A 57,671-nucleotide genomic window follows, 5' to 3' on the forward strand; every position below is an offset into this window, starting at 1 on the left:
CTTGTTCGTCTCTACTTTGTTTCTTCCCGTTTCAATCTTGTTTTGTTCGCTCCGGTGACATCCGCCACACCAGCGTTTTTGTTTTTGTTTCCCACCCCTTTCGGTTGAGAGTGCAAAGGTAGAAAAATTTTTGTTATTTAAAAGAAAAAAATTTTATTTTTCCTTTTATTTTTCTTCAGCTTTTCACTTCTTTCCGTTCCTTCCGGACAGGGTTGCAAAGGTAGCAGTTATTTTCACAACTCCTAATTTTATTTTGAAATAATTTAAAGCTTTCTCTCCACTCCCCTATATCCGTTTTCTGTGCTCCAATTAATCAAAATCCAACTTTTCAACTTTCTGCCCTTCCTCCGAAGCGGAATGCAAAAGTAGAAAAATTATCCGTACATGCAAAACAGTCATGGGCATTATTTTGGAACAAAGGCGCTAAAGCGCTGTAAAACAAAAAGAAAAAATTTATTGGCCATGGTGCGGAGTGGATGTTGATGCCACAGGCTGGGCGTGGAAGGGTGGAATGGGGAATGTTGTGGCAGGTTTTACCGGGAATGTGGTTATAAAAAGCAGTTAGACCGCTTTTGATTATTGTTTGACCAAAAAATAGGTGTGGTTATTTAACCATTAAGGAATTAAGAAAGTTAAGATGGGCCTTTTTGTTGTGAAGTTGATTATTGTTTAGCCTAAGAAATAAGTGTTGATTATTTAACCATTAAGGAATTAAGAAAGTTAAGGTGGATCATTTGGTTGTGAAGTTGATTACTGTATGACCTAAAAAATAAGCGTTGACTGTTTAACCATTAAGGAATTAAGAATGTTAAAATGGATCATTTGGTTGTGAAGTTGATTATTGTATAACCTAAGTGTTGATTGTTTAACCATTAAGGAATTAAGAAAGTTAAGATGGATCATTTGGTTGTGAAGTTGATTAATGTATAACCTAAAAATAAGCGTTAATTATTTAACCATTAAGGAATTAAGAATGTTAAAATGGATCATTTGGTTGTGAAGTTGATTATTGTTTAGCCTAAGAAATAGGTGTTGATTGTTTAACCATTAAGGAATTAAGAAAGTTAAGATGGACCTTTTTGTTGTGAAGTTGATTACTGTATAACCTAAATAATCGTTGATTGTTTAACCAATAAGGAATTAAGAAAGTTAAGATGGATCATTTGGTTGTGAAGTTGATTACTGTATGACCTAAAAAATAAGCGTTGACTGTTTAACCATTAAGGCATTAAGAAAGTTAAGATGGACCTTTTGGTTGTGAAGTTGGTATATGACAATGGTGAAGAAAAATTCCTACAACTTCAGATTAGATTACCTAGTGCTTGCTTTGTGTATTTAGCGTCAATCTCATTTAGATAAGCTATCGGATATTCTAGGGTTTTTTCCATGTGAAGAAAATGCTGGAAAAACTGCGTTTTTTATACTTGCCGTTGTTTTTAAACCCGATCGCAACGGAAAACCCGCGGGGCGAGGAACGAGCACGTGGATTTGAAGTGAAGAGCGGGACTGCTGGAATGGAAAAGCACAGAACTGATCGTTTTCAAAAACTCGCACCTAGTTGTTATACAATATAAGATGAAGCTCAATTTGAAAAGCTTTTACCGTTTTTGTTTTGCATACCTATGTATGATAGTGTGGAATTGAAAACTATTGGGTTAAATGAGTGCGCCTTTTTATTATCTTTGTGCTATTATGGCACAGAAGAATAACGACGAACAATTTAAGAATGTAATATCGCACGCTAAGGAATATGGTTTTGTGTTTCAAAGTAGCGAAATATATGACGGTTTAAGTGCCGTTTACGATTATGGCCAATTGGGTGCCGAGTTGAAGAATAATATCAAATCGTATTGGTGGAAAGCAATGGTGCAAATGCATGAAAACATTGTAGGCATTGACTCTGCAATTTTTATGCACCCGAAAATTTGGAAAGCAAGTGGGCATGTTGATGGTTTTAACGACCCGATGATTGATAATAAAGATTCGAATAAACGTTACCGTGCAGACCAATTACTGGAGAATAAGATTGATGAGCTATACTCGGAGGTTGCAGGTTTTAGTGATGAGAACAAAACTAAATTTGGAAACTTTAAAGCGGAAATACTTGGTTTGAGTGATGAAGGACAGGCGAGTTGGATTCCGAATTTTATAGACAAGGAAGATATTTTAAATGAGGCTGAATACCCATTTGTTAATGAAGCAAGCTGGCGGTTTGTAAAGAAGGGTTTGGCGCTTGAGGTGGAGATGAACCTAGCACTGAAAGCGGAGGATTTGGGTAGATTGAAAGATTTAATTGTTGATTATAAGGTTATATGTCCGATATCTAAAACATCAAACTGGACAGATGTGCGCCAATTTAACTTGATGTTTAGCACTCAGTTTGGTGCTATGGCAGAAGGAAGTGATGAGGTTTACCTTCGTCCGGAGACTGCGCAAGGTATTTTTGTTAACTTTTTGAACGTACAAAAATCGGGGCGGATGAAAATCCCATTCGGTATTGCGCAGATTGGTAAAGCTTTTAGAAATGAAGTGATTGCGCGTCAGTTTATTATGCGTATGCGTGAGTTTGAGCAAATGGAGATGCAATTTTTCGTTCGCCCGGGTGAGGATAAAAAATGGTTTGAGTATTGGAAGGAAGCACGTTTAAAATGGCATAAAGCGTTGGGAACACCAGATGACAAATACCGTTTCCACGATCATGTTAAATTAGCACACTACGCCAATGCGGCAACTGATATTGAATTTGAATTCCCTTTTGGATTTAAAGAGGTTGAAGGTATTCACAGTAGAACTGATTTCGATTTAACGCAACACCAAGAATTTTCGGGTAAGAAAATGCAATATTTCGATAACGATTTAAACGAAGACGGCAAACCTTACGGAAATTACGTGCCTTATGTTATTGAAACATCAATCGGTTTAGACCGCATGTTTTTATTAACCATGATTAATGCTTTTGAGGAACAAGATTTAAGTACTGATGATAAGCAAGATAGCCGCACGTTATTGCGTTTACACCCTGCTTTAGCGCCATACAAAGTGGCTGTTTTTCCTTTAACTAAAAAAGATGGTTTACCAGAAAAAGCACGTGAAATTATGGATACGCTGAAATTCGATTTCAATTGTATTTATGAGGAAAAAGACGCTATTGGTAAACGCTACCGCCGACAGGATGCAATTGGAACGCCATTTTGTTTAACAATTGACCACCAAAGTTTGGAAGACAATACGGTTACGATTCGTCATCGTGATAGTATGGAACAGGAACGTGTGGCTATTGCAGATTTGAGCAGTATTATTGGCAAAGCCGTGAGCTGGAAAAATTTGTTAGCGTAGTTTTTTAGTAAAAACGAAATTTTGGCATACAATATAATATAGCCGTGGGGGTTAAGCCTGCGGCTTTTTTATTGCGTTATATTTTAAGGATGATGCGCTGTGGCAAACAAATAGAATAGTTGCTATTATTAAATTTTTGAGGGGTAAAAATAAAACCGTTTAAACGGCGTTATCAACGAAACCACTTAAATGCATCGCGTAATTTTTTCTGTGTTGTTAATCTTCTTGTGTGCAGGTACCGCCTTTGCACAAGACTGGACAGCTGCTGAATTTAAAAAAGCAGATACAGGAGAATTTGTATCCTATCTTACGGACGATGAAAAAGATGTGATTTTCTATATGAATCTTATTCGCCTGGATGGAGACAAATTCTTTAACACCTATATTCAGGATTATGTTACTGCATATAATGAAAGTGTAAAACGTTACCGTAATTATAATCAGCTAAAAATTACATTAGACAATAGTTATTACAAATCTTTAAGAACACATTTACAACGTGTAAAAAATTTCCCTTTATTCTTTCCTGATGAAAAATTAACACGCGCGAGTAGAAACCATGCAATAGATTTAAAAATACATAACATAGATACACACGAAGGCAGTAATGGCGATTCGTTTGCGAAAAGATTGTCGAAGTATTTTCCCAATAAAGTGGTGAGCGAAAATATAGATTTTGGATATAATAAAGGCTTAGATATCGTTTGTCACCTATTATTAGATTGTGGTGTGCCTTCACTCGGGCATAGATATACGATATTGGATCAAAAATACAATCTTAATCTTGTTGGTGTAAATATTCAATCTCATCCATCAAATAAGTATTGCACTGTAATCGATTTTGTTGCACAACCTACTTATTTCTCAAACAATAAATAAAAGTTTTTGACGGAATCTGAACCGGATAATGGGTTAAATGAGCAAAAACCCCTTATTTTAATGCCAAACTACCGACGGAAATTGAATCTGCGATTCGTTTTTATGGACACATCTACTATTTAAAAATTAATTTACCTTTGCAGCTTGCAACCACCAAATTACAATGCGCAAACTGATATTAGCGATTATAGATTTTTTTCACCCACCTTTTAGAGGATATATTTCTTTACATAATTTTAGGTATTTGGCAACGGGTGGTGGCACACTGCTATTGGGTATTTTGAGCTACTATTTTGCTTACTTTTTCATTTTTAAAACTGCCGAAGTAAATTTTGGCGTAATTGTGTTGCAAAGAGAAACAGCTTCGTTATTGGTAGATTATTGTGTGGCCATTCCTACTAGTTTTTTGCTAAACAAGTACATTATTTTTACGCACAGCGAATTAAAAGGACGGGTGCAACTTTTTAGGTTTCTAAATTTACAGTTTATTAATATTTTAGCAAATTATGTGCTGTTAAAGTTTTTGTTAGAACTATTGCGAGATTACCCAACGCTGGCGATGCTTTCTAGAATTGCTGTTTCGGTTTTAATGGCACTTTTTAGCTACCTCTACCAACATTATTTTACGTTTAGCGTAAAAAAGATTGGCGAAAAAGCTAAAAAAAACAAACATTAACTTGCATAACGAAGCAAGTGCATTATAGCTTTTTTTTTTAAAGGTCAAGCTTAAATACTGCGTTTTATGAACAAGCTTTTGTTTATAAACGGGATGGTAGCGATATCCTTTTAATGCATTAAATTTAATATCGTTACTGGCTAAGCTATGAAACACTTTCGTTGTTGTTATTACTACCCGAAGTTTTAAAAGATTTAGCGAACAGCCCGACTGAAGTTTCCGAAGAACCACTGCCGTACTTTTTCTACTAAATTAGCGCAAAATAGGACGTGAATTATTTATTTATTACGATAACCTGTTAATTTTAAACGGTACTTTTTTGTTAACGCAAAAGCTACACCATAACTTAGTGGCCGACCAACTTATTTTCATTTTTGTATGAGCAATTTAAACCATTTTAATAATGTACAGGTGGCAAAATTGCCCAATCATTTGAAGCAATTTATTGTCGATCAAGATTATGAAAAATACACGCCTGTAGATCAAGCGGTGTGGCGATACGTAATGCGCCAAAATTATAGTTATTTAAAAAATGTTGCTTACTACCCATATATTAAGGGTTTGCACCGTGCGGGATTAAGCATTGAGCACATTCCGGATTTGCAAACCATGAACGATAATTTAGGAAAAATTGGATGGGGAGCTGTTACTGTTGATGGTTTTATTCCGCCGGCAGCTTTTATGGAATACCAAGCATACCAAGTTTTGGTTATTGCAGCCGACATTCGCCAAATAAACCATATTGAATATACGCCAGCGCCAGATATTATACATGAAAGTGCTGGCCACGCCCCCATTATTGCAGATGCAGATTATAACAATTACTTAAGCTATTTTGGTTCTATAGGTGCGAAGGCGATGTTTTCGGCTAAAGATTTTGAACTTTATGAAGCCATTAGAAAACTCTCTATTTTAAAAGAAGCTATTGAAGCTGATGAGGTGCAAATAGCGAAAGCCGAGCGCGCGTTGAGGTATTTAAACGAGAATATGGGGGAACCATCTGAGATGGCTTTGCTTGGCCGTTTGCATTGGTGGACTGTAGAATACGGACTGATTGGTACTTTAGAAGACCCGAAAATTTATGGCGCTGGGTTACTTTCTTCGATTGGTGAAAGTGCAAGTTGTATGCAAGCAAATGTGGCGAAATTGTGGTACAATATAGATACGATAAACTATCCGTACGACATTACGAAACCTCAACCACAACTTTTTGTTACACCAAACTTTCAAAACCTTATTGATGTTTTAGAAACCTTTGCAAATACCATGGCATTTAGGCGTGGCGGAACAGAAAGTGTTATGAAGGCAATTGCATGCAAAAATGTGGCCACGGCAGTTTATAGTTCTGGCCTGCAGGTAAGCGGTATTTTTACAGATATGGGCATTGATGAAAAAGATGAGATAACGTTTATCAAAACTACTGGTCCATCGGCCTTCGCAATTAACAACAAGCAATTACAAGGACATGGAAAAGATTATCACGCTACAGGATTTTCATCGCCAGTTGGTAAGTTAAAGAATGCAAATAAGGCGTTAGAAAATTACACCGAATTGGATTTAAAAGCAATTGGGCTAATAATTGGGGAGCACGTTAAGCTTGAATTTGAAAGTGGGATTAAAGTGAGCGGAAGCGTAAAATCCATTTTGATTTCGCTTGGGAAATTGATTTTGATTGCCTTAGAGGATTGCATCGTTATTGAGCGTAACGGCAACATTCTTTTTAAACCCGAATGGGGAATTTACGACATGGCCATTGGCGAAAAAATTGCTTCTGTTTTTAATGGCGCAGCAGATAAAGATGCTTATGAAGAGATTACGCTAATTAGTGGCGAAAAAACACGCCAAATAAAATACGATAAAGCGCAAATTGCACTGCACCAATTATATAAAACAGTGCGGGAAATTAGAGAAAAAGGAGATAGATTGAATGAACTTAGCGCTATTTTTAAAACGTTAAAAACTAACTTTAGGCAGGATTGGCTTTGTGCTTTAGAAATTTTAGAAATCGTCTTTCATAAAGAAATCTATTACGAATTAGAAAAAGAAATTTTAGATTATTTAGAGATTAAGGCAGGCAGAGTAGCAGAAGTTAGCAAATTGATTAGTGATGGATTATACGTAATTAAAAATCCGGTTAGCCAATTAGCCACCAATGATTAAGTTTGAGCAGAAAAACACAACCAATAGAAAATTAATAGGATGAACATTATAATTACAGGAGCAAGCAGTGGAATAGGCTTCGAAACTGCATTAGAACTAAGTTTACACACAGGAAATAAAATTGTGGCAATTGCCCGATCTGCAAATAAACTTAGGAAACTTTTAGAAATTGCGAAGGGAATTAACCCCGATTGCACCATATTACCGGTAGAGTTTGATTTAGTGAACGATGATTACAATGTTTTAGTTCCGTTTTTGAAAGAGCGCTTGGGCACGGTCGATATTTTAATTAACAATGCTGGGGCTTTAATTAATAAACCATTTTTAGAAACTACTGAACAAGATTTAGGCGAAATGTTACAGACCAATGTAGTTTCGCACTTTAAAATGATTAAGCATATTTTACCATTGATGCAGGCAGGTAGCCATGTTGTAAATGTTGGCAGCATGGGTGGCTTTCAAGGTAGTGTGAAGTTTCCGGGCTTGGCGGCATATTCTGCCAGCAAAGCTGCATTGCATATTCTAACAGAGTGTTTGGCACTTGAATTGGCCGAAACAGGCATTAAGTTTAATTGTTTGGCACTGGGTTCGGCACAAACAGAAATGTTAGAAACAGCATTTCCAGGCTATCAAAGTCCGGTTTTGGCATTTGAAATGGGTAAGTATATTGCCGATTTTGCAAAAACAGGGCACAAGTTCTTTAATGGGAAAGTTTTACCTGTTGCAGTAACCACGCCATAATTTAATATTGATTATTGGAAAATTATCCTTTACTTCGTGAAAATTGTAAACTAAAAATCAGAAATTATGGAACAAAACAATCCTTTTAACACCAATCCTAACTCAAATCCAAACCCAAACCAAATTACAACAGATAACGGTAAAACCGCGGGTATTATCAGTTATTTTACCATTATTGGGTGGTTAATTGCATATTTTGCTATGCATAAGGATAACCGCACCGAATTAGGTAGTTTCCAGCTTAGACAAACTTTGCTTTTTAACATAGCTGCAATTGTTATAGGTTGGGGATTAGGATTCGTTTTAGGCATCGCTGTTATGGCTACCGGTATTTACTCATTAGTTTATTTGTTGTATATCGTTCAGATTGGAATGTTCGTAATTTGGATAGTTGGACTTATAGGCGCTATTAATGGCGAGAAAAAACCAATGCCTTTAATTGGCGAAATGGCACAAACTACATTTTCGAGTATATAAAAATTTTTTATGAGCAGGAAAGAATATATTTTCTTTCCTGTTTTATTAATTTTTCAATCCTTTTTACCGACTAAAAAATATTTTCATATATTTGGCACAAGCCTATGAAGAAATTATTTGTAATTTTTATTTTAACAGCCCTCTCTACATTTAGCGTAACCGCGCAAACTAGTTTACCTTTGCAATATTTTGAACTGGCAAAAAAATTGATTACCCCCACTCCTAAAAACGACTTAGTTAAAGTTAATACTTCTAGCGTAAATGCTCCAGCTTCATCATCTACCCTGATTGATTTTGCAAAAACGATGTTGGGTATCCCCTACCGTTATGCAACCAGTAACCCTAAAGTCGGTTTTGATTGTTCGGGATTTGTAAGCTACGTTTTTAATAATTTAGGTTTTAAAGTACCAAGATCTTCACGAGAATTTCCAAGCGTTGGCAAAGAAACAAATTTAGAAAATGCCAAAGTTGGCGATGTTTTAATTTTTACGGGTACGAATCCACGTGTTAGAAAAGTTGGGCATGTTGCTATAATTTATTCGATTGATGCTGACGGCATAAAGTTTATCCATTCTACCTCCGGAAAAGAACATGGCGTTACTATTACACCTTTTAACGATTATTACAAAAGTCGTTTTATGAAAGTTGTAAGTATTATATAGTAATCTGAGTTCGATAACTTAATATTGATTTTTTGGAGTTTATACGATGTTTCGATGTTGTAAGTTCGAGATACTGTTCGACGTCTTTGCTTTAGGAACGACAATTTTTATATTAAAGAATTCAAGTTTTAAAAATTTTACTTCTTTTGAAAATAGAGAATTATTTTAAAGCAACACTATTTTTAGCGCAAGATTTACATTACCCGCTTGAAGATATTTTTTTGCCAGCTCATGTAATTCCCGTTCTCGATTGGTTGCATCTCCAATTGTGGCATCTAAAACTTCTTTCACGTCTGGCAGTAGATAAATTACATCAATTTCATTATCAGTAGGCAAATTTTCTACATTACCCAACATACCTAAATCGTTTCCGGTTAGCACTTTCGAAAAACGTACGTTCTTTGGCAAAGCATCAACGCCAATACCTAAAGTATGTAAGGGTTTGGCAACCTTAAATAATGCATCTGGCAATACTCTGCAATACCAATCTCCACCTAACCTAGCTACTAAATCAATTTTTTGTTGGTCTATTTTACCGTCCGCATCTAAAATCTCTTCTTTAATGTGAATAAGTTTAATCTCTACTAAAATTAAATTACCAGCACCGTTTTTGTCACCAAGAGGAATAATTTCATTAACCACACATTCAAACTGAACTGGTGCTTCTGCAACACGTGGTGGCTTAACCAGTTCTGAAGGTTGCATGGTAAAGCCAGCTTTTTCAAACTCATTAACACCTTTTGCATATTCGGTACTTGCCAAGCTCATTTGTTGCACCATTGCATAATCAACAATGTTGATTACGCATTCTTTAACCTCCTGTACGTTTTGAAGCGTATGTTTTGTAGAATTATCTCTCACTCTTCGAGCGGGTGAAAAAACACATATTGGTGGATTTGTACTAAAAAGGTTAAAAAAGCTAAATGGACTTAAGTTTACATTCCCATCCAAATCAATTGTAGAAGCAAAACATATTGGCCTTGGCGCAATGGCATACTGCAAATAATTTTGCAATTGCATTGGGTTTAAATCTGATGTTTTTAGAGTCAGCATGGGGTACTAAAGTTTTTTTATTGATTTATCTTGAATACTACCAAATAGCAAAACAGCTACAAAAGCGCCAATTAAAGCTGTAAGCATATCTGATTGAGTATCCCAAATGTAGCCTTGAGTACCTAAAAAAGCATCTCCAGATTCTCCACTATTTACAGACACGAACCATTCTATTAATTCGTAAAATGCGCTAATTGCAAGCGCTATCGAAATGACTATAAAGGCACGCCACTTCTTTCCATTTACTACATTTTTACGAACAAATATCTCTCTAATAATTAGCGAAGGCCCAAATCCTTGAATAAAGTGCCCTACCTTATCATAATTATTTCTTTGCTGATGAAAAGTCTCCTTTATCCAATCAAACAATGGAACTTCAGCATAAGTATAATGTCCTCCAATAATCAGAATTAAACAATGCAATAAAATTACGATGTAAGTAAAGTTGCTAAATCGAAATTTATTATACGTGAAAATTAGAACTAATACGCCTATAAATGCCGGGATACATTCTAAAAACCATGTAAAAACTTCTTTGCACCCTATAAAGGAGAGCACAGAACTTAAAACAAAAACAACAAGTAATGTAATATGAAATTTCAATCTCTATCCCTTCTTTAAAGCAAAAAGTGAAAAATCTGTTTCAACCCGTTTAATGACATTGCTTAATGCGCCCAAACCGGTAATTTCCATTTCAACAACATCATCTGGTTGCAACCATTGTGTTTTATAATTCGGATCGTTTAATAATCCCGTTCCGTTAAGTTCTAAAAAACAACCTGTACCAACTGTACCAGAGCCAATTACATCACCAGGAAAAATATCTACACCATAAGCACAACGCTCGATAATTTCAGCGAAAGTCCAATCCATGTCTGATGCATTACCTTCGGATACCAGCACACCATTTACTCTACAAGCCATTTTTAAATTATAACTATTGCCTACATGGCCTGCTTTCGCGGGTACTTTGTGCTGCTCCAATTCATCTGGCGTTACTAACCACGGACCGATAACGGTAGAAAAATCTTTCCCTTTTGCTGGCCCTAAATTTAAAAGCATTTCTTCCATTTGCAAGGTTCTTGCACTCATATCGTTCATTATCATGTAGCCAGCAATGTACTCATCTGCTTCAGAAGCTTTAATATTTCTACCTTTTTTACCAATTACAACAGCTACTTCCAACTCAAAATCTAATTTTTCGAAATGATCAGGCATACATTCAATTTCGCCTGTACCTTGAATTGCGTTGTGGTTTGTAAAATAAAAAATAGGGTATTGGTCAAATTCTGCAATCATTTCTACTTTTCTATTTCTGCGGGCAGAAGCCACATGTTGCCTAAATGCATAACCATCTCTACAGCTTGTTGGATGTGGCACAGGCGCTAAAATTTCGTAAAAAATTTCTTCTTTAGCTTGAAGTTTCCCACTTTTTATATCTGAATTTATAGCTTTCGCCCTTTCCATCAGTTCTACTCCACCTTCTAAAAAATCTTTCATATTATCCGGAATAAGCTTATCGCAACTATTCAGATTGTAGATATGACCGTCATTAAAAATGCCAAGATGCTCTCTGTCTTCTGTTTTATAGGATACTAGTTTCATATTAGAGTAGATTTAAGTTATGTGGTAAAGCTAATGAATTAGCGACTGCAATAAATTTAATTATTTCGTTTTAAAAAACAAAAGTTTTCTGTTCTGTTTAAAAACTGTACTTTAGCAGCACCAAAACCATGAACTTAAAAGCATTACATATCCATTTAGTCAACGATGCCATTGCTGCACGTCGCTATAAGATGCTATCCAAGCTGATCATGGCTCAGTATTCTCTGTAAATTCTTCGATGTTTTAATTGAAACGCATTCGTGTTTTAATTGTTTTTACTATTGATTTCTTTTCTAACCTTAACATAAATTATTATGTCTGTTTACCACAAAATGGGACAAATTCCGCCTAAACGCCATACTGTTTTTCGCAAACCTGATGGAAGTCTATACGCTGAGGAATTGGTTTCTACCGAGGGTTTTTCGAGTTTATATTCTTTGGTTTACCATTGCTACCCACCAACTATTGTAAAAAACCTTGGTGAACCTTACAGCGTTGAGCCTAAGATTGCCCGCGAAAAGCACCTAAAACACACCAGTTTAATTGGTTTTAAAATTAAACCTGAGGATGATTATCTAAAAAGTAGAAAACCTGTATTGGTTAATAGCGATTTGCACATCGTTTTGGCGGCACCAAAAAAATCAATGACCGATTATTTTTACAAGAATAGTCAGGCAGATGAAATGATTTTTATTCACGAAGGATCAGGAAAACTAAAAACTGGCTTTGGCGAAATAAAATTTGGCTACGGCGATTACCTTATTATTCCACGCGGTACCATTTACCAAATGGAATTTGATTCCGAAAATAACCGTTTGTTTATCGTAGAAAGCTTTAGTCCGTTGCGTATGCCGAAACGTTATTTAAACCAGTATGGGCAATTAATGGAGCACGCACCCTATTGTGAACGCGACATACGCTTACCAGAAAACTTGAAAACCCATGATGAACATGGCGATTTTAAGGTGTTAATTAAGAAACAAGGATTAATTTATCCTTACACCTATGGTACTCACCCATTCGATTATATTGGCTGGGACGGTTACCAATATCCTTACGCTTTTTCTATTCACGATTTTGAGCCGATAACAGGTAGATTACACCAACCGCCACCAGTACACCAAACGTTTGAAGGGCATAATTTTGTAGTGTGCTCTTTTGTTCCGCGTAAATATGATTACCATCCAGATGCCATTCCTGCACCGTACAACCACAGCAATGTAGATAGCGATGAAGTTTTATATTATGTTGATGGTGATTTTATGAGTAGAAAAAGTGTAGTGAAAGGACAAATCACGCTACATCCAGGTGGTATTCCCCATGGCCCACATCCTGGAATGGTAGAAAAATCTATAGGTAAAGAAAGCACAGACGAATTGGCTGTAATGATTGATCCCTTTAAACCTTTAATGCTAACGCAAGATGCATTAGATATTGAAGACGAAAATTATTATAAAAGTTGGTTAGCGTAGGGTGAAGCGCGAAAGACTGAAAAGTCGGAAAACCTGGGAAGTCCGAGGTCGGAAGATATGAAGTCGAAAAGTTTGAAAGTCGGGAAATCTAACACAGGGTATAAAGATTCATTTAATATAAATATTCAAGTTAATTTTCGAATAAGAACTAATTAAAATAGACCAATACCAGAGTTTGGACTACTATAAAAAACGACACAATGTCTTTCCCGACTTTCGGACTAATAAAACACAAAATCATCCGACTCTCGGTCTTTCCCGACTTTCGGACTAAAAAAAAACTTCCGACTTTCGGACTAATTAAAAAAAAATGGAAACATTCGCAGAAAAAATTGCAAAAGCAAAAGATTTTTTACCCATAAACGGTACAGATTATATAGAATTTTACGTGGGCAATGCCAAACAGGCTGCACATTATTATAAAACCGCTTTTGGATTTCAAAGTTTAGCATACGCCGGACCAGAAACGGGAGTTAGAGATCGCTCATCGTATGTATTGCAACAAGGCAAAATTCGTTTAATCTTAACAACGGCCTTGCAATCCGCTCATCCAATATCCGAACACGTAAAAAACCATGGCGATGGCGTAAAAGTTTTAGCACTTTGGGTTGATGACGCATATAGCGCTTACGCAGAAACCACGAAACGTGGTGCAAAATCGTACATGGAACCCAAAACAATATCAGATGAGTTCGGCGAAGTGAGAATGAGCGGAATTTATACTTATGGCGAAACGGTACACATGTTTATAGAGCGCAAAAACTATACTGGGCCATTTATGCCCGGTTTTCGTAAGTTAACGAGTGATTACAATCCAGTTGATGCAGGTCTGTTGTACATCGATCATTGTGTCGGAAACGTGGGTTGGAACCGCATGAACGACGCGGTAAAATACTACGAAGAAGTAATGGGTTTTGTCAATATTCTTTCTTTCGATGATAAGCAGATCAACACCGAATACTCTGCCTTAATGAGTAAGGTGATGAGCAATGGCAACGGTTTTTCGAAATTGCCGATAAACGAACCGGCTGAAGGAAAAAAGAGATCGCAAATAGAGGAATATTTAGAATATTATGAAGGCGAAGGCGTGCAACATATTGCTGTGGCAACTAAAGACATCGTAAAAACCGTGAAAGAATTAAAAGCCCGTGGTGTAGAATTTTTGAGCGCTCCACCGGAAGCTTATTATGATATGATGCTACAACGTGTTGGCAAAATAGACGAAGAAATATCACTTTTAGAAAGTCTAGGTATTTTAGTCGATTGCGATGAAGAGGGCTATTTATTACAAATTTTCACCAAGCCAGTGGAAGATAGGCCAACCCTATTTTTTGAAATTATACAACGCAAAGGCGCTCAAAGTTTTGGAGCAGGAAATTTTAAGGCGTTGTTCGAATCTTTAGAACGTGAACAGGAATTGAGAGGAAATTTGTAGATGACTTAAAGAAGAGCAAAGAATAAAGACCAGTAGCAAAAAATAAAGACGAGAGTTATAAAACAACGACCACTTTCTTCTTACGATAAGCCAATTGTAGTGGATTAGTCAAGTAATAAGAATGAGAAAAATGCTAGTGGTAAATTTGATTAAATTTCGACCTTCGCGCTATACTCATCACTCAAAACTAATCACTCATAACTCTCTAAAAACTTCTTCACGTAAACTTCATAAAGTTACTGCACCTTTGAAATAACAAAACATAAGAAGCGATTTCCGTTTTGTTAAATTCTTAAAAACTCATATTTAGTTTTTTAGTTTTCCGGTTACCCTTATCTGATACCTCATGTATTGCAAAATACATGAGGTTTTTTTAATTACATTGTTGCCTAAAAATAGAGTAAAGATGGTTATCTCTTTAAAACATAAATTTTCAATCTGCTTACTTTTAATACTCATGTTATCATTTAAAGCAGATAAAAAAGAAGTTGCTAAAAAAAATATTATTTCGGAGAAGGCGTTTAACGAATTGTTTCCCTTACGCGACAAATTTTATACTTATAGCGCATTTATCAACGCAGTAAATGCGATGGCTAACCTAAAAATAAAAATTGAAATGCGCGGCGATTGGATTTACAAGATCACACGTACCGATAAAAGAAATAACAACCCAATTGTGGTAAGGCAAGACCAAGATTGGGAAACCATTTGGGCAAAAGAGAAACCATATAAATATATTGACGTAGATTATGCAGATTTTTGCAATGCTAAAGATTTAAAAACCAATCGAAAAGAATTAGCTGCAGTATTTGCCCATGTTGCCCATGAAACCCGAAACGGGATTGACAAAAAATTTAATGATGGATTAATGTTGATTGATGAATTAGCACCAACATCAGCATATATATCGCCAAACGTAATCTATCCAGCAGCAGATGGAAAAAAATATTACGGAAGAGGTCCAATTCAACTAAGTTACAATGGCAACTACGGCTTTGCATCTGACTGTATTTTTGGCGACGAAAGAGTTTTGTTAAACAATCCTGATTTAGTAAGCAACAATGCTATTTTAGCTTTCGAAACTGCAATTTATTTTTGGATGACTCCACAATCAGCCAAACCGTCTGCACACGATGTAATGGTTGGAAACTGGCAACCAACCCAAGAAGAGCAAAGTAAAGGTTTTAAGCCGGGTTTCGGCATGACAATTAATATTGTAAACGGTTACGCCGAATGTAACAAAAGCGAAAACCAAAAAGCCATGCAAGATAGAATCGGGTTTTATCAATATTTCTTAAATAAGTTTAATATTTCGGACGCAAATTGCGCTTGTTCTTGTGGTGCGATGCAACCGTATGCCAACTAATTTATTCGCTACTTTCTTTAAGCATTTGATAAAGATCGGCCACGCCACCGTCGAATTTTGCCTGATTTACATAAAATGAGGGCGTACCGTTTACACCACTTCTAACACCGCTTTCAAAATCTTTTTCAATTTTATCTTTTACCGCACTAGAATCCATATCTAACTTAAATTTTTCTAAATCCAAATCAATACTTTCTGCAAGTTCTTCAAATATTCCTTCCGCAATGCGGTACTGATTTTCATAAAGCGCATCGTGCATTTCCCAAAACTTATTTTGTAAGCCCGCTGCTTCTGCACAAACCGCAGCTTCAAATGCAAACTGGTGAGCTTTTTGGAGTGGAAAATTGCGAAAAACGAATTTAATCTGATGGCCGAAAGTTTCTTCTATTTCTTTAAGAATGGGGTATGCATCGCCACAAGCCGGACATTCATAATCGCCGTATTCTACAATTTCAATCGAAGCATTATCACTGCCTTGTATATGATCAATTTTTGATACTATTGGTTTTAATGTACTCATATTATTTTTATTTAAGTTCTTCTAATGCATCTAAAATACCATCTGCACCAGGATTTATCCCTTTTGGAGACAAATAACTCCATGCAATTTTTCCTTCCTTATCAATTACGAACAGTGCTCTTTTACTCTCGCCCGCTTCCTCATCGTAAACGCCGTACGCTTTTGATATTTCACCTTTAGGTTCAAAATCGGCCAATAACGGAAAGTGTAATTTTCTATCTTGTTGAAATGCCAAATGACACCACGAACTATCTACCGAAACACCAAAAATTTGCGCATTATGTTTGGTAAAGTATTTAAGCATTTCGTTGTAAAGCGCCATTTGGTCACTACAAACAGGACTCCAATCTGCAGGGTAAAAAGCTAAAATAACGTTTTTACCTAAAAAATCTTTAAGTTTTATATTTTGATCTGGCGTAGCCTTTAATTCAAAATCTGGTGCAATACTGCCTTTTTTTAACATAGTGTTAATAATTTTAAGTTATAAAACTTCGCCTAAGTGTTTATAATTAGATTTAATGGTATCCAAAACTTCGCCCATTTTCCCGCCTAGCATAAGCTTAGTCATGGATACAGTCATGCCTTTTATTTGTTCCCATTCTACTTTTGGTGGCATGGCTAAAGCATTAGGATTTGTTAAAATATTTAATAGAATTGGCCCTTCATAATTCAAAGCATTTAAAATAGCACTTTCAACTTCTTCTGGTTTTGACACCGTTATTCCTTTAAAACCCATTGCTTCAGCTATCAATGCAAAATCTGGATTTACCATATCCGTTTCATTATCTGGCAAACCATCAACTTCCATTTCTAATTTTACCATCCCTAAAGCCCTATTGTTAAAAACGATTATTTTAATAGGAAGATTGTACTGCTTAATTGTGGCCAAATCTCCTAATAACATAGAAATTCCACCATCGCCACAAAGCGCAATAACTTGCTTATCTGGGTGTGCAAGTGAGGCGCCAATCGCCATCGGCATCGCATTTGCCATCGATCCATGGTTAAAGGAACCAAGCATTTTCCGCTTGCCTGTTCCGTGTATAAACCTCGCACCCCAAACGCAACACATTCCGGTATCAACAGTAAAAATAGCATCGTCGTTGCTCAATCTGTCAATTGTATCCGTTACAAATTCGGGTTGAATCTTATTTTCTTCTCCGGTATCCACTACGTAATTTTGTTGGTGTGCTTTAACTTTATCATAAAATTCTAGCTGAGTTTTTAAAAAAGCATCCTCACTTTTATCGTTAATTAGTGGCATAAGTGCGGTTAAAGAATCTTTAATATCCCCACATAATCCCATGTGTAAATTTGCTCTTCGTCCCAATCTTTCCGCACTTTCATCTATTTGAATAATGATGTTTTTATCGGGCATAAATTTTTGATACGGAAAATCTGTTCCCAAAAGCAAAACGATATCTGCCTCGTGCATACTGTGGTAGGCAGAAGGTTGACCAAGTAAACCTGTCATTCCAATTTCGTAAGGGTTATTAAATTGCATGCCCATTTTAGCACGAAAAGAATATCCTATTGGTGCTTTAAGTTTTTCGGCAAGTGCGATAACCTCACTATGTGCGTTTACAGCGCCAATTCCACAAAAAATAGTTACTTTTTTATCCTCGTTCAAAACTGACGCCAGTAAATTTAATTCGCTGGCAACAGGTGTAATAACAGGTTTGCATTTAAAAAACTGCATCGATGATTCCGCTTCGACGGCATCCATTTTAGCAACATCGCCAGGAAGACCAAAAACAGCGACACCTTTTTTTGTAATGGCATGTTGAATAGCAGACTGGAACATTCTCGGAACCTGCTCGGCCGTTGTGGCGATTTGATTGTATAAACTACAATCATCAAACAACTTAGTAGTATTTGTTTCCTGAAAATAATCCATCCCAAACTGATTGGTATCAATTGTTGAAGCGATTGCAATTACCGGTACATGAGAGCGGTGCGCATCATATAAACCATTTAATAAATGAACATGACCCGGGCCAGAGCTTCCTGCACAACAGGCAATTCCATCAAGTTCGGCCTCAGCAGCGGCAGCAAAAGCACCTACTTCTTCATTTCTAACGTGAATCCATTTTATCTTTCCGTTACGACGAACGGCATCATTAAAATAGTTTAAACTATCGCCTGTAACCGAATAAACTCTTTTTACACCAGCCTCAACAAGCATTTCAACAAGTTGTTCTGCAACATTTTTTCCCATGGAGGTAATTATAAATTTAAAAAATACTTAAGCAATACCTCAAATATTATTATTGTTTATACCATAAAATGGGAGAAATTGTTTCAACACATAGTCGAATTATTAAAAATATTATTTAGTAGGCTTTAAGGTGTTATCCCAATTTTTGTCGCTTAATTAAATACGATTGCAAAACTGAATAAAAGCCTTCCTTAATATCGGCATCAATTAAATCTATTTTATACTGCGCACATTTTAGCGCAATTTCTTTCCGATAGGATGAAACAGCATCTACATAATTTGCTTTAACCTGATTGGCATGAACTTTAATTTCCGCTCCTGTTTCCATATCTATAAATTGATAAGGCCTGTTTTCAAAATCAAAATCTACTTCTTTAGCTTTATCTAAAACATTAAAAACCACCACTTCGTGCTTATTAAATTTTAAATGCTGTAGGGCATCAAATAGTTCGGTGGTTATTTCTCCGCCGTTTATATTACTAAACAAATCGCTAAAAACAATTACCAAAGAGCGTTTATGAATTCGATCTGCAATTTGATGGAGGGCGCTGCTTAAATTTGTTTTTGCATTGGTTTGCGGTTTTCGTAAAACTTCTTCTAATTTATTAAAAAGGTATTTTTGATGCGCAGTGGTAGATTTTGCTGGCGAACTCATCATAATTTCATCCGTAAATAAACTCAACCCAAAAGCATCCCGCTGTTTTTTTAACAGGTAAATGAGCGAAGCAACAGCTTGGATGGAAAATGAAAGTTTATTATTTTTGGGTTCGGGAAAATACATTGATGAGGAAACATCAATTGCAAATTGGCAACGTAGGTTAGTTTCTTCTTCAAAACGTTTGGTGTAAAACTTATCCGTTTTGGCAAAAAGTTTCCAATCTATATTTTTAACATTGTCGCCAATATTGTATTGTCTATGCTCGGCAAACTCAACTGAAAAGCCGTGAAACGGACTTTTATGCAAGCCTGTGATAAACCCTTCAACAACTTGTTTAGCAAGTAATTCTAAATTTCCATATCCTGTTTCGTACTCAAAACTTTCTTCTTGCATGTTGTAAATTTAGAAAAGAATTTTTATTGTATTACTTTTGCCGCAATAATTAAAAATAGCATGAAAAAATTTACACTATTAACACTGTCATCCCTGATTAGTTTTTATAGTTTTAGCCAGACCGTTACAGACGGGAAGGTAAACACCGAAAGCTCAAAAATTTTAGGCAAGTTAGACACCGCTAAAAAAGCCGAAGGTTGGACAGTTAGAGGAACAAACACGCTTTTACTAAACCAAGCAGCGTTTTCTAACTGGGTTGCCGGCGGTATCAATTCTGTTGCATTAACGGCTCGTGCCGATTATGAATTTAACTTAAAACGCGGAAAAAATCTCTGGGAAAACCGTGCCTTAATGGGTTATGGATTACGCTCGGAGCAACAAAGTAGCACTACAAAGGTTGAAGATGTGATTGATTTAACCTCGAAATATGGTTATCAAATTAAACAAAGTAACTGGTTTATGGCCGCTGCTTTAAATTTGAAAACTCAGTTTAGCAAAGGTTACGATTATAGCAACCCTACACAAGGTTATTTATCTAACTTTTTATCGCCGGGTTACGTTACGTTAGGGTTTGGGGTAGATTATATTCCAAATGATAATTTTCAGATTAGTATTCACCCTTTAACATCGAGATTTACATTTGTACAAGATAATGCAGTTTTCGATCCGAATAACGATGGTATTTTAACCGATGCATTTGGCGTGAGTCCCGGAAAACACTTTGTGTACCAGTTAGGTGCGTATGTTGGCGGTAGATATAAAGTTAAATTGATGGAAAATATTTTGCTGGATAACCGGTTTGGTGTTTTTAGTAATTATTTAAAAGATCCTCAAAATTTGGTAATGGCTTATTCTGGTATTTTAGATATGAAAGTTAATAAATTTATTTCTACGCAGATTACTGCTGATTTATTTTACGATAACAACCAAATTGGAAAATTACAGCTTAAAGAAACTTTAGGTGTTGGTTTAACTTACAAGTTCGGAAAATATTAATTCGTCCGGCAATCGGATAGTAAGAAGGCCGAAAGTCAAATGCATTAAATAGAAAAATCGGATGTTGCATTTTGCAACTCCGACTTTTTTTTTTGTTCTTTATCTTCTTAAATTCCTGTTACGGACTTTACTGTCTTTCGGTTTTTACTGACTTCCCGGCAAATTTACTTCTTCCCGATCCTATATAATTTTCCGCCATCGGTAACGGTATAAATTGCACCATCTTTTCCTATCGCCATATCTCTAAAACGCTCGCCTTTATCCGCCAATAACTTTTCTTCGCCAACAATTTTATCATTTTTGATGATCAATCTAATTACTTGCGATCCGCTAAGCGCACCTACAAATAGATTCCCTTTCCATTCTTCAATCACGCTACTGTTATAAAAGGCAATGCAACCCGGAGAAATACTTGGATTCCAATAATAAATTGGTTGCTCCATACCGTCTTTCTGTGCAATGCCGTCACCAACCTTTTCGCCATTGTATTCTGTGCCATAAGTAATTACCGGCCAACCGTAATTTTTTCCGGGCTTAATAATATTGATTTCATCGCCACCTTTTGGACCGAATTCTGCTTCCCATAAATCACCTGTTTGAGGATTAATCGCCAAACCATAAGCATTGCGTATGCCTACGGCATAAATTTCTGGCCTTGCATTTATTTGATTTACAAACGGGCCGTTGGCCACGGCTTCACCAAACTTTGTGATGTGCAGAATCTTTCCTAAAGAGGAATTTAAGTATTGAGCCTGCATCCTAGTATCAAAACCCGAATGGTCACCCATTGTCACGAATAAATTACCGTTTTTATCAAAAATAAATCTCGAACCGTATTGTAGGTAACCTGAATAAGCGTTTGTCGCCCGGTAAATTACGGTTATATTTTCAATTTTATTCTCATCTGTTGATAATTTCCCTTTAGCAATCGCTAATAAAGAGCGTGTATCCTGAAACTCTGTATAAGCCCAATAAATCATTTTATTGTTTTCAAAATCAGGATCGATCGTCACATCTAATATCTCACCCTTACCTGACGGTCCAACTTTTGAGATATGGCTTATTTTTTTACCAATTATACCATCCTTGCTAAGTATTACCATAGTGCCACCTTTTTGCGAAATCAAAAATCGTCCATCTGGAAGCAATGATAATCCCCATGGTCTTTCCAACTTATCGCTTAGTATAGAAATAACCAATGGTGTTTTAGTTATCACAGGCTTAGCTTGAGTTTGCCCTTGAAATGCAGGTTTATAAACTATGGACGGAGGTTGAATAGCAGCAAGATTCGGCACTTTTACAGTTTTGGAATTTTCACAACCAAACAAAATGCTTAAGAAATAGAGTAACAAAGTTTTATAAAATATTTTTCCAATCATTCCTATCTGTCCAATGCTTAAATGCCCTTTATTAAATAAATTTTCAATCTACCTATTTCTTCCCGATCCTATATAATTTTCCGCCATCGGTAACGGAATAAATTGCACCGTCTTTTCCTATCGCCATATCTCTAAAACGCTCACCTTTCCCTTCTAACAATCTTTCTTCGCCAACAATTTTATCATTTTTAATTACCAAGCGAATAATGTGTGAGCCACCTAAAGCACCAACAAATAGATTCCCTTTCCATTCTCCAATGCTATTGCTATTATAGAAAGCAATGCAACCTGGCGAAATACTTGGATTCCAATAATAAATTGGTTGCTCCATACCTTCTTTCTGTGCAATACCATCGCCAACTTTTTTACCACTGTATTCGGTTCCATAAGTAATTATCGGCCAACCATAATTTTTTCCAGGCTTAATAATATTGATTTCATCGCCACCTTTTGGTCCAAATTCTGCCTCCCATAAATCGCCTGTTTGAGGATTAATTGCCAAACCATCAGGATTTCGTAAGCCTAAAGCGTAAATTTCTGGTCGTGCATCTGCTGTATCTGCAAATGGCCCGTTTGGTACTGGTTTTCCTTCTGTAGTAAGGTGAAGGATTTTACCTAAAGAAGAATTTAAATATTGCGCCTGCATTCTAATATCGGCACCAGAACGTTCGCCTGTACTTACAAATAAATTGCCGTTTTTATCAAAAACAATTCTCGATCCATACTGCAATTTACCTTTATAATCGGGTGTGGCGCGATAAATAATCGCTACATTTTCAATTGTAGTTTCATCAGCAGATAATTTCCCCTTCGCAATAGCCAATAAAACACCTTTATCTTGATGTTCTGAATATGCGAAGTAAACCATTCTATTTTTAGCAAAATTTGGATCGATGGTTACATCTAATAACCCGCCTTGTCCTGATGGATCAACTTTAGGAAAACCCGTAATATGTTTACTCTCCTTTCCGTCGGCATTTAGGATAACCATTGTACCCTGTTTTTGAGAAATTAAAAAACGTCCATCGGGAAGAACGGATAAACCCCACGGATTTTCTAATTTTTCATTTATTACAGAAATATCTAGTTGGGTTTTAGTTTTAACACCAGCTATTCGAGTTTGACCTTCAAATGCTGGTTTAAAATCGGCCGATGGCGCATTTGTTTCTACAGGATTTTGAGCGGAAACAGTTGTTGAGTTTGTACAACTAAAAAAGATACATGCTGCAGAAACCAACAACATCTTTTTGTAAAATAGTTCATTAACCATATTTTTAGGTTTAAATAGAATGCAATAAAAAATTATAATGTAAAAAACCCGAGTCTATAAAATAGAATCGGGTTTCTGTTATGTTTTCAGAGGATAACGACTTGAATTTAAAATAAACCTTTAGCCTTTAAACCCGCTACCTTATCTAAGCCAATTGCTTATTTAATTTTTCAGCTAAAACTGATTTTGGTACTGCACCAACTTGTTTATCAACAACTTCACCATTTTTAAAATACAATAAAGCTGGAATATTACGGATACCGAACTGCATAGAGATTTGAGGATTGTTATCAACATTTACTTTGCCAACAACTGCTTTGCCTTCATATTCTTTCGCAAGTTCTTCTACAACAGGCCCAACCATTCTACATGGTCCACACCATTCTGCCCAAAAATCTACTAATACTGGTTTATCTGATTTTAATACAAGCTCTTCAAAGTTTGCATCTGTGATTTCTAATGCCATAATCTAATTTTTTTATGTTTCAAATATATGTATTCAATTGTAATGCCACACAAAAATTAATGTCAATTTGACATTAATTTGAGGTAAAAGGCTTAAGGAATAAGGTTTGGCAACTTAAGCCTTCTACCTTCTACCCTATACCCTATACCTTAATTAAGTTTATAACTAACAACATGTAAACTTTCTAATTGTTCTAAAAACCTATTATTAGGATTAATTTTTACATTTTTTGAAGGCATATCTACGTGTACATTTTTTTCCTGATCAAAAATAGTAAAATTTAACTGACAGTTTTGTTGATCGGTATCTGTTTTGTTCTCTGTTAATATTTCTTCAATTTGGCGCATCAAATCCTCATTTATCCTATCTATCGGAACTTGGATGGTAAGGCTTTTTGCTAACTTATCCCGCAATTCTGACATTAAATTAATTGCAGTAATTTTAAATTCCCAATCTCCAGCTTTACCAAAACGTTCGCCAACTCTTCCCCTAATCTGTAAGAAATAGCCTTCAGTTAAAAACGATTTGAATTTTAGAAAATCTTCTCCAAATAGCGCCATTTCACTCGCATCCTCATAATCTTCGAACACAAAAGTACCAAATGGCTTACCTGTTTTAGTGATGCGTTGCGATGCGGTAACTACTAAACCACCAACACAAAGTTCGCGATTTTTCAATTTTTCAAATTCTGCAAGTACTTCTTCGTTGCTATCGCCCATGCGTACCTTATTAATAATGCTCAGTTGGCGAACACCATGTGTGCAAAATTTATCAAGTTCTAGCTTATAATTATCTAACGGGTGGCCAGAAAGAAAAATACCAATCGCATCTTTTTCATATTTTAATCGATCAAGTAATGCCCATTCTGGCGAAATTGGTAATGTTGGTTCTAAAATTAAATCCGCTTTAGAGCCACCAAATAACGAAGCTTGAGAAGTACTTTCATTGTTCTGAAAATCATTGGCATATTTAATAATTTTCTCAATGCCATTCATTTTATCGTTTGGCCCAATGTAGAAAAACTGGGCTCGATGACCTCCAAAAGCATCAAAAGCGCCACTATATACAAAACTTTCGTAAGCCTTTTTATTTACGACTCTTGTATTCGATCGCTTTGCGAAATCATAAACAGATGAATATGGACCATTTTCTAAACGCTCTTCTATTATACTTTCTACAGCTTTTTCGCCCACGCCTTTAACCGCCGACATACCAAAACGAACTTCGCCGTTGGCATTTACTGAGAATTTCAGATCAGATTCATTTACGTCAGGTCCTAAAACCACAACGCCCATTTGCCTGCATTCTTCCATAAAAAAAGCCACCTGCTTAATATCGCTCATGTTATTGGATAGCACCGCAGCCATATATTCTGCAGGATAATGTGCCTTTAAATAAGCAGTTTGATAGGCAATCCACGCATAACACGTAGAGTGCGATTTGTTGAAAGCATAAGATGCGAAAGCTTCCCAATCCTTCCAAATTTTCTCTAACGTTACGGGATCATGTCCTTTTTCTGCTGCTTGCTTAACAAATTTAGGTTTCATTTTATCCAAAACCTCTTTTTGTTTCTTACCCATCGCTTTACGCAAAACATCGGCCTCACCTTTGGTAAAACCAGCCAATTTTTGCGATAAAAGCATTACCTGTTCTTGATAAACAGTAATTCCGTAGGTTTCTTTTAAATACTCTTCGCAAGCATCTAAATCGTATTTTATTTCTTCTTCGCCATTTTTACGCTTAACAAAACTTGGAATATATTCCATTGGTCCTGGGCGATATAAAGCATTCATGGCAATTAAATCGTCGAAAACAGTCGGCTTCAATTCCTTCATGTATTTCTGCATGCCCGGGCTTTCATACTGAAAAATACCAATGGTTTCGCCACGTTGGAAAAGCTCATAAGTCAATACGTCATCAATCGGAAATTCATCGGGATCTAAAAGAATATCGTGTCTCTTTTTAACCAATTTAACGGTATCCTTAATTAAGGTTAGGGTTTTTAAGCCTAGAAAGTCCATTTTTAATAAGCCAGCACTTTCTACAACTGAGTTATCAAATTGAGTTACATATAAATCAGAATCTTTCGCGGTAGCCACCGGAACAAAGTTGGTAATATCACTTGGCGTAATAATTACACCACATGCGTGGATACCCGTATTTCGTAGCGAGCCTTCTAAAACTTGTGCCTGTTGGATGGTTTCGGCACTTAAATCTTTTAGAAGTCCCATCGCTTTAAGCTCCTGCACACGTTCATATTCATCAGGGCGGAGCGCTTCTTTTAAAGCTTTTTCATCGAGATTAAAGATCTTAGCCAGCTTCATATTTGGAATCAGCTTCGCAATTTTATCCGCTTCGAACAGAGGTAAATCCAACACCCTTGCCGTATCGCGAATGGAAGATTTCGCCGCCATTGTACCATAAGTGATGATTTGCGCCACCTGACTCGAGCCGTATTTATTGATTACGTATTCCATTACACGGCCACGACCTTCATCATCGAAATCTATATCAATATCGGGCATGGAAACACGATCTGGATTTAAGAAACGCTCAAAAAGGAGATCGTATTTTAAAGGATCTATGTTCGTGATCCACAAGCAATAGGCAACCACCGAACCCGCAGCCGAACCACGACCGGGACCAACGGAAACATCTCTTCGTCTAGCTTCGGCAATAAAATCCTGTACAATTAAGAAATACCCCGGATATCCGGTCTTCTCAATTGTAGCCAACTCAAAATCTAACCGATCGGTAATTTCGGGTGTTAATTCTTTATAGCGTTTTTTTGCACCCTCGTAAGTTAAATGCCTTAAAAACTTATTTTCCCCACGCTTTCCAGCATCAGCTTCATCTTCTGTAACCAAAAATTCTTCGGGAATATCGAACTTTGGCAGTAAAACTTCGCGGGCCAATTTATAGATTGAAATTTTATCTACAATTTCTTGGATGTTAAAAATTGCTTCGGGCAAATCGGCAAAAAGTGCTTTCATTTCCTCAGGCGTTTTAAAATAATATTCTTGATTGGGCAAACCGTAACGGTAACCGCGTCCGCGACCGATTGGTGTAGCCTGCTTTTCGCCATCTTTTACGCAAAGTAAAATATCGTGCGCATTCGCATTCTTTTTATCTATATAATAAGTATTGTTGGTGGCAACGATTTTAACCTCGTGCTTTTTGGCCAACGCGATTAAAGAAGTATTTACACGGTCTTCGTCTTCTTGATTATGACGCATCACCTCGATATAAAAATCATCGCCAAATTGGCTTTTCCACCAAAGCAATGCATCTTCCGCTTGCGTTTCGCCTAAGTTTAAAATCTTATTGGCAACCTCGCCCGATAAATTTCCAGAAAGCACAATAATATCCTCTTTGTATTGCTCAATAACCTGTCTATCTATCCGTGGAACATAATAAAAGCCTTTTGTATAGGCTATAGATGACATTTTTGCCAAATTATGATACCCCGTTTTATTCTTCGCCAATAGCACCATTTGGTAACCATTGTCTTTTGTAGTTCGATCTAGATGGTTATTACACACAAAAAATTCTACACCAACAATTGGCGTAATCACCATTTCAGTTGGGCGTTCACCAGCTTCAATAGCGGCAGCATTTTTAGCTTCGGCAGCTTTATTGTGGTTTAAAACCTGACTCACAAAATGAAAAGCGCCCATCATATTGGCATGATCTGTCATGGCTACCGCAGACATTTTATTAGCTGCCGTTGCCTTAATTAAATCAGGAATGCTAATGGTACTTTGTAAAACTGAAAATTGCGTATGGTTGTGTAAGTGCACAAAATTTGCAGCACCAAGTTCCTGCTTATTTCCTTCAAGCTCTTCCTTAGAAATACCACCGCCTTCAGTTTTTTGTAGGCGTTTTCTAATTTCTTCGGAAGCTGATTTTAAGTTTACATGTTTAATACCAAAACTAGGTATGGTAGATGGGTTACTTTCTCGAAATCGCGGAAAATATTCAACGTCAACCAGTAATTCTTCCTTTTTAAAAACTTCTTTTTGGATTAACGCTAAAAAACAGCGGGTTGTGGCTTCTACATCGGCGGTTGCATTGTGTGCTTCGTTAAATGGTGTTCCGAATAAATATGAATGGAGTTCGGTAAGCGTTGGCAACTTAAACTTCCCGCCTCTACCGCCCGGTAATTGTAAAAGTTGCGCCGTAACTTCTGTACAGGTATCTAAAACTGGCTTGGCCAACATTCCATTTTCTATACCTAAGCGATGAAACTCACTGCCCATAATGTTTACATCGAAACCTAAATTTTGCCCGACAATAAACTTGGCTTTTGATAGTACCAGATTAAATTTCTCTAAAACTTCGGCTAAGCTTATGCCCTGTTCAATTGCAAGTTCCGTAGAAATTCCATGGATGCGTTCGGCATCATAAGGTATGTTAAATCCCTCTGGCTTAACCAAATAATCTTGATGCTCGATCAAAACCCCCATCTCATCATGCAATTGCCAAGCAATTTGGATACAACGAGGCCAGTTATCGGTATCGGTAATTGGTGCGTTGTAATTACGAGGCAAACCCGTGGTTTCGGTATCAAAAATTAAATACATATTGCTTTAAAGAGTTAACCGCAGAGAAAAATTACGGTTCTTCAAAAATAGGAAATTTGACGGTGGGAGTTGTCAAGATTTTATCAACAAAGAGCAAGATTCAGTCCAGCTCCAAAAATCTGGCGCAAGCGTCCCGCTTGTGACTTTAAACTAAAAGTAACTAAGGAAATAACTAAATCACAAGCGAGACGCTTGTGCTAGAATGAACGATTTTAAACGATGAAGCCAAGTTTGGCACCGAGAATCTGGCGCAAGCGTCCCGCTTGTGACATTAAATCGAAGAAAATCAAAAAAGTGAATACATAGCATATTTATATAACTATATCACAAGCGGGACGCTTGCGCTAGAATGAACGAATACAGCCTTGTGCCAGATGAGGCAACTAAGTAAATAACTAAATCACAAGCAGGACGCTTGCGCTAGAATGAACGATTTTAAACGATGGAGCCAAGTTTGGCACCGAGAATCTGGCGCAAGCGTCCCGCTTGCGACTAACATACCAAAATCCTATTCGATCAATTTAACATCAATCAGTCCTTTAACACCAGCATAATCTCTTGCACTACTATAAAGATAATGCATAGGTTCATCCACAATTCCAGCAACTACCGGGTTATTGTGCGTATAATCAAGTTTCTGCTCCATCATATAATTATCCCATAATTCAATAGGATGATTGTCCTGCTGCCAAAACTGGAAACTGTCATTATTGCTATTTTTATTGCCTGCCCTTTGCATCATCCACAATAACCACTCTTTTCTACTTTCTACAGGGTTTTCGGTAATTGCTTTTTTTAAACATTTTGAGGTAAAACTTTTAAAATCTCTGAGAATATCTTCCATGTTTTCGCCATTCGTTCCAATAATTAAATGAACATGACTTGTCATAATACACCAAGCATAAATTTCCAAACCCTTTTTCTCTTGGCAATATTTTAAGTTATCAACTAATATGTCTTTATATTCATTTCTAATAAAAACATCCAACCAGTAAACTACAGCAAAGCTGATGAAATATAACTTGCTCTGATCGCGGATTTTGTACTTGACACTCAATGTATAAATATATGACTTGTACAGGAATTCGGACCGAAAAAACAAAAAAAATCATTTTTATGCAGCTAATTTTTCTTGGATATCACAAGCGGGACGCTTGCGCTAGAACAACCGAGTAAAGACTTGCGCCAGTTGGGAAGCCGCAACTCCAAGAATCTGGCGCAAGCGTCTCGCTTGTGACTTTAAACCGAAGACAATCAACAAAGTGAATACATCGCACATTTTACATAATTATATCACAAGCAGGATGCTTGCGTTAGAATGAACGAATAGAGCCTTACGCCAGATGAGGCACCTAATTTTTCTTGAATATCACAAGCGGGACGCTTGCGCTAGAACAACCGAGTAAAGACTTGCGCCAGTTGGGAAGCAGCAACTCCAAGAATCTGCCGCAAGCGTCTCGCTTGTGACTTTAAAGTCGACTACAATCAACAAAGTGGATACATCGCATATTTTACATAACTAAATCACAAGCGGGACGCTTGCGCTAGAACAACCGAGTAAAGACTTGGCCCAGTCGAGATGACGACTCACAGAATAGATTTATATAATGCAGTCATCTACAGACTCACTTATAAAATACGATTTAACGATCATAAAAAAACTCCTCTCCTTAAACTAAGGAGAGGAGTTAAACAAACGTTATTTCTTACTTACCTTCTAGCGCTTTTAAAAGAACCTTTGCAGCTTCCTCTGATGAGCCAGGATTTTGTCCGGTAATTAGGTTACCATCCATTTTTACGTAAGAACCCCAATCTGGTCCTTTACTATAATTACCACCTAGTTTTTTAAATTCATCTTCTAAAAGAAAAGGTACAACTTTAGTCAGTTGCACTGCTTCTTCCTCTGAATTTGAAAAACCTGTTACATTTTTACCTTTTACCAAAGGATCGCCATTTTGAGCTTTAACTTTAATTAAAACACCTGGAGCGTGACAAACAAATGCAATAAATTTTTCGGCTTTATTAAAATCTTCAATTAATGAGATTGATTTTTCATCATTTGCTAAATCCCAAAGTGGACCGTGGCCTCCTGGATAAAACACAGCATCGAAATCTTTTTCGTTTACATCAGCCAATTTTACAGTATGTGCCAATTTATTTTTCAAATCTTCATCCTGATCAAAACGCTTTGTTGATGCTGTTTGTGCACTCGGATCTTCACTTTTTGGATCAATTGGTGGTTGACCTCCTTTTGGCGAAGCGATTGTTAATTCTACGCCCGCATCTGCCATTACGTAATATGGTGCTACAAATTCTTCAATCCAAAATCCTGTTTTTTCTCCTGTATTTCCCAACTCGCTGTGGGAAGTTAAAACTATTAGTACTTTCATTTTTATCTTATTTATATGTGATTACGCTATTCATTTATTGTGCCTAAAAACGGTCGTTTGTTAAAAATGACAAACCTTATACCAATCAAAAAAGAAGGATTTGACCTTATAAAGGCTGAAAAATTGTATCTTCCATCAGTCTTTGCATCATTAAAATACCAACGACAGAATTATTGAAAAACAACAGGCGAATTAAAAGTGATTTCAACATTCACTGTAAAATCAATTGTATAACTCAATCATTGCAATAAAGTTTTTACACGAAGAAAAAATATTTAGAGAAGAAAAAGCCAATCTTTACAAAAAAACAAACGCGTATTTTCTCCTAACAAAAACATATAAATAACGAATTTCAGAATTGTTAATTAAACTATAATCTTCAAGCTCCGTCAGATACAACTAATGAAAGTAACCCGAAATATTTTTAGCATATTGGCTTTGCTATGTTTAAACCTAGGCGTTTTTGCGCAAGCCACCGTACAAAAAATTAAAATTAATGGCTTATTAGCAGAATGGCCAAATCTACAAAACAACAAAAGTACTGGTACTTTTTATCAGTTTTATAACGATCAAAAAAACTTTTACATCGCTTTAAAACTTACTGAAGATACATATATCAAAAAAGCACTTGCAGGAGGTTTAACATTATCTATCAATACAGATGGAAAAAAGAGCATTAAAGATATTTACCAAATTACAATAGCACCTGTAGAAGATTATAGAACCACGAGGCAGTTTACATCAACCCCAGTAAAAATAGATTCGGCAACTCAAAGCCATCGCAAAGAAGCGGTTACAAAAATTAAAGAACTGCATTTATCAGGTTTTACAGAGATTCCAGATAGCATTATTTCCATTTACAATACTTACGGCATTAAAATAGGTGCCAAAGCGGATGTTAAAGGAAATATAAATTACGAGCTCTGCATACCGCTTGAACAATTAAAATTAGTTGCGAACAATAAAAATGAGGTTGCGATAAATCTACAATTCAACCCGATCAATTTTAATAACAACAGAGACCGCGGCAATCTGGCCAGAAATGGCGGAGGTTACGGTGGCGGACGAAACCGTAACGGTGGAGCTGGAAATATTGATATGCTTCTACTAACGGTAGCAAACGATTTTTGGGAAAAATATACTTTACAGTAAAATATAAATAATGGCGAAACCTTTTACTTTTTTAAAATTCTTGATCTTTACAATATGCACCCTTTCAGCAGGCATTTCAAATGCACAAACACCGTCAGTTGTTCCAAAAAAGGATAAAAATTCGCCTCTTTCTACCAGAGAAGTAAGCGGAATTGTAATGGGAAAGGATGAGATTTCCATTCCTTCGGTTAGTATTTACCTTAAAAGCGATGTAGATAGTTTGATTACGCAAACCAATGGCGATGGAATTTTCGTGTTTAAAAATGTAAAGTCTGCCAGTTTTATGATTACTGTAGCCAGTATTGGTTACCAAAGAATTGTAAAACGGATGAAGTTAAATGATGTTTTACCCCGTTTAGTTTTAGATCCTTTTGTGATACAGGAAGAAGTAAATACTTTAAGCGATGTAACCATTACAGCAGAAAAAGGAATTGTTTACAAAGTGGATACTGTTGAATATACGGCAAGCGACTATAAAGTTCGTGAAAATGCAACCGTTGATGAATTACTTAAAAAAATGGAAGGCATGGAGGTTGGAACCGATGGATCGGTTACGCACCAAGGCCAACAAATTGTTAAAGCGAGGTTAAATGGCAAAGATTATTTAGGCGGAAATATTGCCCAAGTGATTCAAAATTTACCTGCAGATATTGTAGAAAAAATCCAAATTGTTGATGATTATGGCGACCAACCAGCACGTACGGGAATAAAAGATGGCGACCCACAGAAAGTGTTGAACATTACTACAAAAGCCAGCAAATCGGTGGGCAATATGTTAAGGGCAAATGCCGGTATAGGAAGTTCTGAACGTTATGAAGGCAGATTATTTTTACAGCGAATTAATGGCAACCAGCAAATTGGGGGCATACTAAACTTGCGCAACACAGTAAATGGCGTAGCATCAACAGGAAACATTGGCGCTGGTGGTGGCAGAAATAACGGTGGCGGAGGCAGTGGCGGTACTACGCAATATTCTAGTCCGGCGTTTAGCTATCGCGATCAGCTTACAAAAAATATAGAAATTAACACCAGCTACAACTTTAGCAACAACAATACTAATTCTATCAATAAAAGTGAAGGGCAACAATTTAGTACTTTGGGCACTACAAATTTCATAAATCAATCACAACGGGATAATATCAACAAAGCCCATAAATTGGATTTGGAACTTGAATATAAAATCAACCCGAAAAATTTTCTTAGAATTAGTCCTTCTATTAACTTAAGCACAAACGAATCGATAAATAGCTCCAATCAACAGCGAACAGGTTTAATCCATCAAGATGTAGTTGGTAGCACCAATAGTACAAATAAAACCCCGAGTTTTAGTGGCGTAATTTTTTACCAGTACATTTTCGATAAACCACGTAGAAACATCTCGTTGCAAGTAAATGCATCGGGCGGCAATCAGCAACAAGATAACGAGCAGAATAACCGAATTTTATATTATCAAGGACAAAGTGACGCCATATTGAGAGATTCTTTAGTTCATCGCCTCGTGGCACGCAAAAACTTAAATAATACCTATCGCGCAAGCATGACGTATGTTGAGCCCTTGACAACACTTACGCAGTTAGAATTTAACGGACAAATTAATCGCCGAACGTATGATAATGCTGCAACCACCAATAATATTTTAGCCGATGGATCTACACAAGCCATCGATTCGCTAAGCAATATTTTTGCATATTCTTTTACCGAAACCCGATTGGCGCTAAATTATCGTTACACAGGTTCAAAAACAAATATCTCTTTGGGAATTACCGGTATCCCGACAACCTTAGCAGGTTCGAAAATAAGCTTAAACACAACGATTAAACGCAACGGCTTTAATTTAATTCCAATTTTCAGGTATCAATATGCCTGGTCAAGGCAACAGCGTTTTTCTATAAATTATTCTGGAAATGCGAATGAGCCTTCATTTAATCAAATACAACCCGTTCGAGATGAATCCAATCCACAAAACCCTGTGGTCGGTAATCCAGATTTAAAACCATCGTTTAGGCACTCGATTAACACCAAGTACGATAACTATTTAAGTAACGAGCGACTAAATTTATCGTTTGCTGTAAACTACGATAAAACATCCAATCAAATTTCGACAAACGTGGTGCAAATTCCAGACGCTTTAGGTACGTTTAAAAATGAAATTCGATATGTTAATTTAAATGGAAGCTATAGTGTAAACGGAAATTACAATATTTCTAAACAATTGGATAACAGGAAATATAACTTGGCTTTAAACGGTAGTGTGGGCTACAACCATCAGGTTTCTATGAGCAACAATGTGCTCAATGGAAGTAATGTATGGCGTTTAAACCAACGTTTTGGACCAAGAATAACACCAAACGACAATATTGAAATTAACCCTTATGTTGGATATGACGTTACGCGGTCTTCTTTTCAGCTTGCTAAAGGAAGCGATATTAGAACTTTATCTTTAGCGATTAATGGCAAATTTTACTTCTTAAAAACGTTCTCCATAAATTATAATGCGAGTAAAAATTATGTTAAAGGCTTATCCGCGAATATCTCCAGAAATCCGTTTATCATAAATGGTTCATTAGAAAAAGAATTTTTTAAACGCAAAAATGCAGTTTTGAGCTTACAGGTTTATGATATTTTAAAGCAGAACAACTTTGTAAATCAAACTTTAACAGAATATTCAATTACCAATACGTTAAGCAATGCATTAAGCCGCTACTTTATGATCAACTTACGGGTTAACCTGCAAAAATGGTCGGGAGTGCCCTCACGCAATGGTAGGCAAATGCAACGACGTGGCGATGGAAGCTTTATTAATTAATAAATTGACAATTATTTTTATAAACTATTTGTATTTTCTAACTTAGGCTTATAAAAACAGCGTAGTTTTTATTTTTAAACTAAATACAAAATGAAAGTAACAGTTGTAGGTGCTGGCGCAGTTGGTGCCACTTGTGCTGATAATATAGCCCGCAAAGAATTGGCTGATGAGCTGGTATTACTAGATATTAAAGAAGGTTTTGCCGAAGGTAAAGCTATTGATATGATGCAAACCGCCACTTTATTAGGTTTCGATACTAAAATTACGGGTGTAACTGGCGATTATAGCAAAACCGCAGGCTCTAGTGTGGTTGTAATTACATCAGGTTTACCTCGTAAACCAGGCATGACGCGCGAAGAATTAATTGGTATTAATGCAGGCATTGTTAAAGGCGTAGCCGAAAATATTTTAAAATTCTCGCCAGATGCAATTATTATTGTAATCAGCAACCCGATGGATACAATGGCTTACTTAGCCTTGAAATCATTAGGGTTACCTAAAAACCGTATTATTGGTATGGGCGGAACGCTTGATAGTGCCCGTTTCAAATTCTATTTATCGCAAGCTTTAAACTGTAGTCCTAGTGATTTGCAGGGTTTCGTAATTGGTGGCCATGGCGATACCACAATGATTCCGTTAACTAGATTAGCAACTTATCAAAGTTTGCCAGTAAGCAATTTATTAGATCAGGCTACGCTTGATAAAGTTGCAGCAGATACAATGGTTGGAGGTGCAACTTTAACTGGTTTAATTGGAACATCTGCATGGTATGCACCCGGTGCGGCAGGTGCGGCATTAGTTGAAGCAATTTTACGCGATGAGAAAAAGCTATTCACTTGTTGCGTTTCTTTAGAAGGCGAATATGGCCAAGACGATATTTGTTTAGGCGTACCCGTGATTATTGGTAGAAACGGTTGGGAGAAAATCATCGATTTTAAATTAACCGATGAAGAGCAAGCAAAATTTAATAAAAGTGCAGATGCTGTGAGAAATATGAATGCAGTGTTGAAAGAAATGAAATTGGTGTAACCCATAATTTGCCATTCCTTTAAAACTTATTAATTTTTAAAAATTACCACCTAAGCCTCCTAAGAAAAAGATAACTTAGGGGACTTAGGCAGTAAAAAATCGACCGTAAAAAACTGAGGTGTCTGAGGTGGTGAAAAATAACTTGGGCACTTAAAACGGTAAAATTACATGAAGTCAATTTCTATCCTTTTAAAACTTATTAATTTTTAAAAATTACCACCCAAGTCACCTAAGAAAAAATAACTTAGGGGACTTAGGCAGTAAAAAATCAACCGTAAAAAACTGAGGTGTCTGAGGTGGTGAAAAATAACTTGGGCACTTAAAACGGTAAAATTATATGAAGTCAATTTCTATCCCTTTAAAACTTATTAATTTACAAAACGATGGTTTCCACCTTTTGGTAGAAATTGTCGTTTTTAAACAGAAGCATTATGCTGTTTTAGATACCGGTGCATCTAGAACGGTGTTTGATAAGGGCTTAATAGAACGCCATCTCTCCGAAACCCTCCAAATATCAGATGAAATAAATGCAGCAACGCTTTTTTCTACCACCACAACAATAAAAGCCACAATTCCTTCTCTTAAAGTAGGCAGCCTCAAAATCAATAATTATGAAACTGTTGCGTTCGATCTGCAATCGGTAAGCGATACCTACCAACAATTCGGGCATCCACCGATTATGGCCATTATTGGTGGCGATATTTTAATGGAATATAATGCAAGAATAAATTATCCTACGTTAAAATTATTGTTATCGAAGCTTCAAGGTTAAATCACATTTTCAAATAAGGCCATTTTCAAATAATTTTTTTAATTTTTCTGATTAATATCACTTTTAGAGAAATCAAATTAAATGATATTCGCATCATTATGAAAAAATATATCGCAATTTTTTGTATCATATTTTGGGCTGGATTAATTGCTGGAATCAGCTTTTTAGAGGCGCCATTAAAATTTCAAGCGCCCGGAATAACTATCCCCTTAGGTTTGGGAATTGGTCAGTTGGTATTTCAAGCATTAAATAAGGTAGAAATATTTTTGTGGATTGTAATATTAATCTGCACCTACCCTTCATCTTTAAAAACCATTAAAGGCCTTTTTTTATTGATTATAACCATATCGATATTGGTAGATAGTATTTGGCTTTTGCCTTTGCTAGATGAAAGAGCAAAGCTAGTTTTAAGTGGAAATAATCCACCAGAGAGTTTTCATCATATATTATATGCTGTAATTGAAGCAATAAAAATTATTTTATTGGCTACGCTCGGGTTTTTAAAATTAAAAGATTTACATGATGAAAAGTGATATTAACAATAGAAACGACATAATAATTTTAGTAGATACTTTTTATAATAACGTACAACAGAACAATTTAATTGGCCCTATTTTTACCGAGGTTGCAAAAGTAGATTGGAGCCACCACTTACCTAAAATGTACGATTTTTGGGAAAGCATTCTTTTTGGCAAAGCGATTTACAAAGGCAACCCCATGTTAACTCATTTCGATTTGCAGAAGAAAGCAAATTTAGATAAACAGGAATTTGATACTTGGAAAGGCATTTTTTTCAAAACCGTAGATGATTTATTCGAAGGCGAGAATGCGGAGATGATTAAACAGAAAGCAAAATCCATTGCAGATTTAATGCATTTTAAATTGAGTTCGATCAGTCCGAACATCAATATAAAGAGCCAATAAATTTCATTTTTTTTAGTATTTCTATCTTTTTGGAAAGGATAAAAAGTAGAAATCAATTACTGAAAGCAATGAAAATGGGTGATATTAAAAAGCTGTTCATTAAACTTATGAAAACATAATCGATATACGTTTTGATTTGCATTCTCCTTTCTACCTCAGTATAAACGGCTTTAAATTCAATTTCATTAGGTTTTTGCAGTTACAACAGTCGAAGCCACATCCATACCTTCAAAAAAGCTACCAATCGAACTTCTGCCTGGTAAGTAAGGCAACACCACCTTCTACTTTGTTACTATGCCCCAAATTTAATTCTTTAGCGGTTGCCGTTAAGAGATTCTTTAAGCAGGGTAATTCTACTGTAAAAACCAATCCAATTGACCCCTCTTCGCCAAAACACTAGCACAATGACAAGTAATAATTTAAAGCAAATTTATTACAGGTAAGACGGGGTCAATCTGTTCTGGTTTATCCAAATGCCATCAAACTAGTTTTTCACCTCTTTAACCATTGTTTTGCAGTCCACCTTTCTCCAATCCAAAATGTTTTTTTGTCATAAAATTGAATTTACGTAAATCTTAAACTTATTTTTCCCGATATTTAAACACTAATAATAGCATCAGAAAACATAAGGTAAGCGGTAAATTAAAGGGCAGCATTATTTCGCATTCTCCCAATTGAGTTAACCTCCGTATCCCAACAATTTTTTGTGCTATAATTATCCCTAATTACACCTTCACATGCAAAAAGATGAAACTGCTCGGTTAGAAGCGCTTTACAGTTACGATATTTTAGGCTCGGGCCACGAGCGCGATTTCGATAGACTAACAGAAATAGCTTCGTTAATATGTGAGTGCGAAATCTCTATGATTTCTTTTGCAGAAAAAGATCGACTTTGGTATAAATCTACCAAAGGACTTGTTATTGAGGAGATACCGAGAGGCGTGGCAATGTGTGAATTTCCGCTACTTGGCAATGAAATTTTCATTGTTGAAGATACGCTAAAAGATGAACGCGTTAAAAACCACCCGTTTGTTACGGAGGGTTTAAAAGTAAGATTTTACGCTGGTTATCCACTAATTGACCCAAACGGATATGCCCTTGGCGCAATATGCGTGATTGATACCGTACCGAAAATACTGACTGTCACACAGCAGAAATTGCTCGCACTGTTGGCAGAAGAGGCAATAACTATCGCCATTGATAGGCGAAATAAAAAGGAACATCAAAATTTTGTCGAGCTTTTTAATCACTCGGAAGACCTCATTTGTATTTTGAGCAGCGACTATAAGTTTAAACGGGTGAACGCTAGTTTTAATAAAAACTTTGGTTGGGATAAGGAAGGATTAAAGGCTGAAACAATTTTTGATATTATCCCTACCGAAGCACAAAAAGTTGCAAAAGAAATTTGGACTCAGTTTAAAAGTGGAATTATTCCAGCGCAATGTATCCATCAGGTTGCAATTAAAAATGGTGGCTTTAAAATGATTGAGTGGACAGCAACCATTGATAAACTAAGTGGCGATTTATTCGCAATTGGGCGAGATGTAACCGTTGAATTGGAAAAAATTTCGGCCATGAAAGTGAGCGAACAAAAACTCAAAGCCTTTTTTGAAAGCTCTCAAGGGTTAATGTGCACGCACGATATCGACGGCAAATTCTTATCGCTCAACCCTGCGGGCGCAAAAACATTAGGTTACGATAGAGATGAGCTTCTGGATAAAAGTCTTTTCGACATTGTACCGCAAGGAAGGCATAACAGCCTGAAAAAATATCTTACACAGATGCTAAAACATGGCTTTTCAAAAGGTTATATGGTGGTTAAAAGAAAATCTGGCGAAGAAAGATTGTGGCTTTACTCAAATGTTTTACAAACAGACACAAACGGTAGCCATTACGTTGTGGCCAACGCAGTAGATATTACCAATCAAAAAAAGCTAGAAAATGAACTATTGGCCACTAAAAACCTTTTCGAAGAAACAAGCAGTTTGGCTAAAATTGGGGGTTGGGAACTTGATGCAAATACCGGAAAAGTGAGCTGGTCTAAAGTAACGCGAGAGATACACGGTGTGCCAGATGATTTTATGCCAAGCTTAGAAAATGCAATTGAATTTTATAAAGAAGGAAAAAATAGGGAGCAGATCATTTCTGCCGTGCAGGAATGTATTGAAACAGGTAAAGATTGGGATTTAGAACTTGAAGTGGTTGATTACTACGGAAGGGAAAAATGGGTAAGGGCCAAAGGGCACACAGAATCTGTAAGTACAGCACAAAACCGAATTTACGGTACTTTCCAAGACATTGATCAATATAAACGCGCCCAATTGGCGGTTGCTGCATCAAAAAAATTATTAGATGATGTACTCTGCGCGGCTACCCAAGTAAGTATTATTGCAACTGATAGCGATGGAATAATTACTGTTTTTAACAAAGGATCGGAAAATTTGCTTGGCTACACAGCCGAAGAATTGATTGGTAAACAAACCCCAGAGTTGTTTCATGATAAGGATGAGGTTGAAGCACTTCGTGCCAACTTAGGTGCAAGCGTAGGTTTGGATGTTATGGGGTTTAACGTTTTTAAACAATATGCAGATAGTACAAGCGTAGCAAGAATATTCACTTTTATTACCAAATCTGGTCATCGTGTAAGGGTTTCGCTATCCATAACCTCAATCCGTAATGATAAAAGTGAAGTAATCGGATATTTGGGTATATCGGCTGACATTACCGAAAAAGAAAAGATTGAAAAAGAACTCGAGTTAGAAAAAGCGATATTACTTGCCTTTATCGAAAATACACCAGCGCCAGTTGCAATGCTAGATAGAAACATGAAGTTTTTAGCCACGAGCCGTAGATGGCGGAGTGATTATGCTCCATCAAAAAACAGTATTGATGGAATGTCATACTATGATATTTTCACAAATCTTTCGGCAGCGCGGATTGCCAAGCACAAGGAAGTACTCAACGGATTGATTATCAAAAGAGATGAAGATACTTATGTGGATGCAAAAACGAATGTAAAACATCAAATTTCATGGGAAATGAGACCGTGGCACAAATTAGATCATTCGGTAGGCGGGGTGATTGTGTTTACACATGATATTTCTGCAAGCGTAAAGCATCGTAATGAACTAAAAGACGCGATATTACGTGCCGACTTGGCCAATTCCGCTAAATCGGAGTTTCTTGCAAACATGAGCCATGAAATTAGAACGCCACTAAACGGCGTAATCGGATTTACAGATTTGGTATTAAAAACCGACTTAAATAGCACCCAAAAGCAATATCTTAAAATTGTGAATCAATCTGGTATTGCATTGTTAAGTATCATCAATGATATATTGGATTTCTCGAAAATTGAAGCAGGCAAATTTGAACTCGATATTGAAAAGTGCGATCTTTATGAAATTGTTTGGCAGGCTGGCGATATCATTTCCTACCAAATTCAGTCTAAAAGCTTAGAACTGCTGTTAAACTTATCTCCGGATTTACCTCGATTTATTTGGACTGATGCGATGAGGCTGAAACAGGTTTTAATAAATTTACTGGGTAATGCCGCAAAATTCACGTCAAAAGGCGAAATTGAGCTTAAAGTAGAAGTTATAAGCCATACCGATGCCCACCACGTACTGCGATTTAGTGTTAGAGATACGGGTATTGGAATTGCAAAAGCAACACAAGAAAAAATATTCCAAGCTTTTGCGCAGGAAGATTCATCGACCACAAAAAAATACGGAGGCACAGGTTTAGGGCTTACAATTTCGAATAAGTTATTACACATGATAAACAGTCACCTCCAATTAGAAAGTGTTTTAGATGAAGGTAGTATATTTTATTTTGATGTTGAAATGCGATCGGAACAAGGAAATGCAGTGGAATGGAGAGCGATGGAAAGTATTAAAAATATCCTTATTGTGGATGATAACGACAACAACAGAACCATACTTACGGATATGTTATCGTTAAAAAAAATCAAGACAGACGAGGCAAGAAGTGGTTTTGAAGCCCTTCAGTTTCTAGCAGAAAGGAGAACTTATGATGCGATTTTGATGGATTACCACATGCCGTACATGGATGGTTTAGAAACTGCTGCAAAAATTAGGGAGAATTTTAGCGCTAGCGATAATGAATTACCCATCATTCTGTTGCACAGCTCATCAGACGATGGCACTATAATTAAAGCTTGCCACGATCTAAATATCAGCAATCGCTTATTAAAACCGATTAAAATGACTGAGCTTTACAACATACTTACACGCCTAAAAACAAAGGATATAACGCCAGACCCGATAGCAATTGAAGCGCCAATTGCGAAAAAAGAGACTGACCAATACAGGTTTATGGTGGTTGAGGATAATGAAGTAAACAGATTTTTAGCACGCGCTTTAATCCAAAAACTTCATCCCGATAGTGTAATAATGGAGGCCGAAAATGGGCGTTTGGGTATCGAACTTTTCAAAAAAGAGACGTTCGATCTTATTTTTATGGATATACAGATGCCCGAAATGAATGGCTATGAATGTACGAGGGAAATTAGATCGATGGAAAATGGGAAAGAAATTCCAATTATTGCTTTAACCGCAGCCAATGTTAAAGGCGAAAGGGAAAAAAGTATTGCCGCAGGTATGAACGATTTCGTTACCAAACCCGTATTGGAAGAAAATATCGAAGCGATGCTTAATAAATGGCTAACTAAAGCCACACAGCCCCAAATAAATTACGCACAAAATGATGACATTCCAAAACTGGAGCATTTTGTAACTGAGCGGCTAGCTTCTATTTTCAGCAACGATACTATAAAATTGGCTGAGGTTATAAATATTGCCATTATTGAACTTGAAGACGCTTTAAAAATACTCGATAAAGAAATTGTACCCAGCGATGCCAAAATGATTGTATCGTTAGCACATAAACTTTATGGCATGGCTAATTCAGCTGGTTTAATGCATTTAGCAAAAATTAGCGGGAGGCTACAAACAACCGAAGAATTTGAATATGAAATACTGAAAAAAGGGGTTGAACAATTGAAGACAGAAATAAAAACTTTAATTCCGATTTTGGCGCGATACGTTCAGGAACTAGCGGATTAAAGTTTAATAAAATAAATAAATCTTTAGTGTAAGTTCATCACTATAAAAATTTAAATGGCGGTTAGCTTAAAAAAGTTTGCACAAGTTTACCAACATAAAATTAACTCAACGTTTCAAATTTTAACAAAATATAATTATATTTTGTGTTTATCGATGTGGAGAAACTTTTTTTAAATTGAAATAATTTGCGGGACTAACCACTAAAGGTATTTTCTCAATTTTTGTTTCACTGGTATCTAATCCAAAAGCTTTGGCGTCAGATTGGGCTAGTTTTCGTATGGCGAAATAACTATTCAAAATAAAGCCTTCGGCAGCATTAAATTCATTCTCAAAAGAAAGAAATTTTTCCATAATCACAAACTGAAAATCGGCGGCTAAGTTATATCGCTTAAGTGAAGGATAGCGGCTGATAATATTCAAATTTTCGTTGGCTACCATTTCTTGAACTGCTTTTCTGAAAAGCACATTTATTCGAGGTTGTATTCGAAAACCTAAACGAAACTCCACCCGAATCACTTTATCATCTTCCAACTCCTCTACGCTGTATTCCATTGTAAAAGGCTCATCCGTACGTTCAATATGAATAAACCAATAAACATCGGCCCTTTTGGGTTTGCGACTAAATATAGAGTATATAATTTTTTGTTCAATTTGCTTACTACTGTTGGCCTTGGTAAGGTAAATAAGATGAGTAGCAAATTTAGATACGGTGGTGTCGGCACTTAAATCATGTAGCATTGGAATGTGCTCTTTTAAATCTACAAAGGTTAAAAACCTGTTGTTTATTTTTCGAGCTCTAAACCATATATACATGGTAAATATTAAACCAACTTCGAATACTAAAAAGAATAACCTTTTAATAATTTTTACAGAGTTAGCTACGAAGAATGAAAATTCTACCGTTAAGAAGATGCATAAAATAATAACCACAATCCACAATGGCCAATGCTTTACGTAACGCATAAAATAAAACATTAAAATTGTGGTTGATAACATGGCTATGGTGATCGAAAATCCATAGGCAGCGGTCATTGCTTCTGCTGTGCGGAAATACAAGCTTACGGCAATGCAGCCAAAACACAGTATCCAGTTAATACTTGGGATGTAAATTTGCCCTCGAATATTGGAAGGATATTTTATCGTAATCCGTGGCCAAAAATTCATACTTACAGCTTCGCTAATTAGCGTAAAAGAACCGCTAATTAGCGCTTGACTGGCAATTATTGTAGCCAAAGTTGCAATGGCAACTGCTGGAATTACAAACCCATGGGGTACTATTGCAAAAAATGGATTAACATTAACATCAGCTTTTGGTTGTGCCAATACCCAAGCCGCCTGCCCTAGATAATTGAGCATTAGCGCAGTTTTAACAAAAATCCAACTCACTTGAATGTTTTTTCTGCCACAATGGCCCAAGTCAGAGTAGAGCGCTTCTGCTCCTGTTGTACAAAGAAATACCGCGCCCAACAACCAAAAGCCATTTGGATGTTTTACAAGTAAATCGAAACCATAAATTGGGTTTAATGCTTTAAAAATTGTGGGATCGTGAAAAACCTGCACAATACCAAGCCCACCCAACATCACAAACCAAATTAACATTACTGGCCCAAAGGCTGCACCAATAACATTTGTTCCAAATTGTTGAAAGAAAAATAGTAACAATAAAATGAAAATTACAACGACCAAAATTATCTCGGTACCTGGGATAAATATGTGGGACAAAGCAGGTACCAAGGCTAACCCCTCAATAGCCGACGTAACAGATATTGGTGGTGTGATAATACCATCGGCCAATAACGTACCAGCACCAATAATTGCTGGAATTGCCAGCCACTTGCCGTAGCGCCTTACTAAAGCATATAAAGAAAAAATACCACCTTCTCCTCTATTATCTGCTTGGAGCGTTATAAAAATATACTTAAAAGTGGTTTGTAGGGTTAGTGTCCAAAATATGCACGAAACGGCGCCCAGTACCATAAACTGACTTGCCTCGCCCCCCTCTTTTAAAATTGTTTGCAAAGCATATAGCGGAGAAGTACCAATGTCGCCAAAAATAATTCCTAAGGTAATAAGTACGCCACCAGCAGAGAGTTTACGAAGATGAGAAGTCATAAATGATTGAGTATTTTCCCACCATGCAATTAATAAAAAATTGGTATGTCAATAAGTTATCAATAGTATGCTGGATAATAAATTTCCGCAAATAACGATTATTGCAACCATAATTAAAATTATTATAACATTTTTATAAAAAAACTTCATCAATTATTCATAATAACTAAATTATTTAAAAAGTTAGTACATCAATTAACTAACTTACTCGAGTAATTAATAAAAAATCTTACTATTTGCACGAAAAATTTCATCTTTTATTTAAATTTTTACAAAAAACCTCAAAATCCACAACTTTACGAAGATTATCAAAAAAAAATATCAATTTTAACACATAAACCTACATATATTTAGAAATTCATCATCTTTAAACCGTAAAATACCTGAAATTTATTTTAGAAATGTAAATTCTTGTCTCATTACAGGCGTTCGCCTACTAACTTTATCAAACTCATTTATAGTGTTAAACTTTAGCTGCTCTACTATTTTGTACTCATAAAATACTTTAAAATTATCGCTCTTAAAAGGCCAAGGCGTTACCGTAATACAATCATCAGCTTTGTAAAAAGTCTGGCTCATTTCTCCATCCGGACATTTTGAAACTTCCATCTTCCTTCCTTCAGGTTGAATTTTATCCATACAAATTAGCAGTGAAAAAGCATCGCACCACTCTACAAAACGGTAAATTCGTTCGGCATATTCTTTATCAATATTTAAATGTTTTAGTATTTCCTTTCTGTTCTTCTTTTGTGCTTTCAAAAAAGCACTGAGTTTAGGGTCTTCCGCTTTCGTATTTCCATCTGATAAAAAATTAATATGCATAGAAGTAAGTAGCGCATTTAATTGGCTTTTAGAGCTCGATATTTCCATAATATTTTCCCATTGGCTAAAATCAGCTCCTTTTGAATTGTCGTGCACCATAAAATGCCGAGGCGCGCCTGCTTCGGTTAAATTTTGAGGATGTTCTGTTTCATTTACGCCATCATCATGCTCTGCAATGGCAATAAGTGTGGGCACCATAATGTGGTTGGGCAAATCAATATCAAATTCGAAAGCCAACATAGCAGCTAAAAGCCCGTGAGAACGTTGGTTAATAATTTTCCAGCCTTTTTGGTGTGAGGTTACAATCATAAATCTAAACTAATTTGAAACAAAAATTACTCGTAAATTCGTTTCAAAAATTATACCAAGTGGCGTATAATTTTTTCAATAAATTATTATCTCAACGGATAAAAAGTTCAAAAACCTATTATTTATCTCGAAAACTCAAAAATTTACTTAAAAATTAATCAACCCATTCTAAAATAAATTAATTTTTTTTATTTTCGTAAGTGCAACAAAATCGACCCACCATTCAAGTAGAAGAACAGTTTAAAATTATGGCAGATAGTGCTCCGGTGCTTATTTGGATATCGGGCTTGGATAAACTGTGCTATTTTTTCAATGCTGGCTGGTTGCGTTTTACAGGCAGAGCAATGGATCAAGAGCTTGGAAACGGCTGGGCAGAAGGCGTTCACCCTGATGATTTTGATCGATGTTTGAAAACCTATGTCACGGCTTTCGACGGTAGAGCAGATTTTACGATGGAATATCGATTAAAAAGACATGACGGCGAATACCGTTGGGTAACCGATAATGGCGTACCCAGATATTTAGCCGATGGAAGTTTTGCTGGCTATATTGGTACCTGTGTTGATGTGCACAACTTGCTCGAAGACCAGCGCGCTAAAACGGAATTATTAAATAAAAAAGCGTTGCAAAGCGAACAAGAACTCAATGAGGAATTGGCTTCCATTAACGAAGAATTAGCATCATCAAACGAAGAATTATTAGTTTCGAACGAACAATTGAGCATTGCAACAGAAAAGCTTAGTGTTTTAAATTTGGGATTAGAAGAAATTGTAGATACACGGACGCACGAACTTTCTATAAGCGAACACCGTTACCGCAATCTTGTTAATAGCGCACCTGTTGCCATCGCAACCTTAACCGGACGAGAACTGACCATAACATCAGCAAATGAAATGATGTTGCAGGTTTGGGGCAAAAGCAGTTCAATCTTAGGAGAAACGGCTTTAAACGTACTGTCTGATATAAGAAATGAACAATTTTTTCAAATGTTGGATGAGGTATTCGCAACCGGTAAATCAGCTCATGGAAATGAAGTACAAGCAATATTGCAGCACGAAGATGAATTACAAGAATCCTACTTCGATTTTATTTACACACCGCTAAAAGCACAAGATGGCACTACTGAATCTATAATTTTGGTAGCGACCGATGTGACTGAACGTGTACATTCTCGTAACAAAGTTGAATACGCACGGAACCGTGTTCGGAGCATGGTTACAACAGCGCCAATTGGGATGACTATTCTGCAAGGGCAAGATTTAGTTATTGAAATTGCCAACTATCAAATGTTGCAAGTTTGGCATCGAAAAGATGATGTAATTGGCAGCAAGTTGTGGGATGTATTTCCAGAGATAGAAAAGACTGAATTTAAGGGTATTTTAGAGGATATTTTTATTGAAGGTAAACCTTTTAAAGTTTCAGAAGCACTTTCTCCTCACCTAGAAACAGAAAGTTATATAGATATTTCTTACGATCCACTTTTTGACCATCATGGAAAAGTAGAATCGATATTGGTTACTGTGGTAGATATTACAGAGCTCGTAAAAGGGAAAAAATTGGTGGAACAAAGTCAGTATGACTTGCAAGCGAGTAATGAAGAACTTCGTACGGCAAATGAGGCGCTTACCCTTACCAATGAAAATTTAGAAAAAGTGAGTGCCGCATTGGTGCAATCTATGGCCGATGTAAGGGCAAATGAAGATCGTTTTCGATTTATGCTAAATGCAATTCCGCAACAGGTGTGGACAGCAGACCAAAACGGCGCTTTAAATTATGTTAATGATGTAGTGTGTAAAGATTTCGGCTTCAATTCTGACCAAATTTCGGGTAGAGGTTGGCAAGAATTTATTCACCCAGAAGATCTTGATAACTGCTTGGATAAATGGAGAATAGCTTTAAATTCTGGACAAGAATATGTTGTGGAGTTTAGGTTAAAGTTTGCCGATGGAACTTATTATTGGCACTTGGCTAGAGCACTTCCGTTTATTGAGAAAGAAGGTGTTAAACTGTGGATTGGAACAAATACGAACATACAGGCACAGAAACATAATGAAGAATTAAAAGATGAATTTCTTTCTATTGCCTCGCACGAACTGAAAACGCCACTAACCAGTATTAAGGCGTTTAACCAATTAATGGCTCGCACAAATAAGACAGAAGGTTTCAACCTATTCATTAAAAAATCTTCTGATCAAATATATCGGTTGGAAAAATTGATTATGGATTTGCTTGATGTAACCAAAATTAACGCCGGCAAAATGAGCTATAACATGGAAACGTTCAATTTCCGTGAAATGTTAGTTGCAACCATCGAAAGCATTCAACATACGGCGCTGAACCATGAAATCATTTTTGCTACGGGTGAAGAAATGGTGTATTATGGCGACCGTTTTAGATTAGAGCAAGTGGTACACAACTTCTTATCTAATGCGGTTAAATATTCGCCAAATGGCAAAAAAGTACTTGTAGATTGTAAGATATTTCAAGAAAACATCATTGTTTCAATACAAGATTTCGGCATTGGAATTGCGCAAGAAAATTTAAGCAAACTGTTCGATCGCTATTTCCGAGTGGATAATACAGCCACACGTTTTGATGGCTTGGGTCTCGGACTGTTCATCTCATCAGAAATTTTGAAACGCCACCAAGGTAATTTTTGGATAGAAAGTAACGAGAATGAAGGCTCAACATTTTACTTCGGTCTGCCTTTGGATCAAAGTATTGCAACAATTATTTCGGAAAAAAACCATTTTCAGGATAAACACATTATCATAAAGTATGATGATGATTTGAAGTTAATACACATGGATTGGAAAGGCTTTCAAAATTTAAAAACCGTACAAAACGGCTGTTTATTGGCACTGGAAATGCTAAAAAAATATGGTGCTAAAAAGATATTGAATGATAACACGCATGTATTGGGTACTTGGTCTGAGGCTTCAGAATGGGTTGGCACGGAGCTTTTTCCGCAAATGGAACAATGTGGCCTAACGCATTTTGCTTGGATTTATTCGCAAAGCGGATTCAGTCAACTTTCGGCAAGAAAAAGTGTTGATGTAATGATTGGAAATGTAACTGTTCAATTTTTTACCGAAATTGAGGAAGCGAAAAAATGGCTAATTTAGCAGATAACTAATGGTGCAGACTAAAAAAAGGTTTGCAATTATCAAGTTTGGTGCGCTACGAACAAGCTAGACCAATGATTTGCAGATTGCTTTAATCAATCCCGGACCTTCGTAAATAAAACCAGTATAAAGTTGCACTAAACAAGCGCCAGCATTTAATTTTTCTTGTGCATCGGCAGCAGAATGAATGCCTCCTACGCCTATAATTGGAAAAGCTTTATTCGATTTTTGAGATAAATAACGGATCACCTCGGTAGATCGATCTTTAACTGGTTTGCCGCTCAAACCACCCATCTCCCCTACTAATAAATTTTCCGATAGTAAATTTTCTCTGCTGACGGTTGTATTCGTCGCAATAATGCCTGCAATCTTGGTTTCTGCAACAATTTCAATAATATCATCCAACTGTGCATCAGTTAAATCGGGAGCAATTTTCAGTAAAATCGGACGCGAAATATCGTTTTTACGGTTGCGCTGTTGTAGCGTATTTAAGATTTTTTTTAAAGGCTCTTTCTCCTGTAATTCGCGTAAACCGGGCGTATTTGGCGAGCTTACGTTTACTACGAAATAATCAACAACGTCAAAAAGTTTATCGAAACATTTTATGTAATCGCTTACCGCATCTTCATTCGGCGTTGCTTTATTTTTACCAATATTACCACCCACAACAATTTCTGGGTGTTTATCTTTAAGCATCCGCAAGCGTTCTGCCATCACATCTACACCTTTATTGTTAAAACCCATTCTATTAATTAGGGCTTCATCATTCGGCAAACGAAACATACGTGGCTTATCGTTTCCCGGTTGTGGCATTGGTGTAACCGTACCAACTTCTATAAAACCAAAGCCCAAATTGCTGAGTGATTCTACATACTCGCCGTTTTTATCGAAACCCGCCGCTAACCCAACCGGATTTTTGAATTTTATACCAAAAACTTCACGTTCTAAACCCTTAACATGAAAATCGAAAGTCCTGCGGATAATGGTTTTACCCAACGGAAACTTGTCGTTAAACCATTTTAATCGCTTAACAACAAAATAATGAACGTTTTCTGGATCAAATTTAAAAAAGAGTGGTTTAACGAGCTGATACATGCAACGAAGATAAATAAATTATGGAAAAGGCAAAATAGCAAATGCAGTTAAAAAACAAACTGTAAATGTGAGTTTGATAATTCAAATTTACTTAAGGGATAAACTAGTTAAAAATTCTTTCTATTAGAGACAAATAGTTTGTTTAATGTACAACTTTACCTTTGTGGCTAAAGCCCATGCGTGCTTTATGTAATCCCTTGTCTGAAGCCAAGGGCTATCGGTTAGCATAAGCCTTTTAGCGCATTACGATTCCCGCCTACGCCTGCCTGCCGGACAGGCAAGCAGGAAAGACGGCCGCAAAAAACACTATTCTGACTATTCAAAATTAATTCTGAGACAGCCTTCTATTAGTTAGCATAAGCCATTTTTATGTGGTTACGATTACCGCCTAAACCTGCGTGCCAACAGGTGAAAACCACCGTCGCCCAAATAAATTTTAAAATTAATTATGAGATAACCTTTTAGTAGTTTTACTATTGCCTCGGTTTCAACCGACGAATATTTGTTAACAATATTGTTGGCTTTATCCAAAATGTTTAAAGGCGTTTCTCAATTAGTTTGTAAATAAAACTACAATTTTAAACTATTGTAATGTTCAACTTGTAAATATTCCAATTTGCGACGGCTAATAATTCAAACTTAATCCCACGCCAAAACCCATATCACTATCGTAATGCGTTCTAATACCTATATTTTTATTTACAATGTAACGCAAATCTGCCATGTATTCTTTGTCGGTATTTACCATAAAACCAGCTCTCAATCTTTTTGAAACTGGAATATCCTCACGCATTAATTGCAAACGTACATCGCCATTATGATAAACTTCGGTTTGAAAAATGACTAACAGTGGCAAAGTATAATCAAAACCTAGGCTAAATAAACTACGATTGTCTTTACTGTTGGATTGGCCAAATAAATTTGTTTCTTGTTCGTCCATTCCCATTTTTCTATAGCGCCAATCGAAGCCAACAAAAGGCATAAACCATTGATTTTTACCAACATATCTTCCTAGATGAGTTTCAGTTTCGTAACCATGCATATTGCTGTAACCCAAACGCCATTCGGTACCTACACTCCAACGAGTATTTTGTAACATTGCCATACCATCGTTTCCATTGGTTGCAAAATCATTTTGCGCCATAAAATGAGGTTGGTTACTTTCTGCTTGCAGTTTTTTATATGCCAATTTTTTATCGGGTAAGTACGGATTGGGTTGCGAATTCTCGTAAGAAAATACTCTGTTCATTCCTGCCATCATGTGGTAAAGAATATGACAGTGAAAAAACCAGTCACCATCGGCATTTGCAGCGAATTCTATAGTATCGGTTTCCATTGGCATAATGTCTAAAACATTTTTTAATGGAGCGTAATCGCCTTGCCCATTCAGTACCCTAAAATCGTGACCATGTAAGTGCATCGGGTGTCGCATCATCGAATTATTGTATAATGTAATGCGAACATTCTCCCCTTTCTTTATTAAAATTTTATCGGTTTCAGCTAATACTTTATTATCCATGCTCCACACATATCGGTTCATATTGCCTGTTAATTCGAATTTGAGTTCATGCACAGGAGCATTTTTTGGCAACGTTGTTATAGTGGGAGATTTTAACATGCCATAATTTAAAGTAACAATATCGGCATTCATCGATTTCATATCGTGCTGAGCATGATCCATTTTCATATTGCTATCACCCATTTTCATCGCTGTTCCCGAAACTTCAGGATACATAACGGCATTCATATCCATCTTCTGTAACGACATTTTCATGCCCATATCGTGCATGCTGCCATCCATGTTCATCATACCGTTCATCATCTTCATGCCTTCAAAATAATTGAGCTTAGGCAAAGGGCTTGTTAACTGTTTAATACCTTTACCGATATAAATTGAAGCCGATTTAGTTCTATCCTCTGGAGTTGCTAAAAACTCGTACGATACACCATCTGCGGGAATGGTTACAACCACGTCGTAGGTTTCTGATACGCCTATAATTAAGCGGTCAACTTCGATAGGTTCTACATCGTTACCATCGTTTGCAACAACCGTCATTTTTCCGCCTGCATAAGTAAGCCAAAAATAACTAGATGCACCACCGTTTGCGATTCGTAAACGAACTTTGTCTCCTGCTTTAAAAGCCCCACCTGCCGTCCTCCCCAAAGGAGAGGAGACTTGGGATTCGCTTTGCCCGTTGATCAAAAATTTATCGTAATAAACATCGCTAACATCCATTGCCAACATACGTTTCCATTCATTCCCAATTTTGGTGGTAAAATGACCAGCCCTTATTGCTTCGGCATAACTCTGAACGGTTCCTTTTTTTATTGCCGCCCAATCGCTCGCATTGTGTAACATACGATGTACGTTCTCAGGTTTTAGGTCTGTCCATTCGCTTAAAATAACAGGAACTTGCGGTAAGTCATCAATTCCTTTTCTAAATGTTGAGGCCTCATCCCCCGCCTTCTCCGAAGGAGAAGGAGCTTTTTTCTTTAAAATTAACGAACCATACATACCAATTTGTTCTTGTAAACCCATGTGAGAATGATACCAATGTGTTCCATTTTGAATAATAGGAAAACGATAAGTAAAAGTTTCGCCAGGTTTAATCGGCATTTGTGTAAGATATGGCACACCATCGTATTTATTCGGCAACATTAATCCATGCCAATGTAGCGCAGTACCTTCTTTGAGTTGATTGTGCACCACAATTTCGGCGGTATCTCCTTCAGTAAAGGTTAAAGTTGGCATTGGTATTTGTCCGTTTACCGCAATTGCACGTTTTTCCTTGCCTGAAAAATTCACTAATGTATCTTTTACATAAAGATCATAATGAACTACTTTTTGAGCGTACAAATTAGAAATACTTACTAAAAGTATTGTTGCAGTTATAAGTATTTTATTTCTCATTTTCTAAACGCTTTATCATGGTTTTCATTTCTGTAATTTCTTTCTTTTGTGCGGCGATAATTCCGTCAGCAAGTTTTCTCACTTCTGGATCTTTAATATCTGCACGTTCACTGGTAAGAATGGCTATTGAATGATGTGGTATCATTGCTTTCATCCACAACACATCGCCAATAATCGGTTTTTGCACACGTACAAGGAATAATGCTGTGGCAAAAAGCATAAAACTTCCAATCAGTATTGCTGTATTTTTTTTCTTGTTTTTATACATACCCAACATGAATAAAAGCATTATTACAGCCATTGCCGAAATGCCTAAACAGGTCATATAAAATCTGGTTAAACTAAAGTAGATATGATCTAAAGAATAGGTGTTTAGATACATAGTAATGTACATGGCAACAAACGAGGCACCTAACATTAAAAAGAATGTTGTGTATTTATTAGTTTTTTTTTGTTGCATTGGAGTTTCCATTTTTTTATGTTTTAAATGATAAAAATCGATTTGAAAGTATTTTTGATCAATACGCGTTCTAAATAGATGATAAGAGTAATAATTGCTAAAGGCCCTACGCCGATAGCAATTCTTAATTGAACATTATTTCTTCACTAAATCCATTCCACATTTCGGGCACTTTCCGCCTTTAACGCCAACAACTTCTGGATGCATTGAACAGGTATAAACAATGGCTTCACCTTTTTTGGATGCTTTCTTTTTGTGCATCGTCTTCATTCTTTCGTTACACATTTTACCGCTCATTTCCATGCAATCTCCGTCTTTCATCGTCATTTTAGAGCCGTCTTTCATGGTACATTCTCCATTGGTCATGCAAGTGGTGCCATTTTTCATTTTCATAGATTTGTCCATCGGCATTGTTTTACCGTCTTTCATAACCATCATTTTTCCATCTTTCATCATACAACAATCTTTCATCACATGATTTTTGTTTTTTGTTTGCGCGAATGAATTGCTGAAGGATAATAAAATCAGCATCGTGAATAATGAGGTAAAAACTTTTGCAAAAACTTTTTTAGATTTCATAACAAATAATATTAAAATATTTTCTTCAGTACCGCTGTTGCCCAACCTTCAGTGTCGCTGTTGCCCGATATTTTAAAGTTTCAACGTACGTAACCTTAATGCGTTAACAATAACCGAAACCGAACTAAAACTCATCGCCAATGCGGCAATCATAGGAGATAATAAAAGTCCGAAGAAAGGATACAAAATACCCGCAGCAACCGGAATGCCCAAAGAATTGTAAATAAACGCGAAGAAAAGGTTTTGCTTAATGTTTTTCATCACGGCATGACTAAGGTTTTTTGCTTTTACAATACCCAATAAGTCGCCTTTTACCAATGTAATTTTGGCACTTTCTATCGCCACATCCGTTCCTGTTCCCATAGCAATGCCAATATCTGCTTGAGCCAATGCTGGTGCATCGTTTATTCCATCGCCGGCCATTGCCACAATTTTTCCCTTGGCCTGCAAATTTTTAATGTATGCTAATTTATCCTGTGGCAAACAACTCGCTTTAAAATCGCTAAGATTCAATTCAGAAGCGACTGCTTTGGCTGTTTTTTCGTTATCACCTGTAAGCATAATTACTTCCACGCCTTGACGTTTTAACTCTTTTATCGCTTCCAAACTAGAAGCTTTAATTGCGTCCGTTATTGTAATATAGCCAACTACTTTTTTATTTATGGCGATATAAGAGACCGTTTTACCTAGTTTTTGCGCCGCAATTACTTCTTCCTCTATGGCCTTGAATTCAGAAACTTCCTCTTGCTCCATTAGTTTATGGTTTCCGAGACTAATTTTTTCATCATTGATAAAGCCAATAACGCCTTTTCCCGTTATGGATTCAAATTTTTCTACTTTTTGAAGCTTTGCATTTTTAGATTTTGCAAAATTAACCATTGCAGCAGCCAAAGGATGTTCGCTATTTTGATTGATAGATGCTACCTTACCCAACACATCAACTTCAGATCCCTCTTTTACCACAATTTTTTCTACTGATGGTTTTCCTTCTGTTAAAGTTCCCGTCTTATCGGTAATTAAAACATCTATTTTGTTCATGTTTTCAATGGCTTCGGCATTTTTTATCAGCACACCATTTTGGGCACCTTTACCCACACCAACCATAACCGACATCGGCGTTGCCAAACCTAATGCACACGGGCAAGCAATAATTAATACTGCAATTGCATTTACCAAAGCATAAACCAATTTCGGTTCTGGCCCAAATTGCCACCAAATTACAAACGTAATTACCGAAATTAAAACCACAATGGGCACAAAATATTTAGCAACCTTGTCAACTACGTTTTGAATTGGTGCACGCGAATGACTTGCATCGCTAACCATTTTTACAATTTGAGACAATAAAGTTTCTGCTCCTACTTTTTCGGCAATCATTAAAAATGATTTTGTACCGTTTATCGTTCCCGAACTCACTAAATCGTCTTTCGTTTTATCTACTGGAATAGGTTCTCCTGTAATCATCGACTCATCAATAGTGCTACTGCCTTCGGTTATTTTTCCATCAACAGGAATTTTTTCTCCAGGTTTTACCCTAATCAGGTCGCCTTTATTAATATCATGAATGGAAATTACTTTTTCTACGCCATCCACAACTAAAGTTGCTTCCGTTGGTGCTAATTTTAACAATTCTTTAATTGCGCCACTTGTTTTGCTATGGGCTTTTGCTTCGAGCAATTGACCTAATAAAACCAAGGTTAAAACAACCACGGTCGCTTCGAAATATAAATGCACCGTTCCACCAGCGGTTTTAAATTCTACCGGAAAAAGCGACGGAAACAGCATGCCAAAAATACTGAACAGAAACGCCACTCCCGTACCTATTCCAATTAGGGTAAACATGTTTAAATTCCATGTGATAATGGATTTCCAAGCACGCTCAAAAAACATCCAACAGGTGTAAAATACCACAGGAATTGTTAAAATAAACTGAACCCAATTCCAATATTTTAAATCCATTATTTGAAATAAAGGATTATTTGGAATCATTTCAGACATAGAGATTATAAACACCGGAATGGTAAAAAGAAGCGATAATTTCATCTTTTTAGATAAACCCAAATAAGTTTTATCTTCCTCTGACGATGTTGGTTGCATCGGCACCAAATCCATACCGCAAATCGGGCAACTTCCGGGCTTATCTTGAATAATTTCGGGATGCATCGGACAAGTATATTGCGCCGTTTGAACTAGAGGCGTTTGTTTTACCAAATCCATACCACAAACCGGACAATCGCCTGCTTTATCATATACCTTATCGCCTTCGCAATGCATCGGGCAGTAAAATTTGCCAACCTCATTTGGTTTTGAAACAGATTTCTCTTTTGGAGCTTCTTCCATTTCATCGTCAAGCATTCCTATTTTATAACTCCCTCCATCTTCCAATAAAGCTTTTTTAAAGTTTTCGATAGGAATATGATTTTCCATTTCGATCGTTGCTAACTTTTCTGTTAAACTAACATCTACTTTCGAAACGCCCTGCACCTCACTCAAAATCTTTTCCACATGGCTTCGGCAACCATTGCATGTCATTCCAGCTATTTTATATTGATGTTTCATTTTTCAGTATTAAAATTCAAAATTTCGCAATTATTTAATTCGTAAATCGGCAATTTCGGTTCCTTTATAAATTTTCGATGCCATAATTCCCCAACGCATCCTTAAAAACTGCTAATGGAATTGGTTTGGTCATCTCAATTGTTGCTGATTTATCTTGCAGATTTACCTCGACTTTACTAACGCCTTGTACGTTGCTTAAAGCTTTTTGCACGTGGCTAACGCAACCGCCACAGCTCATTCCAGTAATTTTATATTTATTTTCCATCTCGTATAATATTTATCGTACAAAGTTGAACAAATACAGCAAAATTGCATTACATAATTTTGGATTTTGTTTACAAGATTTAGAGATCATCGATTTCGTTTCGATGTTGATTTTTTGAATATTTAAATGCACTTGGCGTAGCGCCAGTTATTTTTTTAAACTGAGTGCTTAAATGTGCAACGCTACTGTATTGAAGTTTATCTGCAATTTCGCTGAGCGTGAGTTGGTCATACATCAAAAACTCTTTCACCCGTTCAATTTTCTGAATGATATAAAATTTTTCAATCGTTCTTCCCTCAACCTCAGAAAATAGGTGGCTTAAAAAGCTGTAATCTTGCGATAATTGTTGCGATAAGTAATCTGAAAGATTGACTCTGCTTTCGTTATCGTGATGATGAACTAACCCTACAATAACATTTTTAATTTTTTCGATCGTTTTGCTTCGCTTATCATCTAAAAGTTCAAAACCTAATACAAGCAAGTTTTCAATTAAAATATCTTTAGTGTCTTCAATATCCTCTTCTCTAATTTCAACTTCGCCTAGCTCGACTGAAATAGGGTGCAGTCCAACTTTTTCAAGTTCAGACTGCACTACCATTTTACATCGATTACACACCATATTTTTGATGTATATTTTCATTACTTAATCGTTTCTAAGTTAGCACCACAACCCAACATTTTTGAGCCATAATATGGATTTGTAATTGTGTTTTCTTTGCTCAACCAATTTGCACCTTTTCCGCCATTTGCCATTGGGCAATGTTGATAGTAAATAGGTATTTCTTGTTTTGAAATTTTCATTAGTTTGTACATGTTTTCTGAAAGGGCAACAAATTGATCTCGTTGGCGAGATGCATCTTTGCTATCTGCCATTTGTTTAGCTTCTTCTTTTAAATCTGTTTGAACTTTCATCCAAACCGTATGCACAT

General features: G+C 36.4%; 42 protein-coding genes (1 of these 42 running past the window's edge). 19 read left to right on the forward strand and 23 right to left on the reverse strand.

Translation table 11 applies throughout. The features are described from left to right. Positions 1-1,692: 1,692 nt before the first annotated feature. The 7 genes from EZJ43_RS16125 to EZJ43_RS16155 all read left to right on the forward strand — a co-directional run bounded on the left by EZJ43_RS16125 (position 1,693) and on the right by EZJ43_RS16155 (position 8,931). Positions 1,693-3,336: a glycine--tRNA ligase gene (locus tag EZJ43_RS16125; protein ID WP_133263754.1), complete on the forward strand. Its 1,644-nt coding sequence runs from the start codon at positions 1,693-1,695 to the stop codon at positions 3,334-3,336. A 189-nt stretch (positions 3,337-3,525) separates the two neighbouring features. Beyond that, positions 3,526-4,215, forward strand: a complete 690-nt coding sequence (locus EZJ43_RS16130; RefSeq protein WP_133263755.1) for a CAP domain-containing protein — start codon at positions 3,526-3,528, stop codon at positions 4,213-4,215. A gap of 163 nt (positions 4,216-4,378) precedes the next feature. Then, positions 4,379-4,891: a GtrA family protein gene (locus tag EZJ43_RS16135; RefSeq protein ID WP_133263756.1), complete on the forward strand. Its 513-nt coding sequence runs from the start codon at positions 4,379-4,381 to the stop codon at positions 4,889-4,891. Between the two features lie 378 nt (positions 4,892-5,269). Beyond that, a complete protein-coding gene (locus EZJ43_RS16140; RefSeq protein ID WP_133263757.1) occupies positions 5,270-7,051 on the forward strand; it encodes an aromatic amino acid hydroxylase in 1,782 nt (593 codons plus the stop codon). Between the two features lie 39 nt (positions 7,052-7,090). Next, positions 7,091-7,792 carry an SDR family oxidoreductase gene (locus EZJ43_RS16145; RefSeq protein ID WP_133263758.1) on the forward strand — a complete coding sequence of 234 codons (702 nt, stop codon included), beginning with the start codon at positions 7,091-7,093 and terminating at the stop codon, positions 7,790-7,792. Between the two features lie 66 nt (positions 7,793-7,858). Further along, a complete protein-coding gene (locus EZJ43_RS16150; RefSeq protein ID WP_133263759.1) occupies positions 7,859-8,269 on the forward strand; it encodes a hypothetical protein in 411 nt (136 codons plus the stop codon). A gap of 104 nt (positions 8,270-8,373) precedes the next feature. Further along, positions 8,374-8,931 carry a C40 family peptidase gene (locus tag EZJ43_RS16155; protein ID WP_133263760.1) on the forward strand — a complete coding sequence of 186 codons (558 nt, stop codon included), beginning with the start codon at positions 8,374-8,376 and terminating at the stop codon, positions 8,929-8,931. A 165-nt stretch (positions 8,932-9,096) separates the two neighbouring features. Here the strand turns inward: EZJ43_RS16155 and EZJ43_RS16160 are convergent, their stop codons facing one another. The 3 genes from EZJ43_RS16160 to EZJ43_RS16170 are packed head-to-tail and all read right to left on the reverse strand — an operon-like array spanning position 9,097 to position 11,589. Beyond that, positions 9,097-9,984 (reverse strand): flavin reductase family protein, encoded by an 888-nt coding sequence (locus EZJ43_RS16160; RefSeq protein WP_133263761.1) that lies wholly within the window; start codon positions 9,982-9,984, stop codon positions 9,097-9,099. A gap of 6 nt (positions 9,985-9,990) precedes the next feature. Next, the gene (locus EZJ43_RS16165) at positions 9,991-10,587 is read right to left on the reverse strand and encodes a DUF2238 domain-containing protein (protein WP_133263762.1); all 597 of its coding nucleotides are present in this window, start codon (positions 10,585-10,587) and stop codon (positions 9,991-9,993) included. A gap of 3 nt (positions 10,588-10,590) precedes the next feature. Continuing rightward, entirely contained in the window at positions 10,591-11,589 is a 999-nt protein-coding gene (locus tag EZJ43_RS16170) for a fumarylacetoacetate hydrolase family protein (RefSeq protein ID WP_133263763.1), read from the reverse strand. A gap of 314 nt (positions 11,590-11,903) precedes the next feature. Between EZJ43_RS16170 and EZJ43_RS16175 the strand changes: the two genes are divergently transcribed. The 3 genes from EZJ43_RS16175 to EZJ43_RS16185 all read left to right on the forward strand — a co-directional run bounded on the left by EZJ43_RS16175 (position 11,904) and on the right by EZJ43_RS16185 (position 15,862). Next, complete coding sequence (locus tag EZJ43_RS16175; protein WP_133263764.1) at positions 11,904-13,061, forward strand: homogentisate 1,2-dioxygenase; 1,158 nt, start codon at positions 11,904-11,906, stop codon at positions 13,059-13,061. 310 nt (positions 13,062-13,371) lie between these two features. Beyond that, positions 13,372-14,496 (forward strand): 4-hydroxyphenylpyruvate dioxygenase, encoded by a 1,125-nt coding sequence (hppD, locus tag EZJ43_RS16180; RefSeq protein WP_133263765.1) that lies wholly within the window; start codon positions 13,372-13,374, stop codon positions 14,494-14,496. 457 nt (positions 14,497-14,953) lie between these two features. Next, complete coding sequence (locus EZJ43_RS16185; RefSeq protein WP_165953196.1) at positions 14,954-15,862, forward strand: chitinase; 909 nt, start codon at positions 14,954-14,956, stop codon at positions 15,860-15,862. A 1-nt stretch (position 15,863) separates the two neighbouring features. On the opposite strand, the gene EZJ43_RS16190 is transcribed toward EZJ43_RS16185, so the two are convergent. From EZJ43_RS16190 to EZJ43_RS16205, 4 genes are all read right to left on the reverse strand, one after another. Continuing rightward, a complete protein-coding gene (locus tag EZJ43_RS16190; protein ID WP_133263767.1) occupies positions 15,864-16,382 on the reverse strand; it encodes a DsbA family protein in 519 nt (172 codons plus the stop codon). A 7-nt stretch (positions 16,383-16,389) separates the two neighbouring features. Then, on the reverse strand, positions 16,390-16,845 hold the full coding sequence (locus tag EZJ43_RS16195) for a redoxin domain-containing protein (protein ID WP_133263768.1): 456 nt from the start codon (positions 16,843-16,845) through the stop codon (positions 16,390-16,392). Positions 16,846-16,863: 18 nt separating this feature from the next. Beyond that, the gene (locus EZJ43_RS16200; protein ID WP_133263769.1) at positions 16,864-18,600 is read right to left on the reverse strand and encodes a thiamine pyrophosphate-dependent enzyme; all 1,737 of its coding nucleotides are present in this window, start codon (positions 18,598-18,600) and stop codon (positions 16,864-16,866) included. Between the two features lie 133 nt (positions 18,601-18,733). Then, a complete protein-coding gene (locus tag EZJ43_RS16205; RefSeq protein WP_133263770.1) occupies positions 18,734-19,651 on the reverse strand; it encodes a DUF58 domain-containing protein in 918 nt (305 codons plus the stop codon). Between the two features lie 60 nt (positions 19,652-19,711). Between EZJ43_RS16205 and EZJ43_RS16210 the strand changes: the two genes are divergently transcribed. Continuing rightward, positions 19,712-20,647, forward strand: a complete 936-nt coding sequence (locus tag EZJ43_RS16210) for a DUF3078 domain-containing protein (RefSeq protein ID WP_133263771.1) — start codon at positions 19,712-19,714, stop codon at positions 20,645-20,647. A 164-nt stretch (positions 20,648-20,811) separates the two neighbouring features. Here the strand turns inward: EZJ43_RS16210 and EZJ43_RS16215 are convergent, their stop codons facing one another. The 6 genes from EZJ43_RS16215 to EZJ43_RS16240 form a co-directional block, all read right to left on the reverse strand. Then, entirely contained in the window at positions 20,812-21,942 is a 1,131-nt protein-coding gene (locus tag EZJ43_RS16215; RefSeq protein WP_243718118.1) for a PQQ-dependent sugar dehydrogenase, read from the reverse strand. A 136-nt stretch (positions 21,943-22,078) separates the two neighbouring features. After that, positions 22,079-23,296: a PQQ-dependent sugar dehydrogenase gene (locus EZJ43_RS16220; protein WP_133263773.1), complete on the reverse strand. Its 1,218-nt coding sequence runs from the start codon at positions 23,294-23,296 to the stop codon at positions 22,079-22,081. 145 nt (positions 23,297-23,441) lie between these two features. Beyond that, a complete protein-coding gene (gene trxA, locus EZJ43_RS16225; RefSeq protein ID WP_133263774.1) occupies positions 23,442-23,762 on the reverse strand; it encodes a thioredoxin in 321 nt (106 codons plus the stop codon). A 149-nt stretch (positions 23,763-23,911) separates the two neighbouring features. Continuing rightward, on the reverse strand, positions 23,912-28,345 hold the full coding sequence (gene dnaE, locus EZJ43_RS16230; RefSeq protein ID WP_133263775.1) for a DNA polymerase III subunit alpha: 4,434 nt from the start codon (positions 28,343-28,345) through the stop codon (positions 23,912-23,914). A 508-nt stretch (positions 28,346-28,853) separates the two neighbouring features. Next, a complete protein-coding gene (locus EZJ43_RS16235; RefSeq protein ID WP_133263776.1) occupies positions 28,854-29,402 on the reverse strand; it encodes an REP-associated tyrosine transposase in 549 nt (182 codons plus the stop codon). Positions 29,403-30,051: 649 nt separating this feature from the next. Beyond that, a complete protein-coding gene (locus EZJ43_RS16240) occupies positions 30,052-30,735 on the reverse strand; it encodes a type 1 glutamine amidotransferase domain-containing protein (RefSeq protein WP_133263777.1) in 684 nt (227 codons plus the stop codon). A gap of 402 nt (positions 30,736-31,137) precedes the next feature. On the opposite strand from EZJ43_RS16240, the gene EZJ43_RS16245 reads away from it, so the two are divergent. The 7 genes from EZJ43_RS16245 (at position 31,138) to EZJ43_RS16275 (ending at position 42,505) form a co-directional block, all read left to right on the forward strand. Continuing rightward, positions 31,138-31,887 (forward strand): hypothetical protein, encoded by a 750-nt coding sequence (locus EZJ43_RS16245; protein WP_133263778.1) that lies wholly within the window; start codon positions 31,138-31,140, stop codon positions 31,885-31,887. A gap of 10 nt (positions 31,888-31,897) precedes the next feature. Then, the gene (locus EZJ43_RS16250; RefSeq protein ID WP_133263779.1) at positions 31,898-34,693 is read left to right on the forward strand and encodes an outer membrane beta-barrel protein; all 2,796 of its coding nucleotides are present in this window, start codon (positions 31,898-31,900) and stop codon (positions 34,691-34,693) included. A 90-nt stretch (positions 34,694-34,783) separates the two neighbouring features. After that, positions 34,784-35,722, forward strand: coding sequence for a malate dehydrogenase (mdh, locus tag EZJ43_RS16255; protein ID WP_133263780.1), 939 nt, complete (start codon positions 34,784-34,786; stop codon positions 35,720-35,722). 337 nt (positions 35,723-36,059) lie between these two features. After that, positions 36,060-36,494, forward strand: a complete 435-nt coding sequence (locus EZJ43_RS16260) for an aspartyl protease family protein (protein WP_133263781.1) — start codon at positions 36,060-36,062, stop codon at positions 36,492-36,494. 98 nt (positions 36,495-36,592) lie between these two features. Next, positions 36,593-37,027, forward strand: a complete 435-nt coding sequence (locus EZJ43_RS16265; RefSeq protein ID WP_133263782.1) for a hypothetical protein — start codon at positions 36,593-36,595, stop codon at positions 37,025-37,027. Further along, positions 37,017-37,418, forward strand: a complete 402-nt coding sequence (locus tag EZJ43_RS16270; protein WP_133263794.1) for a group III truncated hemoglobin — start codon at positions 37,017-37,019, stop codon at positions 37,416-37,418. The genes EZJ43_RS16265 and EZJ43_RS16270 overlap by 11 nt, the downstream gene beginning before the upstream one ends. A 737-nt stretch (positions 37,419-38,155) precedes the next feature. After that, complete coding sequence (locus EZJ43_RS16275; RefSeq protein ID WP_133263783.1) at positions 38,156-42,505, forward strand: PAS domain S-box protein; 4,350 nt, start codon at positions 38,156-38,158, stop codon at positions 42,503-42,505. Between the two features lie 147 nt (positions 42,506-42,652). Here the strand turns inward: EZJ43_RS16275 and EZJ43_RS16280 are convergent, their stop codons facing one another. Further along, the gene (locus tag EZJ43_RS16280) at positions 42,653-44,617 is read right to left on the reverse strand and encodes a KUP/HAK/KT family potassium transporter (RefSeq protein ID WP_133263784.1); all 1,965 of its coding nucleotides are present in this window, start codon (positions 44,615-44,617) and stop codon (positions 42,653-42,655) included. Positions 44,618-45,007: 390 nt separating this feature from the next. Next, the gene (locus EZJ43_RS16285) at positions 45,008-45,748 is read right to left on the reverse strand and encodes a DUF3891 family protein (RefSeq protein WP_133263785.1); all 741 of its coding nucleotides are present in this window, start codon (positions 45,746-45,748) and stop codon (positions 45,008-45,010) included. 200 nt (positions 45,749-45,948) lie between these two features. Here EZJ43_RS16285 and EZJ43_RS16290 point away from each other — a divergent pair, with 200 nt between their 5' ends. Then, positions 45,949-48,873 carry a PAS domain S-box protein gene (locus tag EZJ43_RS16290; RefSeq protein WP_262708870.1) on the forward strand — a complete coding sequence of 975 codons (2,925 nt, stop codon included), beginning with the start codon at positions 45,949-45,951 and terminating at the stop codon, positions 48,871-48,873. A gap of 66 nt (positions 48,874-48,939) precedes the next feature. Here the strand turns inward: EZJ43_RS16290 and EZJ43_RS16295 are convergent, their stop codons facing one another. The 8 genes from EZJ43_RS16295 to EZJ43_RS16330 form a co-directional block, all read right to left on the reverse strand. Then, positions 48,940-49,968, reverse strand: coding sequence for a quinone-dependent dihydroorotate dehydrogenase (locus EZJ43_RS16295; RefSeq protein WP_133263787.1), 1,029 nt, complete (start codon positions 49,966-49,968; stop codon positions 48,940-48,942). Positions 49,969-50,593: 625 nt separating this feature from the next. Continuing rightward, positions 50,594-52,879 carry a multicopper oxidase family protein gene (locus tag EZJ43_RS16300; RefSeq protein ID WP_133263788.1) on the reverse strand — a complete coding sequence of 762 codons (2,286 nt, stop codon included), beginning with the start codon at positions 52,877-52,879 and terminating at the stop codon, positions 50,594-50,596. Continuing rightward, positions 52,869-53,351, reverse strand: coding sequence for a DUF305 domain-containing protein (locus EZJ43_RS16305; protein WP_133263789.1), 483 nt, complete (start codon positions 53,349-53,351; stop codon positions 52,869-52,871). The genes EZJ43_RS16300 and EZJ43_RS16305 overlap by 11 nt, the downstream gene beginning before the upstream one ends. Before the next feature lie 123 nt (positions 53,352-53,474). After that, positions 53,475-53,918 (reverse strand): DUF6799 domain-containing protein, encoded by a 444-nt coding sequence (locus EZJ43_RS17390; RefSeq protein ID WP_207924645.1) that lies wholly within the window; start codon positions 53,916-53,918, stop codon positions 53,475-53,477. A gap of 72 nt (positions 53,919-53,990) precedes the next feature. Then, entirely contained in the window at positions 53,991-56,477 is a 2,487-nt protein-coding gene (locus EZJ43_RS16315; protein WP_133263790.1) for a heavy metal translocating P-type ATPase, read from the reverse strand. Positions 56,478-56,541: 64 nt separating this feature from the next. Continuing rightward, a complete protein-coding gene (locus tag EZJ43_RS16320; RefSeq protein WP_133263791.1) occupies positions 56,542-56,742 on the reverse strand; it encodes a heavy-metal-associated domain-containing protein in 201 nt (66 codons plus the stop codon). 79 nt (positions 56,743-56,821) lie between these two features. Then, positions 56,822-57,382, reverse strand: a complete 561-nt coding sequence (locus EZJ43_RS16325; protein ID WP_133263792.1) for a helix-turn-helix domain-containing protein — start codon at positions 57,380-57,382, stop codon at positions 56,822-56,824. Then, positions 57,382-57,671: the 3' end of a DUF3347 domain-containing protein gene (locus EZJ43_RS16330; RefSeq protein ID WP_207924646.1), read on the reverse strand. It continues 583 nt past the right edge of the window; 290 of the gene's 873 nt are visible here — the last part of the coding sequence; its start codon lies beyond the right edge, outside the window; the stop codon is at positions 57,382-57,384. Before EZJ43_RS16330 ends, EZJ43_RS16325 begins: the two co-directional genes overlap by 1 nt.

It is taken from the genome of Pedobacter changchengzhani (assembly GCF_004354365.1).
GTDB lineage: Bacteria > Bacteroidota > Bacteroidia > Sphingobacteriales > Sphingobacteriaceae > Pedobacter > Pedobacter changchengzhani.

What these genes read in the sequence shown, in the direction of transcription:
- EZJ43_RS16125 (WP_133263754.1), top strand. Translation starts at nt 1,693, where the DNA reads ATGGCACAGAAGAATAACGACGAACAATTTAAGAATGTAATATCGCAC.
- EZJ43_RS16130 (WP_133263755.1), top strand. Translation starts at nt 3,526, where the DNA reads ATGCATCGCGTAATTTTTTCTGTGTTGTTAATCTTCTTGTGTGCAGGT.
- EZJ43_RS16135 (WP_133263756.1), top strand. Translation starts at nt 4,379, where the DNA reads ATGCGCAAACTGATATTAGCGATTATAGATTTTTTTCACCCACCTTTT.
- EZJ43_RS16140 (WP_133263757.1), top strand. Translation starts at nt 5,270, where the DNA reads ATGAGCAATTTAAACCATTTTAATAATGTACAGGTGGCAAAATTGCCC.
- EZJ43_RS16145 (WP_133263758.1), top strand. Translation starts at nt 7,091, where the DNA reads ATGAACATTATAATTACAGGAGCAAGCAGTGGAATAGGCTTCGAAACT.
- EZJ43_RS16150 (WP_133263759.1), top strand. Translation starts at nt 7,859, where the DNA reads ATGGAACAAAACAATCCTTTTAACACCAATCCTAACTCAAATCCAAAC.
- EZJ43_RS16155 (WP_133263760.1), top strand. Translation starts at nt 8,374, where the DNA reads ATGAAGAAATTATTTGTAATTTTTATTTTAACAGCCCTCTCTACATTT.
- EZJ43_RS16160 (WP_133263761.1), bottom strand. Translation starts at nt 9,984, where the DNA reads ATGCTGACTCTAAAAACATCAGATTTAAACCCAATGCAATTGCAAAAT.
- EZJ43_RS16170 (WP_133263763.1), bottom strand. Translation starts at nt 11,589, where the DNA reads ATGAAACTAGTATCCTATAAAACAGAAGACAGAGAGCATCTTGGCATT.
- EZJ43_RS16175 (WP_133263764.1), top strand. Translation starts at nt 11,904, where the DNA reads ATGTCTGTTTACCACAAAATGGGACAAATTCCGCCTAAACGCCATACT.
- hppD (WP_133263765.1), top strand. Translation starts at nt 13,372, where the DNA reads ATGGAAACATTCGCAGAAAAAATTGCAAAAGCAAAAGATTTTTTACCC.
- EZJ43_RS16185 (WP_165953196.1), top strand. Translation starts at nt 14,954, where the DNA reads ATGTTATCATTTAAAGCAGATAAAAAAGAAGTTGCTAAAAAAAATATT.
- EZJ43_RS16190 (WP_133263767.1), bottom strand. Translation starts at nt 16,382, where the DNA reads ATGAGTACATTAAAACCAATAGTATCAAAAATTGATCATATACAAGGC.
- EZJ43_RS16195 (WP_133263768.1), bottom strand. Translation starts at nt 16,845, where the DNA reads ATGTTAAAAAAAGGCAGTATTGCACCAGATTTTGAATTAAAGGCTACG.
- EZJ43_RS16200 (WP_133263769.1), bottom strand. Translation starts at nt 18,600, where the DNA reads ATGGGAAAAAATGTTGCAGAACAACTTGTTGAAATGCTTGTTGAGGCT.
- EZJ43_RS16205 (WP_133263770.1), bottom strand. Translation starts at nt 19,651, where the DNA reads ATGCAAGAAGAAAGTTTTGAGTACGAAACAGGATATGGAAATTTAGAA.
- EZJ43_RS16210 (WP_133263771.1), top strand. Translation starts at nt 19,712, where the DNA reads ATGAAAAAATTTACACTATTAACACTGTCATCCCTGATTAGTTTTTAT.
- EZJ43_RS16220 (WP_133263773.1), bottom strand. Translation starts at nt 23,296, where the DNA reads ATGGTTAATGAACTATTTTACAAAAAGATGTTGTTGGTTTCTGCAGCA.
- trxA (WP_133263774.1), bottom strand. Translation starts at nt 23,762, where the DNA reads ATGGCATTAGAAATCACAGATGCAAACTTTGAAGAGCTTGTATTAAAA.
- dnaE (WP_133263775.1), bottom strand. Translation starts at nt 28,345, where the DNA reads ATGTATTTAATTTTTGATACCGAAACCACGGGTTTGCCTCGTAATTAC.
- EZJ43_RS16240 (WP_133263777.1), bottom strand. Translation starts at nt 30,735, where the DNA reads ATGAAAGTACTAATAGTTTTAACTTCCCACAGCGAGTTGGGAAATACA.
- EZJ43_RS16245 (WP_133263778.1), top strand. Translation starts at nt 31,138, where the DNA reads ATGAAAGTAACCCGAAATATTTTTAGCATATTGGCTTTGCTATGTTTA.
- EZJ43_RS16250 (WP_133263779.1), top strand. Translation starts at nt 31,898, where the DNA reads ATGGCGAAACCTTTTACTTTTTTAAAATTCTTGATCTTTACAATATGC.
- mdh (WP_133263780.1), top strand. Translation starts at nt 34,784, where the DNA reads ATGAAAGTAACAGTTGTAGGTGCTGGCGCAGTTGGTGCCACTTGTGCT.
- EZJ43_RS16260 (WP_133263781.1), top strand. Translation starts at nt 36,060, where the DNA reads ATGAAGTCAATTTCTATCCCTTTAAAACTTATTAATTTACAAAACGAT.
- EZJ43_RS16265 (WP_133263782.1), top strand. Translation starts at nt 36,593, where the DNA reads ATGAAAAAATATATCGCAATTTTTTGTATCATATTTTGGGCTGGATTA.
- EZJ43_RS16270 (WP_133263794.1), top strand. Translation starts at nt 37,017, where the DNA reads ATGAAAAGTGATATTAACAATAGAAACGACATAATAATTTTAGTAGAT.
- EZJ43_RS16275 (WP_133263783.1), top strand. Translation starts at nt 38,156, where the DNA reads ATGCAAAAAGATGAAACTGCTCGGTTAGAAGCGCTTTACAGTTACGAT.
- EZJ43_RS16280 (WP_133263784.1), bottom strand. Translation starts at nt 44,617, where the DNA reads ATGACTTCTCATCTTCGTAAACTCTCTGCTGGTGGCGTACTTATTACC.
- EZJ43_RS16285 (WP_133263785.1), bottom strand. Translation starts at nt 45,748, where the DNA reads ATGATTGTAACCTCACACCAAAAAGGCTGGAAAATTATTAACCAACGT.
- EZJ43_RS16295 (WP_133263787.1), bottom strand. Translation starts at nt 49,968, where the DNA reads ATGTATCAGCTCGTTAAACCACTCTTTTTTAAATTTGATCCAGAAAAC.
- EZJ43_RS16300 (WP_133263788.1), bottom strand. Translation starts at nt 52,879, where the DNA reads ATGAGAAATAAAATACTTATAACTGCAACAATACTTTTAGTAAGTATT.
- EZJ43_RS16305 (WP_133263789.1), bottom strand. Translation starts at nt 53,351, where the DNA reads ATGGAAACTCCAATGCAACAAAAAAAAACTAATAAATACACAACATTC.
- EZJ43_RS17390 (WP_207924645.1), bottom strand. Translation starts at nt 53,918, where the DNA reads ATGAAATCTAAAAAAGTTTTTGCAAAAGTTTTTACCTCATTATTCACG.
- EZJ43_RS16315 (WP_133263790.1), bottom strand. Translation starts at nt 56,477, where the DNA reads ATGAAACATCAATATAAAATAGCTGGAATGACATGCAATGGTTGCCGA.
- EZJ43_RS16320 (WP_133263791.1), bottom strand. Translation starts at nt 56,742, where the DNA reads ATGGAAAATAAATATAAAATTACTGGAATGAGCTGTGGCGGTTGCGTT.
- EZJ43_RS16325 (WP_133263792.1), bottom strand. Translation starts at nt 57,382, where the DNA reads ATGAAAATATACATCAAAAATATGGTGTGTAATCGATGTAAAATGGTA.